General features: G+C 69.9%; 57 protein-coding genes and 1 other RNA gene (2 of these 58 cut by a window edge). 20 read left to right on the top strand and 38 right to left on the bottom strand.

Features of this window, described 5'->3' with window-relative positions; genetic code table 11:
* A protein-coding gene (locus FB381_RS09180) for a carbohydrate ABC transporter permease (RefSeq protein ID WP_246088031.1) crosses the window boundary here: on the bottom strand, positions 1-299 show its beginning. It extends 649 nt beyond the left edge of the window; 299 of the gene's 948 nt are visible here — the first part of the coding sequence; the start codon lies at positions 297-299; its stop codon lies beyond the left edge, outside the window.
* Positions 300-430: 131 nt separating this feature from the next.
* Entirely contained in the window at positions 431-1702 is a 1272-nt protein-coding gene (locus FB381_RS09175; RefSeq protein ID WP_141780005.1) for an ABC transporter substrate-binding protein, read from the bottom strand.
* A gap of 171 nt (positions 1703-1873) precedes the next feature.
* Here FB381_RS09175 and FB381_RS09170 point away from each other — a divergent pair, with 171 nt between their 5' ends.
* Positions 1874-3073 carry an ROK family transcriptional regulator gene (locus FB381_RS09170; RefSeq protein WP_141780004.1) on the top strand — a complete coding sequence of 400 codons (1200 nt, stop codon included), beginning with the start codon at positions 1874-1876 and terminating at the stop codon, positions 3071-3073.
* Positions 3074-3125: 52 nt separating this feature from the next.
* Complete coding sequence (gene nemA / locus FB381_RS09165) at positions 3126-4217, top strand: N-ethylmaleimide reductase (protein WP_141780003.1); 1092 nt, start codon at positions 3126-3128, stop codon at positions 4215-4217.
* Between the two features lie 61 nt (positions 4218-4278).
* Here the strand turns inward: nemA and FB381_RS09160 are convergent, their stop codons facing one another.
* Positions 4279-6099, bottom strand: a complete 1821-nt coding sequence (locus FB381_RS09160) for an RICIN domain-containing protein (protein WP_170225113.1) — start codon at positions 6097-6099, stop codon at positions 4279-4281.
* The gene (locus FB381_RS09150; protein ID WP_211352372.1) at positions 6096-7163 is read right to left on the bottom strand and encodes a LacI family DNA-binding transcriptional regulator; all 1068 of its coding nucleotides are present in this window, start codon (positions 7161-7163) and stop codon (positions 6096-6098) included. Before FB381_RS09150 ends, FB381_RS09160 begins: the two co-directional genes overlap by 4 nt.
* Before the next feature lie 154 nt (positions 7164-7317).
* Between FB381_RS09150 and FB381_RS09145 the strand changes: the two genes are divergently transcribed.
* Together FB381_RS09145 and FB381_RS09140 are read left to right on the top strand one after the other, a co-directional pair.
* Positions 7318-9732, top strand: a complete 2415-nt coding sequence (locus FB381_RS09145) for a GH92 family glycosyl hydrolase (protein ID WP_141780000.1) — start codon at positions 7318-7320, stop codon at positions 9730-9732.
* A gap of 148 nt (positions 9733-9880) precedes the next feature.
* A complete protein-coding gene (locus tag FB381_RS09140) occupies positions 9881-11350 on the top strand; it encodes an NCS2 family permease (protein WP_141779999.1) in 1470 nt (489 codons plus the stop codon).
* 52 nt (positions 11351-11402) lie between these two features.
* Here the strand turns inward: FB381_RS09140 and FB381_RS09135 are convergent, their stop codons facing one another.
* The gene (locus FB381_RS09135) at positions 11403-12428 is read right to left on the bottom strand and encodes an Atu2307/SP_0267 family LLM class monooxygenase (RefSeq protein WP_141779998.1); all 1026 of its coding nucleotides are present in this window, start codon (positions 12426-12428) and stop codon (positions 11403-11405) included.
* An 88-nt stretch (positions 12429-12516) separates the two neighbouring features.
* Here FB381_RS09135 and FB381_RS09130 point away from each other — a divergent pair, with 88 nt between their 5' ends.
* Positions 12517-13218, top strand: coding sequence for a hypothetical protein (locus FB381_RS09130; RefSeq protein ID WP_141779997.1), 702 nt, complete (start codon positions 12517-12519; stop codon positions 13216-13218).
* 57 nt (positions 13219-13275) lie between these two features.
* Here FB381_RS09130 and FB381_RS23865 read toward each other — a convergent pair whose 3' ends face one another.
* A complete protein-coding gene (locus tag FB381_RS23865; RefSeq protein WP_170225111.1) occupies positions 13276-15270 on the bottom strand; it encodes a hypothetical protein in 1995 nt (664 codons plus the stop codon).
* A 268-nt stretch (positions 15271-15538) separates the two neighbouring features.
* On the opposite strand from FB381_RS23865, the gene FB381_RS09120 reads away from it, so the two are divergent.
* From FB381_RS09120 to FB381_RS09110, 3 genes are all read left to right on the top strand, one after another.
* The gene (locus FB381_RS09120; protein WP_170225110.1) at positions 15539-16252 is read left to right on the top strand and encodes an SGNH/GDSL hydrolase family protein; all 714 of its coding nucleotides are present in this window, start codon (positions 15539-15541) and stop codon (positions 16250-16252) included.
* Positions 16253-16325: 73 nt separating this feature from the next.
* Entirely contained in the window at positions 16326-17246 is a 921-nt protein-coding gene (locus tag FB381_RS09115; RefSeq protein WP_141779995.1) for an AEC family transporter, read from the top strand.
* A gap of 116 nt (positions 17247-17362) precedes the next feature.
* The gene (locus FB381_RS09110) at positions 17363-17770 is read left to right on the top strand and encodes a DUF1707 SHOCT-like domain-containing protein (protein ID WP_141779994.1); all 408 of its coding nucleotides are present in this window, start codon (positions 17363-17365) and stop codon (positions 17768-17770) included.
* A gap of 24 nt (positions 17771-17794) precedes the next feature.
* Here the strand turns inward: FB381_RS09110 and FB381_RS09105 are convergent, their stop codons facing one another.
* The gene (locus FB381_RS09105) at positions 17795-19477 is read right to left on the bottom strand and encodes a glycoside hydrolase family 13 protein (RefSeq protein ID WP_211352559.1); all 1683 of its coding nucleotides are present in this window, start codon (positions 19475-19477) and stop codon (positions 17795-17797) included.
* 288 nt (positions 19478-19765) lie between these two features.
* Here FB381_RS09105 and FB381_RS09100 point away from each other — a divergent pair, with 288 nt between their 5' ends.
* A complete protein-coding gene (locus FB381_RS09100) occupies positions 19766-19969 on the top strand; it encodes a cold-shock protein (protein WP_008357755.1) in 204 nt (67 codons plus the stop codon).
* An 82-nt stretch (positions 19970-20051) separates the two neighbouring features.
* On the opposite strand, the gene FB381_RS09095 is transcribed toward FB381_RS09100, so the two are convergent.
* Positions 20052-20534: a YbaK/EbsC family protein gene (locus FB381_RS09095; RefSeq protein ID WP_141779992.1), complete on the bottom strand. Its 483-nt coding sequence runs from the start codon at positions 20532-20534 to the stop codon at positions 20052-20054.
* A gap of 10 nt (positions 20535-20544) precedes the next feature.
* Positions 20545-21240 carry a spermidine synthase gene (locus tag FB381_RS09090; protein WP_141779991.1) on the bottom strand — a complete coding sequence of 232 codons (696 nt, stop codon included), beginning with the start codon at positions 21238-21240 and terminating at the stop codon, positions 20545-20547.
* Positions 21241-21423: 183 nt separating this feature from the next.
* Between FB381_RS09090 and FB381_RS24455 the strand changes: the two genes are divergently transcribed.
* Positions 21424-22698, top strand: a complete 1275-nt coding sequence (locus FB381_RS24455; protein WP_141779990.1) for an MHYT domain-containing protein — start codon at positions 21424-21426, stop codon at positions 22696-22698.
* A 28-nt stretch (positions 22699-22726) separates the two neighbouring features.
* Here FB381_RS24455 and FB381_RS09080 read toward each other — a convergent pair whose 3' ends face one another.
* From FB381_RS09080 to FB381_RS09040, 9 genes are all read right to left on the bottom strand, one after another.
* Positions 22727-25693, bottom strand: coding sequence for a bifunctional [glutamine synthetase] adenylyltransferase/[glutamine synthetase]-adenylyl-L-tyrosine phosphorylase (locus FB381_RS09080; RefSeq protein WP_141779989.1), 2967 nt, complete (start codon positions 25691-25693; stop codon positions 22727-22729).
* A 114-nt stretch (positions 25694-25807) separates the two neighbouring features.
* Entirely contained in the window at positions 25808-26545 is a 738-nt protein-coding gene (locus FB381_RS09075) for a type 1 glutamine amidotransferase (protein ID WP_141779988.1), read from the bottom strand.
* Between the two features lie 184 nt (positions 26546-26729).
* Positions 26730-28067, bottom strand: a complete 1338-nt coding sequence (locus FB381_RS09070) for a glutamine synthetase family protein (RefSeq protein ID WP_141779987.1) — start codon at positions 28065-28067, stop codon at positions 26730-26732.
* Positions 28068-28128: 61 nt separating this feature from the next.
* The gene (locus FB381_RS09065; protein ID WP_141779986.1) at positions 28129-28320 is read right to left on the bottom strand and encodes a hypothetical protein; all 192 of its coding nucleotides are present in this window, start codon (positions 28318-28320) and stop codon (positions 28129-28131) included.
* 9 nt (positions 28321-28329) lie between these two features.
* On the bottom strand, positions 28330-29091 hold the full coding sequence (locus FB381_RS09060) for a hypothetical protein (protein WP_141779985.1): 762 nt from the start codon (positions 29089-29091) through the stop codon (positions 28330-28332).
* Complete coding sequence (locus FB381_RS09055) at positions 29088-29723, bottom strand: SatD family protein (RefSeq protein ID WP_141779984.1); 636 nt, start codon at positions 29721-29723, stop codon at positions 29088-29090. The genes FB381_RS09060 and FB381_RS09055 overlap by 4 nt, the downstream gene beginning before the upstream one ends.
* Before the next feature lie 95 nt (positions 29724-29818).
* The gene (locus FB381_RS09050; protein WP_141779983.1) at positions 29819-30565 is read right to left on the bottom strand and encodes a MerR family transcriptional regulator; all 747 of its coding nucleotides are present in this window, start codon (positions 30563-30565) and stop codon (positions 29819-29821) included.
* Positions 30566-30669: 104 nt separating this feature from the next.
* The gene (locus FB381_RS09045; RefSeq protein WP_141779982.1) at positions 30670-32694 is read right to left on the bottom strand and encodes an NAD(+) synthase; all 2025 of its coding nucleotides are present in this window, start codon (positions 32692-32694) and stop codon (positions 30670-30672) included.
* Between the two features lie 25 nt (positions 32695-32719).
* Positions 32720-33190, bottom strand: coding sequence for a GNAT family N-acetyltransferase (locus tag FB381_RS09040; RefSeq protein WP_170225108.1), 471 nt, complete (start codon positions 33188-33190; stop codon positions 32720-32722).
* A 55-nt stretch (positions 33191-33245) separates the two neighbouring features.
* On the opposite strand from FB381_RS09040, the gene FB381_RS09035 reads away from it, so the two are divergent.
* Positions 33246-33782: a GNAT family N-acetyltransferase gene (locus FB381_RS09035; protein ID WP_141779980.1), complete on the top strand. Its 537-nt coding sequence runs from the start codon at positions 33246-33248 to the stop codon at positions 33780-33782.
* A gap of 95 nt (positions 33783-33877) precedes the next feature.
* Positions 33878-34750, top strand: a complete 873-nt coding sequence (panB, locus tag FB381_RS09030; RefSeq protein WP_141779979.1) for a 3-methyl-2-oxobutanoate hydroxymethyltransferase — start codon at positions 33878-33880, stop codon at positions 34748-34750.
* A gap of 21 nt (positions 34751-34771) precedes the next feature.
* On the opposite strand, the gene FB381_RS09025 is transcribed toward panB, so the two are convergent.
* Positions 34772-35707 (bottom strand): hypothetical protein, encoded by a 936-nt coding sequence (locus tag FB381_RS09025; RefSeq protein WP_141779978.1) that lies wholly within the window; start codon positions 35705-35707, stop codon positions 34772-34774.
* A gap of 137 nt (positions 35708-35844) precedes the next feature.
* Positions 35845-36495 (bottom strand): ion channel, encoded by a 651-nt coding sequence (locus FB381_RS09020; RefSeq protein WP_141779977.1) that lies wholly within the window; start codon positions 36493-36495, stop codon positions 35845-35847.
* Between the two features lie 61 nt (positions 36496-36556).
* On the opposite strand from FB381_RS09020, the gene FB381_RS09015 reads away from it, so the two are divergent.
* A complete protein-coding gene (locus tag FB381_RS09015; RefSeq protein WP_170225104.1) occupies positions 36557-37774 on the top strand; it encodes a PQQ-dependent sugar dehydrogenase in 1218 nt (405 codons plus the stop codon).
* 13 nt (positions 37775-37787) lie between these two features.
* Here the strand turns inward: FB381_RS09015 and FB381_RS09010 are convergent, their stop codons facing one another.
* The 3 genes from FB381_RS09010 to FB381_RS09000 form a co-directional block, all read right to left on the bottom strand.
* Positions 37788-37997: a hypothetical protein gene (locus FB381_RS09010; RefSeq protein ID WP_141779975.1), complete on the bottom strand. Its 210-nt coding sequence runs from the start codon at positions 37995-37997 to the stop codon at positions 37788-37790.
* A 77-nt stretch (positions 37998-38074) separates the two neighbouring features.
* On the bottom strand, positions 38075-38386 hold the full coding sequence (locus tag FB381_RS09005) for a 4a-hydroxytetrahydrobiopterin dehydratase (protein ID WP_141779974.1): 312 nt from the start codon (positions 38384-38386) through the stop codon (positions 38075-38077).
* Between the two features lie 53 nt (positions 38387-38439).
* A complete protein-coding gene (locus FB381_RS09000) occupies positions 38440-38862 on the bottom strand; it encodes a tetratricopeptide repeat protein (protein WP_170225103.1) in 423 nt (140 codons plus the stop codon).
* A 131-nt stretch (positions 38863-38993) separates the two neighbouring features.
* Here FB381_RS09000 and rnpB point away from each other — a divergent pair.
* Positions 38994-39358, top strand: an RNA gene (rnpB, locus tag FB381_RS08995) — RNase P RNA component class A.
* A 13-nt stretch (positions 39359-39371) separates the two neighbouring features.
* Here rnpB and FB381_RS08990 read toward each other — a convergent pair.
* The gene (locus FB381_RS08990) at positions 39372-39860 is read right to left on the bottom strand and encodes an NADPH-dependent FMN reductase (protein WP_246088029.1); all 489 of its coding nucleotides are present in this window, start codon (positions 39858-39860) and stop codon (positions 39372-39374) included.
* A 227-nt stretch (positions 39861-40087) separates the two neighbouring features.
* On the opposite strand from FB381_RS08990, the gene FB381_RS08985 reads away from it, so the two are divergent.
* The gene (locus FB381_RS08985; protein WP_141779971.1) at positions 40088-40762 is read left to right on the top strand and encodes a GntR family transcriptional regulator; all 675 of its coding nucleotides are present in this window, start codon (positions 40088-40090) and stop codon (positions 40760-40762) included.
* A gap of 156 nt (positions 40763-40918) precedes the next feature.
* Here the strand turns inward: FB381_RS08985 and FB381_RS08980 are convergent, their stop codons facing one another.
* Genes FB381_RS08980 through FB381_RS08950 form a run of 7 tightly spaced genes read right to left on the bottom strand, consistent with a single transcriptional unit; the run spans position 40919 to position 47965 of the window.
* A complete protein-coding gene (locus tag FB381_RS08980; protein ID WP_141779970.1) occupies positions 40919-41839 on the bottom strand; it encodes a VOC family protein in 921 nt (306 codons plus the stop codon).
* On the bottom strand, positions 41836-42693 hold the full coding sequence (locus tag FB381_RS08975; protein ID WP_141779969.1) for a fumarylacetoacetate hydrolase family protein: 858 nt from the start codon (positions 42691-42693) through the stop codon (positions 41836-41838). The genes FB381_RS08980 and FB381_RS08975 overlap by 4 nt, the downstream gene beginning before the upstream one ends.
* 30 nt (positions 42694-42723) lie before the next feature.
* A complete protein-coding gene (locus tag FB381_RS08970; protein WP_141779968.1) occupies positions 42724-44481 on the bottom strand; it encodes an FAD-dependent monooxygenase in 1758 nt (585 codons plus the stop codon).
* Complete coding sequence (locus FB381_RS08965) at positions 44478-44912, bottom strand: nuclear transport factor 2 family protein (protein ID WP_141779967.1); 435 nt, start codon at positions 44910-44912, stop codon at positions 44478-44480. Before FB381_RS08965 ends, FB381_RS08970 begins: the two co-directional genes overlap by 4 nt.
* Positions 44913-44935: 23 nt before the next feature.
* Positions 44936-45442, bottom strand: a complete 507-nt coding sequence (locus FB381_RS08960; RefSeq protein WP_141779966.1) for a DoxX family protein — start codon at positions 45440-45442, stop codon at positions 44936-44938.
* 27 nt (positions 45443-45469) lie between these two features.
* A complete protein-coding gene (locus FB381_RS08955) occupies positions 45470-47212 on the bottom strand; it encodes an FAD-dependent oxidoreductase (protein ID WP_141779965.1) in 1743 nt (580 codons plus the stop codon).
* Positions 47213-47248: 36 nt separating this feature from the next.
* Positions 47249-47965 (bottom strand): SDR family oxidoreductase, encoded by a 717-nt coding sequence (locus FB381_RS08950; protein WP_170225102.1) that lies wholly within the window; start codon positions 47963-47965, stop codon positions 47249-47251.
* 304 nt (positions 47966-48269) lie between these two features.
* On the opposite strand from FB381_RS08950, the gene egtB reads away from it, so the two are divergent.
* Genes egtB through egtD form a run of 3 tightly spaced genes read left to right on the top strand, consistent with a single transcriptional unit; the run spans position 48270 to position 50991 of the window.
* The gene (egtB, locus tag FB381_RS08945; RefSeq protein ID WP_141779963.1) at positions 48270-49526 is read left to right on the top strand and encodes an ergothioneine biosynthesis protein EgtB; all 1257 of its coding nucleotides are present in this window, start codon (positions 48270-48272) and stop codon (positions 49524-49526) included.
* The gene (locus FB381_RS08940; protein WP_141779962.1) at positions 49523-49993 is read left to right on the top strand and encodes a hypothetical protein; all 471 of its coding nucleotides are present in this window, start codon (positions 49523-49525) and stop codon (positions 49991-49993) included. Before egtB ends, FB381_RS08940 begins: the two co-directional genes overlap by 4 nt.
* Positions 49990-50991, top strand: coding sequence for an L-histidine N(alpha)-methyltransferase (egtD, locus tag FB381_RS08935; RefSeq protein WP_141779961.1), 1002 nt, complete (start codon positions 49990-49992; stop codon positions 50989-50991). Before FB381_RS08940 ends, egtD begins: the two co-directional genes overlap by 4 nt.
* 77 nt (positions 50992-51068) lie before the next feature.
* Here the strand turns inward: egtD and FB381_RS08930 are convergent, their stop codons facing one another.
* The 6 genes from FB381_RS08930 to FB381_RS08905 are packed head-to-tail and all read right to left on the bottom strand — an operon-like array spanning position 51069 to position 53655.
* Positions 51069-51653: a hypothetical protein gene (locus tag FB381_RS08930; RefSeq protein ID WP_141779960.1), complete on the bottom strand. Its 585-nt coding sequence runs from the start codon at positions 51651-51653 to the stop codon at positions 51069-51071.
* Positions 51650-52246, bottom strand: coding sequence for a DUF6286 domain-containing protein (locus FB381_RS08925; RefSeq protein WP_141779959.1), 597 nt, complete (start codon positions 52244-52246; stop codon positions 51650-51652). Before FB381_RS08925 ends, FB381_RS08930 begins: the two co-directional genes overlap by 4 nt.
* Positions 52243-52644 (bottom strand): Asp23/Gls24 family envelope stress response protein, encoded by a 402-nt coding sequence (locus FB381_RS08920; protein WP_170225100.1) that lies wholly within the window; start codon positions 52642-52644, stop codon positions 52243-52245. Before FB381_RS08920 ends, FB381_RS08925 begins: the two co-directional genes overlap by 4 nt.
* Positions 52637-52813: a DUF2273 domain-containing protein gene (locus FB381_RS08915; RefSeq protein WP_141779957.1), complete on the bottom strand. Its 177-nt coding sequence runs from the start codon at positions 52811-52813 to the stop codon at positions 52637-52639. The genes FB381_RS08920 and FB381_RS08915 overlap by 8 nt, the downstream gene beginning before the upstream one ends.
* Before the next feature lie 30 nt (positions 52814-52843).
* On the bottom strand, positions 52844-53176 hold the full coding sequence (locus tag FB381_RS08910) for a hypothetical protein (RefSeq protein ID WP_141779956.1): 333 nt from the start codon (positions 53174-53176) through the stop codon (positions 52844-52846).
* 2 nt (positions 53177-53178) lie between these two features.
* Positions 53179-53655, bottom strand: a complete 477-nt coding sequence (locus tag FB381_RS08905; RefSeq protein WP_141779955.1) for an Asp23/Gls24 family envelope stress response protein — start codon at positions 53653-53655, stop codon at positions 53179-53181.
* Between the two features lie 176 nt (positions 53656-53831).
* Here FB381_RS08905 and FB381_RS08900 point away from each other — a divergent pair, with 176 nt between their 5' ends.
* A complete protein-coding gene (locus FB381_RS08900) occupies positions 53832-54401 on the top strand; it encodes an RNA polymerase sigma factor (protein ID WP_141779954.1) in 570 nt (189 codons plus the stop codon).
* Complete coding sequence (locus FB381_RS08895) at positions 54392-54865, top strand: hypothetical protein (protein WP_141779953.1); 474 nt, start codon at positions 54392-54394, stop codon at positions 54863-54865. Before FB381_RS08900 ends, FB381_RS08895 begins: the two co-directional genes overlap by 10 nt.
* A 46-nt stretch (positions 54866-54911) precedes the next feature.
* Here FB381_RS08895 and FB381_RS08890 read toward each other — a convergent pair whose 3' ends face one another.
* On the bottom strand, positions 54912-55877 hold the 3' portion of the coding sequence (locus FB381_RS08890; RefSeq protein ID WP_141779952.1) for a peptide MFS transporter. The gene runs 504 nt beyond the window's last position; 966 of the gene's 1470 nt are visible here — the last part of the coding sequence; its start codon lies beyond the right edge, outside the window; its stop codon occupies positions 54912-54914.

Here is a 55877-nt window from a genome sequence, read left to right as displayed (position 1 = left end):
ACGAGGAACGTCGCCGTGTAGAGCAGCAGGTTGCGCAGGGAGTAGATGAAGTCGTCGTCGGTGAACAGGTCCCGATAGTTGTCGAGGCCGGCGAACCCCTGCGACGGACCGATGTTGTGGCGGTCCTGCAGGGAGGTGTTGATGTTGGATCCGATGAGGCCGTAGACGAAGACACCGATGACGATGATCGTCGGCAGGATCAGGAGTACGGGCGCGACCCACCCGTGACCGCCGAGGCGGCCCTTGCGCCGCCCGGGCTTCTCGGGGCGCTTGACGGCGCTGGGCACCGTGGAGGACATGTGTCCGTCCTTTCACTGGAGGTTCTGCCCTCTACTCGCAGAACCTCTGAGGGCGGCCGAGGGGCTGCGACTCATGGGGGAAGCCGCAGTCCCTCGGACCGATGGATCTCGTCAGGCTCGGTGGCCCCAGGTCACTCGGGCTTGTTGTCCTCAGCGGCCTCGGCGAGACCTTCCTGGAGTCCCGCGACGTCCTTGTTGCTGCCGAACTTCGCGACCGCGGAGGTGATGTCGGTCAGCCAGTTGACCGAGGTCGCAGCGCCGTGGGCGAGCGAGGAGACGATCTCGTCCTCGCCCCACGACTTGATCGCGGTCTGCTGGTATTCACCGAAGGAGGAGGTGTCGGCGGTGGTGCTGGCCGGGATCGAGCCCTTCGCCTTGTTGAAGGCGACCTGGCCCTCGTCGCTGGCGATGGTGTCGAGCCAGGCCTCGGTGCCCTTCGGGTTCGGGCCGTCGACCGGCTTGGTGAACGAGTCGGCCAGGAAGTCGAAGACGCCGTCGGTGCCGGGCACCGGCACCGCGGTGTAGTCCTTGTTGAAGGTCTTGTTCTGCTCCTGGAAGGCCGCCTCGGCCCAGTCGCCCATGACGTTGAACGCAGCCTCGCCGTCGATGACCAGCTGGGTCGCGTCGGGCCAGTCGAGGCCCTGGCGGTCGGTGTTGGTCAGCGACATCAGGGTGCTGTAGTCGGCGAGCGCGTCCTTGACCTCGCTGCCGGCCCAGTCGGTCTTGCCGTCCCAGAGTCCGTTGTACGCCTCGGCGCCCAGATCGGCGAGGAGCACGGTCTCGAGCAGGTTGACCTGCGTCCAGTCGGTCGCGACCGAGAGCGGGATGATGCCCTTGGCCTTGATCTTCTTCAGGTCGACGATCCATGCGTCGATGGAGTCATAGGTCTTGTTCGGCTCGATGCCGGCCTTCTTCAGCACCGCCGAGTTGGCCCAGAGCATGTTGGCGCGGTGGATGTTCGAGGGGACGGAGTAGATGCCGCCGTCCTGCGTGAGCCGGTCGAGAAGGCCCTCGGGGAACTGCTTGTTCCAGCCCTTCTCCTTGTAGAGGTCGGTGAGGTCCTCGATCTGGCCGGCGTCGATGTAGTCGGTCAGCTCGGCGCCCGCGTGCGCCTGGAAGGTGGCGGGGGGCTCACCGTTCTGCAGGCGCGACTGGAGCACGTTCTTCGCGTCGCTGCCGGCGCCACCGGCGACGGCACCGTTGACGAACTTCAGGTCGGGGTTCTGCTCGTCGAACACCTTGACCAGAGCGTCGAGCCCGGCCTTCTCACTACCCTCGGCCCACCAGGTGAAGACCTCCACCTCGTCGGTGCTGCCACTCTCGCTGTCGCTCCCACAGGCGGAGACCGCCAGCAGGCTCAGGGCTGCCAGGCCGGCCGCCAGGGCCTTACGCGTTGCGTTCATCTGTCTTTCCTCCGGTCGTCGCGGCCACTACGTCGGTATGTGATCTGGGTTACTCGCGGCCGCGTGCCGAGACAACGTACGCCGCTCCTTTCTGTCAAGTCAACGCATAAAGAGTCACAGTTTCGACCCAACATCTGTCGCAATTACACATAATCCCCTACAGTCGCCGTCATGCCTCAGCACGACGACGGACGCGCACCCGCCTCAGCGCCGTCCGCGACCTCGGAGTCGCGGCTGCGCACGGCCAACCGCTCCCAGGTGCTCGAGCTCCTGGCACGCTCGGCCCCGGTCAGCCGTGCCGACCTCGCTCAGCAGACCGGTCTTTCCCGCAGCACGGTCTCGAGCATCGTCCAGGAGCTGCTCGGCTCCGGCGAGATCGTCGAGACCACCGCCGGCGCGCTGCCGCGCGGCGGCGGCCGCCCGCCCTCCCTGCTCACCGTCAACGGGTCGCCGGGCACCCGCGTCGGCGTCGACATCGGCCACCGGCACGTCCGGGTGGCGATCGCCGACCTGGCCGGCGCCCGGCTCGCCGACCGCGAGATCCGGCTGGACGCCGACAACTCCGCGGTCGAGACCATCGACCGGGCCGCCGCGCTGGTGCGTGAGTGCCTCGCCGAGGCCGGCATCGACCCGAAGACCGACCGCATCCTCGGCGTCGGTATGGGCATCCCCGGCCCGGTCGACCCCCACGGCGGCATCGTCGTCTCCCCCATCCTGGCCAACTGGATGGATCTCGCGCCCGGCGACGAGCTCGCTCGGCGCCTCGGTGTGCCCGTGCGCGTGGAGAACGACGCCAACCTCGGTGCCCTCGCCGAGTTCGCCCAGGGCGCGGCGCGCGAGGTCGACGACGTCATCTACGTCAAGGCCTCCAGCGGCATCGGCGCCGGGCTCATCCTGGCCGGCAAGCTCTACCGGGGCGTCACCGGCATCGCCGGCGAGATCGGCCACGTACGTTTCGAGGACAACGGCCCGATCTGCCGGTGCGGCAACCGGGGCTGCCTGGAGAAGGCCTTCGGCGGGGCCCGTCTGGTCGAGCTGCTGCAGCCCGCCTACGAGGAGACCCTCAGCGTCGAGCGGATGCTCGAGCTCGCCCAGGAGGGCGACATCCGCGTCAACCGCATCCTCGACGACGCCGGCCGTGCCGTCGGCCGGGTGCTGGCCGACCTGTGCAACCACCTCAACCCGGCCCTGATCGTGGTGGGCGACACGATGCGCCACTCGGAGTCGTTCGTGCTCGGCATCAAGGACTCCATCGACCGCTTCACCCAGCCCGACACCGCCGCCGCGCTCGACGTCGTGCCGAGCGAGCTGGGCGACGACGCGGGCGTGACAGGCGCGCTGGTCATCGCCGACGCGACCGCTCCCGACTGACCGATCCCGACCGACCGGGAACAATATGAGCGCCCGCTCAGTTTAGCCACTCGTGACTTCACTCTTCTCGCAGCTGAGCCTGGGTTCGACGACCCTCCCCAACCGCGTCCTGATGGCGCCGCTGACCCGGATGCGCGCCAGCCGGCCCGGCGACGTGCCCAACGCGTTGATGGCCGACTACTACCGGCAGCGCTCCTCGGCGGGCCTGATCGTCTCCGAGGGCACCCAGATCTCGCCCCAGGGCAAGGGCTACATGGACACTCCGGGCATCTACTCGGCCGAGCAGGTCGAGGGATGGCGCCAGGTCACCGACGCCGTCCACGAGGCCGGCGGCCGCATCGCGGCCCAGCTCTGGCACGTCGGCCGGGTCTCCCACGGGTCCTTCCACGACGGCGACCTCCCGGTCAGCGCCTCCGCGCTCCCCTACCGCAACCGCACGACCGTACGCGGCGAGGACGGCTCCCCGACCCGGGTGAACTGCCCCACGCCCCGAGCCCTCGAGACCGCCGAGATCGCGGACGTGATCGACGACTACCGGCGCGCCACCCGCAACGCCCGCGAGGCCGGCTTCGACATGGTCGAGATCCACGCCGCCCACGGCTACCTGCTCCACCAGTTCGCCAGCGCGAGCAGCAACGAGCGCACCGACTCCTACGGCGGCTCCCTGGAGAACCGGGCGCGACTCACCCTCGAGGTGCTCGACGCGGTCATCGCCGAGTGGGACGCCGAGCACGTCGGCATCCGCATCTCCCCGATCGGCTCCTTCAACGGCACCGAGGATCCCGAGGGGCCTGCGATGGGGCTCCACCTGGCCGCCGAGATCGGCAAGCGCGAGATCGCCTTCCTGCACCTCTCCGAGCCCGACTGGGCCGGCGGTCCGGAGCTGAGCGACGACTACCGCAAGCAGCTTCGTGCCGGGCACCCCGGACCGATCGTGGGCGCCGGCGCCTACACCACCGAGAAGGCAGCCCGTCTCCTCGAGGCCGACCTGATCGACGCGGCCGCCTTCGGGCGTACGTTCATCGCCAACCCCGACCTGCCCAGGCGCCTGCAGGAGGAGCTGCCGCTCAACGAGCAGCACCCGGCGAGCTTCTACGGTGGCGGCGCGGCCGGCTACACCGACTACCCCGAGTGGACCGCCTGAGGATCGACCCGCGACCGGTGGTGTGGCCGGGCCCGACCCGGCCACACCACCGTCGAGGGGTTCAGCCCACCGGCGTGAGCCCGACGGTCTGGTCGGCAGCCGTACGCCCCGCGCCGACCTCGCTGCCCGAGGTGTCCGTCCAGGCACGCAGCGGGGTGGTCTCGACCCCGTCGTCGGGCAGCGCCAGCACCAGACCGCTGTAGCGGTTGACGAGGCGTACGGCACCGGTCTTGGAGCCGTCAGCGGGCGAGGTCTCCTCGACGACCCACCACTGCTGGCCCACGCTCGGCCCGCCCTTCGCGGCCTTCGTCACGGTCGGCTCAGCGCCCCAGGCGCGGTGGGCGTCGGTCGTCGAGCCGACCCCGAGGAGGCGGCCGGAGTCGGCGCTGCCGACGAGGTAGGAGCCGTCGTCGGTGCGGGTGAAGGTCCACGCGGTGCCGGGGGCCGCGGGGTCGCCGACGGAGGTGACCCGACCGGACCTGCCGGCGGCCAGCGTCAGCCCGGCCTCGCTGGTGATCCGCAGCGTGGCGCCCGACTCCACGGGCTCGGCCGGGTCAGACCCGTCGATGGTGACGTCGACGTACTCGTCGTCGGAGGTGACCCCGTCGGTGGTCGAGCAGGCGAAGGAGCAGTACATCCGCAGCCGCTTGCCCACGATGGCGGAGCTGGTGCCGGTCGCGTCGTCGACGAACCACCGATACCACGACGCGGTCCGGTAGTCGCCGGTGTCGCCGAGCTTGAACCACTTCTGCGTGGCCAGGTTGTCGGTCGCGTAGATCTCCTGCGGAGCGTTGCCGCTCTGGTCGGGGTTCTGCGGCTCGCCGATGTAGAGACCCAGATGGGCGTCGTAGGTCACGTCCATCACGAACAGCGGTGAGGTCGGCGGCGTCTCGCCCGCCGCGACCTGCTCCGCCGTGGTGCCGGGAGTGGTGGGGTCGTACTCGTCCTCCGGCGCGGTGTAGCCGGTGGGGTGCTCGTCGTCGACGGGGACCATGGTGCTCTCGCGACCGCCGATGCCGGGCTGCGACCAGGCGCCGTCGTACCACTTCTGCCAGGAGCCGCGCGCCATCTTCTCCGAGATCGGCGAGCGCGCGACGTGGCCGTAGAAGGCCTTCCAGCTGCCGCCCTTGTCGACGATCCGCGAGCCGTAGAAGACGTAGAAGTAGCCCGAGGCGTGGTCGACGAGCAGGCGCGGGTCGCCCGTGCCGTAGTGGTAGGTCGACTCCGGGAACGCCTCGTCGTCACCGCGCTCGGTGCTGTAGGGCGAGGTGATCACGTGGTCCTTGATCGTCCAGGTGTGGCCCTGGTCGGTGGAGACCGCGTAGTCGAGACCGTCGTAGTGCAGCCCGTCGTCGAAGGGCTGCGGGGTGAACTCGTTGTGCACCAGGCCGAACCAGTCGCCGGTGTCGGGGTCGACCCACAGGCCGGTCACGTCGCAGTAGTTGGCCTGGGAGTAGGACGATCCGGCCGGCGGAAAGGTCGACTCGACGCCGGTCGGGCTGTTGTTGCAGCGCGCGGTGGTGTCGGCGTTGCGATCGCTCGGGTCGTCGGGGTCGACCGCTTCGTTGAGCTCGGTGTCGGGCACCACGTCGTCGATGGTGCGCCCCTTGAAGAACTCCCACTCGCGCTCGGCAGTGGCGCCGTAGAGCGCGTGCGCCTGGCTGAGGTGGAAGCTGCCGTCCTTATCAGTGAAGAGGCTCGCCGGGGTGTCGTCGGGGAGATCCCACGGGCCGACGACGTTGACGGTGACCGTGTAGTCGCCCGCGGCCGTGGGCGTGCCCGCCACCGGCGCGGCCGAGGCCGGGGCCGAGGTCAGCGTCGTCGCGGCCAGCGCGGTGACCGCGAGCGCGGCCAGGGTGAGCCTCGGTAGTCGTCTGGTCATCTCGGGTCTCCTTCGGTGGTGGGGTGCTGCCTGCTCCGTTGGGCCGTGGTGGACCGGATGATCAGCCGCGGATCCGGCGGCGACTCGATGGACGGCGGCTCGGAGACGCCGTCGATCAGGCCGATCAGGTGGTTGACGGCGGCCGCACCGACCTGGTCGAAGGGCTGCGCGACCGTGGTCAGGGGCGGGGTGGCGTAGGCCGCGAGCCGGATGTCGTCGACACCGACGACGGAGATGTCGTCGGGCACCGTGCGCCCCAGCTCGTGCAGGGCACGGAGCAGACCGAAGGCCATCTCGTCGCCGGCCACGAAGACAGCGCTGGCCTCAGGGATGCGGCCGAGGATCAGCCCGGCCTGATAGCCCGAGGCCGCCGACCAGTCACCGGTGAGGATCGGCGGCGGCTCCCGGCCGGCGTCGACGAGAGTCGCTCGCCAGCCCTCCTCGCGCCGCACCGACTCGAGCCAGGCAGCTTGGCCGGCGACGTGCCAGACGGTCTCGTGGCCGAGGTCGAGCAGATGCTGGGTGGCCAGGGCACCGATCTGGCGCTGGTCGATCGCGACCACCTCGGCATCCGGCGTACGCGAGCCGTCGGTCGCCACCGTCGGCAGGTCGCGGGTGAGCTCGTCGATGCGTGGGGTGGTGCCGATCATCGGAAGAGTGAGGACGAGCCCGTCGACACCCTGATCGATCACCTGGGCGAGCGCCGCCTCGACCGCCTCGGGGCTGACCGACGCGGCGGTGACGGTCGAGATCGCATACCCCGCCTCGCGGGCGGCCCGCTCGACACCGAGGCTGAAGGAGCCCGAGGAGTAGGCCGCCGTCTGGTGCATCACGACACCGATCGTGTGGCTGCGACCGGAGGAGAGCGCGCGGGCAGCGTTGTTGCGGCGGTAGCCCAGCTGCCTGACCGCGTCGAGCACCTTGGCCCGGGTCGCGGGCTGCACGTGCGGGTGGTCGCGCAGCGCGCGGGAGACCGTCTGAGCCGAGACACCGGCGAGCCTGGCGACGTCGGCCATCGCAGGCGTGCGCAGCTGGGTGGTCAGTGTGTCGCTTGGATCTGGCATCGATAACACGCCCCGGGATCTCGCTGATTTCGGGGAATGCTACTCAGCCTTGTTATCGATGCCAAGAGACCCAACAGCAAAGCGTCGCCTGAGGTTCACCTCGGCCTTCCCCGATTCCGCCCCGCCGAGACCATGATCTGGGATGGTCTTCGCCATGCGGCTCCTTGCGGCTTGTGCCCTGTCCCTCGCGCTGCTGGGCGGTGCGACCGTCCCGCTCGGCATGGCCAGCGCAGCACCTCCGGCACTCGACCCGGTCGGCCTTGTCGACCCGCTGATCGGCTCCTCGAACGGCGGCAACACCTACCCCGGCGCCGTACGCCCCTTCGGGATGCTCTCCTTCAGCCCGACCTCCACGGCGGGCGACCAGACCAACACCGCCGCGTCGAACGGCTACTCCTACGACACGACGCGGCTGCGCGGCTTCTCGCTGACCCACGTCAACGGCGCCGGCTGCCACCCCGGGGCCGCCGGGGACGTGCCGATCTTCCCGCACACCGGCGCGATGACCGGCTCCCCCACCGCGGACGTCACCGATGCGACGTACGCCTCAGAATTCAGCCACGACGACGAACTGGCCGAGCCGGGACACTACCGGCTGGGCCTGGCCAACGGCGCCGAGGTCGACACCGCGGCGACGACCCGAGCGGCGGTCAGCGAGCTGACCTTCCCGGCCGACAAGCCGGCCAACCTGCTCTTCCGCACCTCCAACTCGCTCAACGGCAGCGAGTCGGCGGTGACGCGGATCGACGAGGCGAAGCGGACGGTCAGCGACTCGGTGCTCACCGGTGCCTTCTGCGGGCGGCGCGGCAACGGCGGCGGGAGCAACAAGCGCTCCTACTACCGGCTCTACTTCACCGCACAGTTCGACCGCGCCTTCAGCGGGCACGGCACCTGGGTCAACGGTGAGCTCCAGCCGGGCTCGACCGAGGCGCGAGGCGGCGAGGGCTACGAGACCGGCGCCGCACGCCAGGGGCAGGGCTCGGGTGGCTACGTCGCCTTCGACCCACGCCGCGACCAGAGCGTGCGGATGCGGATCGGGATCTCCTACACCAGCCAGGCCGCGGCCGAGAAGAACCTCTCCGCCGAGATCGGCCGGCGCGACACCGTCTCATCCGTCGCCTCGGATGCCCGGTCCGAGTGGCGCCGGGCGCTCTCCTCGATCGAGGTCGCCGGCGGCACCTCGGAGGAGCAGACGGCGTTCTACACCGGGCTCTACCACTCCTACCTACAGCCCAACGTCATCTCCGACGTGGCCGGCACCTACTGGGGCAGCGACCAGGAGATCCACCGGATCGAGCGCGGCCAGCAGGCTCAGTACGGCAACTTCTCCGGCTGGGACCAATATCGCGCCCACACCCAGCTGTTCGCCCTCCTGGAGCCGCGCGTGGCCGGCGACTTCGCCCGCTCGCTGCACGCCTACTCCCGCCAGCACGGCGGCGTCTGGGACCGCTGGGTCCACCTGAGCGGCTGGACGCACGTGATGACCGGCGACCCCTCTGCACCGACGCTGGCCGGCTTCTACTCCCTCGGGGTGCGCAACTTCGACGCCACCGGCGCCTACGAGTCGCTCGTACGCCAGGCGAGCGTGCCCCACCCCGACGGGCTCTCCAGCTACGGCTGCCCGGGACAGTGCATCGGGCAGCGACCGAACCTGGCCGACTATCTCGACAAGGGCTACGCACCCCAGGACACCTGCCACTGCTGGGGCGGCGCCGCGGAGACCCTCGAGGACTCCGTGGCCGACTACTCGCTCGCCGACTGGGGTCGCCGCCTCGGTGCCCCCGCCGCCGAGACGGACCCGCTGATGGACCGGGCCGGCTGGTGGCAGCACACCTTCAACCCCGAGGCCGCTCCCGAGGGCGGCTACCAGCAGGCCCGCAACGCCGACGGGAGCTGGGTCGCCGGCTTCGACCCGTCGACACAGACCGGCTTCGCACAAGGGAGCAGCGCGACGTACACCTGGATGGTGCCGCACGATGTGGCTCGGCTGACCGAGGCGGTCGGCGGGCGCGAGCGGGCGATCGAGCGGCTGGACGCGTTCTTCCACAAGGCCGACGGGTCCTGGCAGTACACAGGTGGTGACGCGCTGCGCTACGACCCCACGAACGAGCCCGGCATCCACGTGCCGTGGATGTACAACGCGCTCGGCGCGCCGTGGAAGACCCAGGAGACGGTCCGCGCGATGGCGTCCCTGGCATACGGCACCGGCCCGCGCGGCCTCCCCGGCAACGACGACCTCGGCACCATGTCGGCCTGGTACGTCTTCGCCGCGATGGGCATCTACCCCCAAGACCCCGCCCGTGCCGAGATGCTGGTCTCCAGCCCGATCTTCGAGAAGGTCACCATCCACCGAGGCAACGGCGTCGACATCGTCATCGAGTCACCCGAGGCGAGCGCCGAGAACATCTACGTGCAGTCGGTCACCCTCGACGGCAAGGCGCGCACGCAGTCGTGGCTGCCCGAGTCGGTGATGAACCGAGGCGGCACCGTCCGCATCGACGTCGGCTCCGAGCCGAACCGGACCTGGGGCACCTCCGAGGCCGACCTGCCCGTCTACCACACCGACTGACCGCCGACGTACGCATCGCGAAGGCAGCCGTCGCACGCTGCCCGGTGCGAACGATCAGCTGAGCCGCGGCGGCGACCGTGTCGGTTTCGACACGCTCCCCGGCGCTCACGCTCAACCAACGACATCCCGGCGCCCCGCATCTGCAAGGATGCGGGGCGTGAGCACATCGACCCCCGAGCGTACGAACGCTGTCGACCGGTTCTTCCAGATCAGCGCCCGCGGCTCCACGATCGGGCGCGAGGTGCGCGGTGGGGTGGTCACGTTCTTCACGATGGCCTACATCGTCGCGCTGAACCCGCTCATCATCGGGTTCGCGGAGGACGCGAACGGTGACCTCCTCGGCGGATCGAGCGGTGACAACCTGGCCGCGATCGCAGCGGGCACCGCGCTGGTGGCCGGGGTGATGACAATCCTGATGGGCGTCGTCGCCAACTACCCGCTGGCGCTCGCGACGGGGCTCGGGCTCAACGCGTTCGTCGCGTTCTCGATCGCCGGGCAGATGACCTGGGCCGACGCGATGGGGCTGGTGGTGATCGAGGGTCTGGTGATCCTCGTGCTGGTGCTGACCGGGTTCCGCGAGGCGGTCTTCCACGCCGTGCCCCGCGAGCTCAAGACCGCGATCTCGGTCGGGATCGGTCTCTTCATCGCGGTGATCGCCTTCGTCGACGCCGGTTTCGTACGCCGCATCCCCGATGCCGCCAACACCACGGTCCCGGTGCAGCTGGGCCCGACCGGGCAGCTCGCGGGGTGGCCGGTGCTGGTCTTCGTCGTCGGCCTCGCACTGGTCGTGACCCTGTGGGTGCGCAAGGTGCGCGGGGCGATCCTGATCTCGATCGCGGTCACCACGGTGCTCGCCATCATCGTCGAGGCGATCGCCGGCCTCGGCGCGAGCGGCCCCAAGAACCCGACCGGCTGGTCCCTCAACGTCCCGGCGCTGCCGGACAAGGTCATCGACTGGCCCTCGTTCGGCACGCTGGGTGAGTTCAACCTGCTCGGCTCGTTCCAGAGCGTCGGCATCGTCACCGCGGTGCTGCTCGTCTTCACCCTCATGCTGGCCGACTTCTTCGACACCATGGGCACGATGACCGCGATCGGCGCCGAGGCCGGGCTGCTCCAGAAGGACGGCACCCCGCCGCGTACGCGCTCCATCCTGGTCGTCGACTCGCTGGCCGCCGCGGCCGGTGGTGTCGGTGGCGTCTCCTCCAACACCTCCTACGTCGAGTCGGCCTCCGGTGTCGGCGAGGGCGCCCGCACCGGGCTGTCGGCGGTCGTCACCGGCGTGCTGTTCCTGCTGACCACCTTCCTCGCACCGCTGGTCACCGTGATCCCGTCGGAGGCCGCCGTGCCGGCGCTGGTTCTCGTGGGCTTCTTGATGATGCAGCAGGTCAAGGACATCAACTGGGCCGACCCCGACATCGCCATCCCGGCGTTCCTGACGATCGCGCTGATGCCGTTCACCTACTCGATCTCGGTCGGCATCGGCGCCGGCTTCCTGGCCTACGTCCTCATCCAGGTCGTACGCGGCAACGCCAAGAAGGTGCACCCGCTGATGTGGCTGGTCGCCGTCATGTTCGTCGTCTACTTCGCGATCCACCCGATCTCGAGCTGGCTGGGCTGACCCCGCTGGGCTGATCAGGCTGGGCTGACCCAGTCCGTCAGCCCAGCGGGGGTCAGCCCAGCATGTCCTTGACGAGCGGCACGACCTGGGTGCCGTAGAGCTCGATCGAGGCCATCAGGTCGTCGTGGCGCAGCTGGCCCTGGTCGTACTTCAGGTCGAACCGGTCGACGCCGAGCACCTTGATGGTGCCGGCGAGCTTGCGCGCGACCGTCTCGGGCGATCCGACGTAGAGGGACCCGCCCTCGATCTCGCGCTCGAAGTCGCCGGAAGAGGGCGGCGGCCAGCCCCGCTCGCGGCCCATCCGCGTGCGCATGGCCAACCAGCCGTCGTAGACGCGCTCACGGGCCTGCTCGTCGGTCTCGGCGACGAACCCGGGCGAGTGCACCGCGACCCGCTGTCGCGGCACCTCGAACTCGTCCTGGGCACGCTCGAAGAGATCGATGTAGGGGGCGAACCGGTCGGCCGGGCCGCCGATGATCGCCAGGAAGAGCCCGAATCCGTGGCGGGCGGTGCGTACGACCGACTCCGGGCTGCCGCCGACGCCGACCCAGGCGGTCAGGCCGTTCTCGGTGCGCGGGAAGACCTCCTGGTCGGTCAGCGCCGCACGGGTGCGGCCCTCCCAGGTGACCTTCTCCTCCTTCAGGAGCGCGGCGAGCAGCTCGAGGCGCTCCTCGAAGAGCTCCTCGTAGTCGGCGAGGTCGAAGCCGAACAGCGGGAACGACTCGGTGAACGAGCCGCGCCCGGCGACGATCTCCGCGCGGCCGTTCGAGACCGCGTCGAGGGTCGCGAACCGCTCGAAGACCCGCACCGGGTCGTCGGAGCTGAGCACGGTCACCGCGGAGCCGAGCCGCAGACGCTCGGTGCGAGCCGCGACCGTGGCGAGCACCATCTCCGGGCTGGAGACGGCGAAGTCGCGGCGGTGGTGCTCCCCCACTCCGAAGAAGTCGAGCCCGACCTGGTCGGCCAGCACTCCCTCCTCGACGATGTTGCGGATCACCCGCGCGTGGTGCTGCGGCTTGCCCTCGGCGTCGTGGGTGACCCCGCCGAAGGTGTCCAGGCCGAACTCGATGTCAGTCACGTCCGTTGAAACATCAACTAGCGGCCCGGCATTCCCGTGGTAAAAACCAGGGGCGCCGGCCACAGCGGTTCGCCTAGAGTCACGCGGGATGACCACAGAAGCCGGAGCCGAAGCCGGACGAGATGCCGACGCGCTCGCACTCGTCGCCCCAGGAGCCGACCACACCGACGCCGAAGCCGCGCTTCTCGACGCCGGCTGGACACGATGCGGAGCAGGCGACTGGGCGATCGCGCTCCGCTCCCCCGACGGCCGGGTAGCGGCACGGATCAGCCCGTTCGATCCCGTCGGCGCCTATAACGTCGCCCTCTACCGCGAGGCGGCCGGGACCGGGCAGGTGCCGGCGCTGTTCGGCCACCGGCGACTCGCGGGCGGCGGAGACCTGCAGGTCATGGAGCTGCTGGCGAGCGTGCCCGAGCCCGAGGCGGTCGCCTTCACCCAGACGGTCCAGAGCAGCGGCGGTGAGCTGCTGGAGGTCGCCCACCGGCTCCACGACCGGCTGAGCCGCGAGCTGCCGTGGCCCGGACCGCTCGACTTCAACCCGACCAACGTGATGCGCCGGGCAGACGGCCGGCTCGTGATGATGGACCTCTTCGCCCTCGACGGGCTGAGCCTCTACCAGACCGCGGAGACGGACCCGGACCTCTTCGTGGTGCGGTTCCCGGAGCACGAACGTCGCTTCATGGCCGACATCCCGATCGCGACGACGGGTGGGCGGCAGGAGGAGCAGATGGCGGCGATCCGCTCAGCGGTCACGGCAGCAGACGCGCGTCGCCTCGCCCAGCAGCCATGACGTACGTCGCCTCGGCCCGAGCGATCGCTGCCCGGGCCGAGGCGACGTCAGCCGTGCTCAGGCGTCGTGGAAGTCGCTGACGTTGACGTCGACAGCCTTGACGTCGATGTCGAAGTAGTCCTCGACGACCTCGATCACGTTCGTACGGATCGTGGCGGCAGTGGCCTTGACCGAGCTGCCGAACACGATCACGTAGGAGACCGTGATGTTGGCGATCTCGCCGACGACGTCGACCGAGGTGCCCTCGTCGTCGATGGCGTGCACACCCTCGACCTTGGCCACCACGTGGTGCACCAGCCGCTCGACCAGACCCTCGCTCACCGTCGACTTCCCGCGCGCCTCGCGAGCCACGCGCAGCACACCGGTCAGGGTCTCCGGGGCCGGCTCCTGCACGACCGGCTCCGGCGCGAACCCGGGCGCCGGCTGCTCGGCCGCGACCTCGTCCGTCGCCACCTCGTCCGCCGCCACGTGATCGGTCGCCTCGGGATCGGTCGCCTCGTCGTTCGTCTGGTCGGCCGCCACCTCCTCGGTCGGCTCGGCGTCGAGACCCGCGGCGGGCTCGTCGACCGTCTCGACGTCGTCGGCCGGCGCCTCCTCGATCGGGTTGTCGTCGGTGACGGCGTCGTCGACCGGGGCGTCGTTCGCGACGACGGTCTCGACGGGCGCGGCTGCCTCGGTGGAGTCGGGCAGCTCGTCGTCGGCGGCCTCGGCCGAGGTCTCCTCGGCGGGCTCAGCGGACTCGGCGGGCTCGGCAGACTCGGTCGTGACGGCCTCGTCGTCGGAGTCAGCGACCTCGACGTCGGCAGTCGCCACGGACTCCTCGGCGATCGGAGCGTCCTCGACGTCGACCTCCGCGGCAGCCTCGGCCTCGACCGGCGCGTACGCCTCCTCGACCGGCGCTTCGGCGCCCGCAACCTCGTCGACGGACTCCCCGGCGGTCTCCTCGGCGGTCTCCTCGGCGGTCTCCTCGGCACCCTCGACGCCTTCGGCGTCGATGACACCGGCCTCGGTGTCGACGGCCTCGTCGGCGTCGGCGTCGGTGACGAGCGGCGGCTCCTCGTCGGCCTGGACCTCGGCAACCGGCTCAGCAACCGGCTCAGCGATCTCGTCGGTGGCCGCGTCCTCGATCGACGGCTCGGTGACGACGTCGCCGCCCTCGGCTCCCGTCTCGACGGTGTCGGTGCCCGCGTCGAGGTCGGCGTCGGCCGCTTCGCCGTCGGCCGCAACCGCGTCGACGGCGCCGACGGTCTCGTCCGTGTCGACCGGCGCGGCGTCGATGGCCGCGTCCTCGGCGACGCCACCGTCGGCGAGAGTCTCGACAGGCGCGACCTGCTCGGCGGCTTCGAGGGGCGCCTCGCCGGCACCCTCGGTCTCGTCCACGCCCTCCGGAGCAGCGGCAGTCTCCTCGACGGCGGTCTCCGAGACGGCGGCGTCGGGGGCCTCGACCGGCTCGTCGGTGCTGAAGATGGTCTCGCCCTCGGCGGCAGCGGTCGCGTCGGCCCCGACGGCGCCGGTCTCGGCGTCGACGGTGGGGGTGACCTCGCCCTCCGGCGTACCCACGACGTCCGCGGTCTCGACCTGGCCGGCGTCGACCTGGTCGGCGTCGACCTGGTCGGCAGTGGCTTCGGCCGGCTCGGTCTCGGCGACCTCGCCCACGACCTCGCTCCCGAGGGTGGACTCGTTCTCGGCGAGCTCGGCCACGTCGGCGGCGGGGGTCGCCTCCGAGTCGGCGATGACGTGCTCGGGGTCGGAGAGCGGGTCGACGGCCGGGATCTCGGTCGTCGTGTCGGCGGCCTCATCGGTGGCGACGTCGGTGCGCGCGTCAGCAGCCTCGAAAGGCTCGATGACGGGCTCGGCGACAGGCTCGGCGACGGGCTCCGCGACGGGCTCGGCGTTGTGGAGGTCGGTCTCGGCGGGGGTCTCGGAGGTCGCCTCGACGGTGGCGACGTCGCCGCCGTAGAGAGGAGTCGAGGACTCGGTCGACTCCTCCTCGGTGGCCTTGGGCTGCTCGTTCTTGTGGCGGCTGAAGATGCCGCTGATGAAGTCGGACATATCGACGCTGTTCCTTCGCAAGAGAGGGGAAAGGTCCGTGGGCGCTCACGGACGGGCGTGATGCTAGGGCCGCCGAGCAGTGATCCGCGTCACGTGACCTGGGCTCCCCGGTCTTGTACCTCAACGTTGACCTGAGTGATGCACGTTTGTGTCGAACCTTCGATGGACATTCGCCCATCGTTCAGCCGACCCCGATGACCGCCCGCAGCATTCGATGTAGAACGAGACAAGAGCACGTACGTCACGACGAATGCACAGGGAGAAGCCGATGAATCCACTGCTGCTCCCGCTGGTCGCCGCTCAGGCCGCCTACGTCCACCGCACCATCGGCAAGGAGCCCCGACCGGAGGGGCCGACCAACGGCTTCGTCCCGGGCCCGGCGGCCGGCGCGACCGAGAACCGACCCGAGACGATGCGGCTGCTGGTGATCGGCGACTCCTCCGCATCGGGACGCGGCGCGCCCACCCACGATCTCGCCTTCGCCGGGTCCATGGCGCGCGCGATCGCGGCCAGGACCGCACGCCCGGTGCAGTGGCGGGCGATGGGAAAGTACGGCGCGACCAGCGAGAAGATCAGGCACGGCATCCTCACCGAGGTGCGCGGCGAGTGGGATCTCGCGGTGCTGCTCGTCGGGGTCAACGACATCCTCGCCCGTCGCTCGACAACGGCTTGGGCCACCGATCTCACCGCAATCGTCGAGGCGCTCCAGCAGCACGCCGCCCACACCGTCGTCCCGGGCATCCCGGAGTTCGACGCCTTCCCCTCGTTGCCCCGCACGCTGCGGCGCTACCTCGCCGAGCGCGGCGCCGCCCTCGACACCGCGGCGCGGCTGGTCTGCGCGGGGCGTACGTCGGTGCAGTGGGTCAGCTCGGCCGAGCTCGGCCCGGCCGAGCCCTCCTTCTTCGCAGCCGACGGGTTCCACGCCTCGCCTGCCGGCTACGAGCGCTGGGCCCGCGCGATCACCGACCACCTCGACCTGTGAGCCGGGCGGAGGCCCAGGGCTCGGGCCACCGTAGGATCTCGGGCATGCCGACCCCATCTCCCACGCACTGACCGTGGCAGGGGTCTTCACCGGCTTCGCGACGATCGGCATCATCATCGCGCTCGGCGTGCTGCTCGCCCAGCTGCGGGTGCTCGACGAGCGCGGTCAGCGCACGCTTTCGACGCTCGCGTTCTACGTCGCGAGCCCGGCGCTGCTGATCACGATGATGCAGGACAGTGACCTCGGCTCGGTGTTCTCCGGCAACCTGGTCGCCGTCGCCGGCGGCGTGCTGGTCGCGGGCACGCTCGTGGTCACCGTCGAGACGCTGCGTCGCCGCGGGCTGGGCGCCACCGTCGTCGCGACGCTGTGCGGCTGCTACGCCAACGCCGGCAACCTCGGGCTGCCCATCGCGGCGTACGTCCTCGGCGACCCGGTGCTGGTCGCACCGACGCTCCTGCTGCAGATGCTCGTGCTCCAGCCACTGGCGCTGGTACTGCTCGACGCCGACGCGAGCACGACCCGGCTCTCGTTCTGGACGGTCGTCCGGCGGCCGCTGACCAACCCGATCACCGTCGCTTCCCTGATCGGCGTGCTGCTCTCGGTCACCGGCCTCCACCTGCCCGGCCCGGTCGCAGCCCCGCTCGAGCTGGTGGGCGGGATGGCGGTGCCCTCGATGCTGATCGCCTACGGCGTCGCGCTGCGCCTCGGCCCCCTGCCCGGTCGCGGCGTGCCGGCGCTCGATCTCGCCACCGTGGTCGCGACCAAGCAGGTCGTGCAGCCGGTCGCGGCGTACGTCATCGGGCGGTTCGTGCTCGGCCTGGACGCCGAGGCGCTGCTGGCCGTGACCGTGCTCTCGGCGCTGCCGACGGCACAGAACGTGTTCGTCGTCGCGCAGCGCTACCAGCGCGCCGAGCTGCTGGCTCGCGACGTCATCTTCGTCAGCACGCTGGTCACGGTGCCGGCGGTCATGCTGGTCGTCGTGCTGCTGACCTGACCCGCGGCAACCCCGGGGCGGACGAAAGTCCCTTGCGACCGCACGTCCGTCGGCGTACCCTCGCGATATATCGGGACAGTACGCCGATAATCGATGACTTCACACGGGGAGACGACATGAGCAACAACCTCGACAACCTGCGGGTGAGCGAGGCCGAGCGGGAGGAGGCGTCGGCGCGGCTTGCCGAGCACTACTCGACCGGCCGGCTCACCGACGACGACTACTACGAGCGCCTGGACGCGATCTGGTCCGCGCGCGTGCGCGCCGACCTCGACACGCTCTTCGCCGACCTTCCCCGGAGCGCGCCGCAGCCGCCCCAGGCCGTGCGCCGACCGGAGCGACGCCGCCCGCGCGCATTCCCGCTGGTGGCCTGCCTGCTGCTGGTGACCTTCGGGCTGATCGCGATGGGCGTGCCGTGGTGGATCTTCGCCATCGTCGGAGGCGGGGCGCTGATGTTCCACAAGTCCCACCGCCGACACCACGGGCATCACGGACACCACGGGCGCTGCCAGCACGCCGGATGACGTGCTGGCGGCCCGCCGCGTGAGTCAGTCGGCCGCGCGGATCCAGACCGCGGAGTCGGTGGGCAGGTCGCCCACGATCGGCTCGCCGCTGTACATCACGATCTCGCCCTCGGGCAGCGGCGTGGGCTCCATCCCGCAGTTGAGCACGACGACCAGGTCGCCCTGCTCGTCATCACCCGAGGTGCCGCTGCTCGCGCCGCGCCGCCGGAACGCGACGACCCCCTCCGGCGAGTCGAGGATCTCGACGTCCTCCGCGCCACCGAGGGCATGGATCCGGCGTGCGGCGAGAGCCGCTCGGTAGAACTCCAAGGTGGAGTCCTTCACGCCGGTCTGAGCCGCCACGGTCATGTCGACCCACTCCGCGGGCTGCGGGAGCCACGGCTGCATCGGCAACTCCTCGTCCGGAACGTCGCTGAACCCGAAGGGCGGCTCGAACCCGCTCCACGGCAGCGGCACCCGGCACCCGTCACGACCGCCCTCACCAGTCTCCGACCACGGGTCCTCCTGGTACTCCGGCGGCAGGTAGACCTGCGGAAGGCCGAGCTCCTCCCCCTGGTAGAGGTAGGCCGACCCCGGTAGCGCGAGCATCGTCAGCGTCGCCGCGCGCGCCCGGTGCAGCGCCTGCAGCCCGTCGCCGTAGCGCGAACGATGACGCGCGACGTCGTGGTTGGAGAGCACCCAGGTCGGCGCCGCGCGCGACGGACCGAGCGCCTTCAGCGTCGACTCGATGACCTCGGTGAACGCCTCGGCCGACCAGGGCGCCTGCAGCCAGGAGAAGTTGAACGCCTGGTTGAACTCGTCGGTGCGTACGTAGCGACGCAGCTCGGCAGGGCCAGGGGTCCAGGCCTCGGCGACCATCATCCGGTCACCGTCGAAGGAGTCGATCAGCGTGCGCCACTCGCGGTAGATCTCGTGGACGCCCGGGTTGTCCCACATCGGTGCGTCGGTGACGCCGCGCTGATACATCACCGCGGCGTCAGAGGTCAGCGCGAGCCCCTCGGGCACGACCTGGTCGCGGAGCTCCTTGAAAAGGCCGTGGGCGATGTCGACCCGGAAGCCGTCCACGCCCTGCTCGAGCCAGAAGGTCAGGATCTTCGTGAACTCGGCGACGACCTCGGGGTTGTGCCAGTTGAGGTCGGGCTGGTCGTCGTCGAAGAGGTGCAGATACCACTGGCCGCTCGCGATGCGAGTCCATGCGGGACCACCGAAGACCGAGCGCCAGTTGGTCGGCGGCTCCTCCCCCGCCTCGCCACGGCCGTCGCGGAAGATGTAGCGGTCGCGAGCCGTCGTGCCGGGCCCGGCTCCCGTCTGCTTCGCCTCGACCTCTGCCTCGGCGAGCGCCTCGGTGAACCAGGGGTGGGCCGAGGAGGTGTGGTTGGGCACCAGGTCGACGATCACCTTCAGACCGAGCTCGTGAGCACGGTCGATCAGCCGGTCGGCGTCGGCAAGGGTGCCGAAGATCGGGTCGACGTCGCAGTAGTCGGCGACGTCATAGCCGTGATCGTTCTGCGGAGAGGTGTAGAACGGGCAGATCCAGATCGCGTCGACACCGAGCTCGGCCAGATAGTCGAGCCGGTCGGTGATCCCGGGCAGGTCGCCGATCCCGTCGCCGTTCGAGTCCGCGAACGATCGCGGGTAGATCTGATAGGCAACTGCTTCACGCCACCACGGCTGGTCCACGTCTTTCTCACTCTCCTCGTTGATCATCACCATCGTCCGCGATCGTGCGGCTTCCGGACAACGTGACGTGTGCCAATCCGAGCACGAGAGGAAGCGATCTTCCACGGGTGAATCGCCGAAAAAACGGGGATGCCCGAAGTGGCGCTATGGCATGTAGGCTTATCGACGTTGGATGAGGCGTACACGCGCTTCGCGGTTGCTCTCGGTGACCGTTCGTGCAGCACTTGGTCTTCCGCAGAAGCAGAAATCAGGACTCGTGGATTCAACGCCCAAAGGGCGGCACGGAGTCGCCCTGTTTACACAAGGATTAGATTCATGACTCAGGGAACCGTGAAGTGGTTCAACGGCGACAAGGGCTTCGGCTTCATCGCCCAGGACAACGGTGGCGACGACGTCTTCGTGCACTTCTCCGCGATCCAGACCCAGGGCTACAAGACCCTCGATGAGAACCAGCGCGTCGAGTTCGACGTCACCCAGGGCCCGAAGGGCCCGCAGGCCGAGAACGTCCGTCCGGTCTGACTCTGGCTTTCGCTGACAACTCAGCAAGGCGGCCCCGCTCCTGCTTCGGCAGGGCGGGGCCGTCCCTCTTTTACAACCGTTCTCAGCCGACTTCCGGAAGCTTGGTGACATCGACCCATCCCCGTGCCTCGCTGATCGTCTCCAGGTCGCCCAGGGTAAGCGCGATGGTGGTGTTGGCGCCGCCCGCTGCGGGGTAGACCGTGTCGAAGCGCTTGAGCGAGGCGTCGAGCCAGACCTCGGCCGACGACGGGTTGCCGAAGGGGCAGACGCCGCCGATGGCGTGAGCCGTCATCGGCTCGACGTCCTCGGCGGCGAGCATCCGCGCCTTGACGCCGAAGTGGGCCTTGAACTTCGGGTTGGCGATCTTCGCGTCGCCGGCCGCGACGACGAGGATCGCGGAGGTCCGGTCCGCGGCGTAGAGGCTGATCGTCTTGGCGATCTCCGCCGGCGTGACGCCGAGCGCGGCCGCGGCGAGATCGACGGTCGCCGCGGACTCCTCCGACTCGATGATGTCGCCTCCCCGTCCGAATCGGTCCAGGTGGGCACGGGCGATCTCGATCGACATGCTGTAGAGGTTACGGCCTGCCGCCACCGAAGGAGTCGGCGACCGCGCGGCCGCTGAACGTGCGGTACTCCATCGGTGGCGGGGTGCCGAACGGAGCGGGCGGCAGGGTGCCGCAGGCGATCACCAGGTTGCCGGAGCGGCGGCCCTTGGCGGTCGCCGGCTCCACGCCGATGGCCATCGAGCCGAGGTCGCGCGCCGCGGCGACGAAGTCACGCACCCTGGTGAAAGGCGCCCGGTCGACGAGGTTGGCGACGAAGACCCCGCCCGGCGACAGCGCGCGGCGTACGTCCTCGACGAATGCCGCCGAGGTGAGCTCGGTCGGGGTGCGGGCGCGGTCGAAGGCGTCGAGGATGACGAGGTCGGCGAATCCGTCGCGTACGCTGCGCATGCCGTTCAAACCGTCGACGGGACGGACCTTGATGCCGCTGCGCGGCGGCAACGGCGCCTCGGCCCGCACTCGCTCGACGAGCTCGGTGGAGGGCTCGAGCACGATCTGCGACGAGCGCGGTCGGGTCGCATGGACATAACGCGGTAAGGTCATCGCAGCGCCGCCGACGTGCACCACTCGCAGCGGTCCGTCCGGAAGTCGGTCGATGATGTCGCCGATGCGTCGCGTGTAATCGAAAAAGAGATGAGTCGGGTCCTCGAGATCGACGGCGGACTGTTGCATCTCGTCCAACTCGAGGACGTAAAGATCTTCCCGCATACCGGAAAAAGCATACCCCGGCGCGTGTTGGAGGCACTTGTTCACCTATTGTGACCCACGCAACAACCGCATGATCAGACAGACACGGGTACGTCTCGGATATTCGCAGAGGGCCTCCGAGGTGTTCCTGTCCTACCTCGCCCATCCCCCACGTCGGCGAGGAACGAGAGGGAGTTCAGCAGCGTGACCAACATCGAGGAAGTCACGATCGGGGCGTTCAGCCAGCCCCTGGTCGGGATGTCGTTCATCATCTCGGTTCTCGGTTCGTGGGTCGGACTGACCTGTGCGAACCGTGCGCGTCGACGCACAGGCAGCACGTCGTGGCTGTGGCTCCTCGGCGCGGCCGCCTCGATCGGCGGCGGTGCCATCTGGTCGATGCACTTCATCGGCATGCTCGCCTTCGACAGTCATGTGGCCTACGCGCTCGACATCGGCACCACGCTCATCTCGCTCGCCGTGGCCATCGTCGCCGCGATCGTCGGGCTGCTGATCGCGACGGCCCTGCGAGGCACCCCCGGCTATGTCGTGGGCGGTCTGGTGACCGGCGCCGGGGTCTGCGCGATGCACTACACCGGGATGTATGCGATGAAGATGGGCGGCGAGATGGTCTGGAAGCCGCTCGTCGTGGTCACCTCCGTGCTCATCGCCCTGGCCGCATCGGCGCTCGCGCTCTTCTTCGCCTTCACCGTCACCACACGGCTGATGCGCATCGGCGCCGCGATCATCATGGGTATCGGTGTCTGCGTCATGCACTACACCGGGATGCTCGCGCTCGAGATCCACAGCACCGACAAGGACACGTTCGCCCACGCGAACGGCACCGACCCGGTCTACCTGGCGATGCCGATCTTCGCGATCTCCGCCGGCATGCTGATCGTGATCGCCTTCGGCACAATGTTCGCCGGCATCGACGACGACCTCAACACGGCCTGGCCCCCCGAGAACGCCGCGAGGTCAGGGGAGCCCGACGCCGGCCACCTCGCGACCACCTCCGGATCCCACTACGGGCTGGACCAGGGCCGCGGCGCCTCCTCACGGGCCCTGGAGCCGCTGCCCGTGCGTCAGCCGCCCGCCCCCGACGACCCACGGGCCGCTCAGGTGGCCCCCAGGGGCATCGGCCAGATGTTCGGCCAGCGCCCGGCGGCCCGCTACCACCAGGGCCGCAACGGTGGCCAGGACCCGGCCCAGAACCCAGCGCAGAACCCGGCCCAGAACCCGGCCGAGCAGCAGGGCCAGCGACCCGCACAGCGCCCGACGCAGCTCCGCCCCCAGAACGGCCGCTGGACCCCACGGCCCTACGCGCAGGGCGCCTCCAACAGCTTCCCCGCGCGGCGGGCGGATCGGTTCAACCCCCAAGACGGAGAGCTCGACAACAACGCCGGCCAGCCGCCCGCCCAGGGTCAGCCGCGCCCGCAGCGTACGCCGGGATGGCTGCCGCCCCGCAACAACAACCTGTAGCCTCCCGCGCCCGTCGAGAGGTCAGCCCTCACTCCCAGAAGACCCGCTCGACCACGCCGTGGGCGAGGCGCGTCATCCGCAGGTAGTCGTTGACGAGCTCGTCGGTCGACCCGGCCGGATAGCCGAGGATCGAGCCGACCGCGTGCTGCTCGAGCGGCCCCGCCGGGAGCGAGTCGGACGGCCGGCCGCGCACCAGGGTGACCGCGTTGCGGACCCGGCTGACCATCCGCCACGCGTCGATGAGGGTCTCGGCGTCGTCGGCCTCGATCAGCGAGGCCTCTCGGGCGGCTTCGAGGGCCTCGAGCGTGCGCGTCGTGCGCAGCCCCGGGACCTCGTGGGCAAACCTCATCTGCAGCAGCTGGGCGGTCCACTCGATGTCGGCGAGACCACCGCGGCCGAGCTTGAGGTGAGTGTTGGGGTCCGCGCCGCGCGGGAGGCGCTCGTGGTCGACGCGCCCCTTGATGCGGCGCACCTCGACGATCTCGTCCTCGGTGAGCCCGCCCTCGGGGTAGCGCAGTGGATCGATCATCTTGATGAACTCCTCGCGCACCTGCGGGTCACCGACGACCGCGTCGGCGCGCAGCAGCGCCTGCGCCTCCCAGATGCCCGACCACTTCGCGTAGTAGGAGGCGTAGGCGGGCAGGGTGCGCACCAGCGCACCCTGCCGTCCCTCCGGGCGGAGGTTGGCGTCGAGCTCGAGGGGCGGGTCGGCACCCGGCAGCGCGAGGAGCCGGCGCAGGTCGGAGATGACCTTGAGCGCGAACTGGGTGGCGGTGTCGGGGTCGGCCCCGTCGACCGGCCGGTGCACGAAGAGCACGTCGGCGTCGGAGGCGTAGGAGAGCTCGAAACCGCCGTAGCGGCCCATCGCGATGATCGCGATCCGGGTGGGCGGCTCGGCCATCTCGCGGCGAGCCAGCTCGTCGGCGATGACCGTGCGCAGCGTCGCCTCGAGGGTGGCGTCGGTCAGCCGGGACAGCGCGGCGCCGATGGTGTCGATCCCCGTCTCCCCGACGAGCTCGGCGGCCGAGATGCGGAACAGCTCGCGCCGCCGGATGGCGCGCACGTGGCGTACGGCCTCCTCGGCCGTGGTCGTCGTGCGCCGCCGGGCGGCACGCGCGACCATCTCGTCGGTCAGCGCCTCCGCGGAGAGCGGCGCCAGGTCGTGGCCCAGCAGGCGCAGCGCCTCGGGCTCACGCTCGAGCAGCGCGGTGGTGTAGCGCGAGGTCGACAGGATCGCGGCGAAGTGCTGCGCGACCAGACCCTCGTCGCGCAGGGAGCGCAGATACCAGGGCGTGGCCCCCAGCGCGTCGGAGATCCGGCGGAAGCCGAAGAGCCCGGCATCAGGGTCGGCGCCCTCCGAGAGCCACTCCAGCATCACCGGCAGCAGCGCGCGCTGGAGCGCGGCACGCCGGGAGACGCCCTTGGTGAGCGCCTCGAGGTGCCGCAGCGCGGCCTTGGGGTCGGCGTAGCCGAGTGCGGTCAGCCGCTCCTCGGCTGCCTTCGTCGACAGGTGGACCTGCCCGGACGGGATCCGGGCGACGGCGTCGAGCAACGGTCGGTAGAAGAGCTTCTCGTGGAGGCGCCGCACCTCGATGCGCTGGTGCGACCACTCCTTCTGCAGCCGCGCCACCGGGTCGCGCAGGTAGCCGAGGGCCCGCGCCAGCCAACGCAGCGACTCCTCGTCGTCGGGCACGACGTGGGTGCGCTGGAGCCGGTAGAGCTGGAGGCGATGCTCCATGCGCCGCAGGAACGCGTACGCCTCGTGCATGGCCTCGCCGTCCTCGCGCCCGACGTAGCCCGACCTGGTCAGCGCCGCCAGGGCCGAGAGCGTTGTGGGCTCACGGATCCCGGTGTCGGCTCGACCGTGCACCAGCTGCAGCAGCTGCACGGCGAACTCGACGTCTCGCAGTCCCCCGGCGCCGAGCTTGAGCTCGCGGTTGGCGTTGCGGGAGGGGATGTGGGCGATGACCCGGCGCCTCATCGCCTGGGTGTCGCCGACGAACCCTTCGCGCTCGGCGGCCTTCCACACGAACGGGTTGACCGCGGCGACGTAGGCCTGGCCCAGCTCGATATCTCCGGCGGCTGCCCGCGCCTTGAGCAGCGCCTGGAACTCCCAGGTGCTCGCCCAGCGCTCGTAGTAGCCGACGTGCCCCGTGATCGTGCGCGAGAGCGCGCCGGCCTTGCCCTCGGGGCGCAGCGCCGCGTCGACCGGCCAGATCGAGCCCTCGCCGGTGTGGTCGGAGCAGACCTGCATCAGGTGGCTGCCCAGCTGGGCGGCGACCCGGAGCGCGACGTCGTCATCGACACCGTCGGCGGCCTCGTGCACGAAGATGACGTCGACGTCGGAGACGTAGTTGAGCTCGTGCCCGCCGCACTTGCCCATCGCGATCACCGCGAACCGGACGGCGGCGGCCTCCTCCCCCACTCGCGCACGGGCCACCGAGAGCGCGGCGTCGAGGGTCGAGCAGGCCAGGTCGGAGAGCTCCGCGGCGACGTCGTCGACCGGCATCTCGTGAGCGAGGTCGCGAGCAGCCAGCCGAAGCAGCCAGCGACGGTATTCGACCCGCAGCGCGTCGACCGCCTCGGCGTCGGCGAGCGTGGCGACCGGATTCTCGTCGGCCGGCTCGGCGCCGACGGCCCGCAGCAGCGAGGCCCGGAAGAGGTACGCCGCAGGCCTGGTCGTGCCGAGGGTCGGATCGGCCAGCTCGCGCCAGTGCTCGGGATGGCGGGCGAGATGGTCGGTCAACGCAGGTGAGGCGCCCAGCACGGAGACCAGCCGCATCGCGGTGCCCTCGTCGCCGGCGAGCTCGTCGAGGAAGCCGTCGCCCTCGGACTCGGTCAGCATCGCCAGCCCGTCGAGGGCGGCATCGGGGTCGGCGGCCTGCCCCAGGATCGCCAACAGCTCGTCGATCCCGGACCCGAGCCCCTCGACCGTGCCGAAGGCCGACTCAGGGTCGTTGAAGCCCAGCCGTAGCAGCTCGCCTTTGCTCGTCATACCTGCGGCTCCGTCGCGCAACGGACTGAACACGGGGTCGACGCCATAGGGCCATTATGGTCGTTGGCCCCTCCCGCTCGTTCGAGGGGAGCGGAGAAATGTCGAAACGCCGGCTCAGGCGCTCCAGGATCTCCGCGTCGGGGAGAAGCCTCCGGGGCCCCCACCAGGGGCTACCGCCGCGCTGCGCTCACGGACCAGGCGGGCGAACCCGAAGGCCAGCGGCTGCCACGTCTTGATCAGCTCCTTCTCCGCGAAGGTGGCCGAGGCGATCACGTCTTCGGCGGTGCGCCCGATGCGTGAGAGCTCTTCGCCGGACTTGCCGGCCCAGAGCGCCACCGCCTCGGCGTCCACCTCGGGGTGGAACTGCACGCCCCAGACGGTGGGCGCGAACCGAGCCGCCTGCACCTGACCGTCGATCGAGGTGGCCAACCGCACCGCACCCTCGGGCAGCTCACCCACGACGTCCTGGTGCCAGTGCATCGCCCTGTCGTCGCCCGCGAGCAGACGCATCAGCGGGTCGAAGAGCACCTCGGGCTCCCAGGTGACCTGGCGTACGTCGACGGTCAGACCGAACGGGCTGCGCTCGACCGTGCCTCCGAGGGCCATGGCCGCCAGCTGGTGGCCCAAGCAGATACCGAGAGTCGGGATGCCTGCCTCGGCAGCAGCCGCGATGCGGTCGCGGGTGACCTCGAGCCACGGGTGCTCGCGGTCGGAGTCGGCATCCATCGAGCCGCCCATGACCAACAGCCCCGAGTAGGAGATATCGAGCGACGACAGGGGTGGGATCGGTTCGGCGTAGGCCCTGAACACGTCGACGCACATGCCGGCCTCTGCCAGCCAGTGTCCGAACATCGCCGGCGGATTTGTCTCCTCGTGCTGAATGACTAGCACTCGGGGATGACTCACGACATCACTCCCACTCTCCCGTTCGATCCAGTGTGGCAGCAGCGGATCGGAAGTGTGGAATCGGGCTGGAGTTGCCCTGACAACCACTTGGCGGCGAGCTGGCGCCCAGCCGGCACCCGGCTGGGCGCCCTCAGATCACCGGAAGCATCTTGGAGCGCTCGTAGGGAGTGACCTGCTCGCGGTAGGCCGCCCACTCGGCGCGCTTGTTGCGCAGGAAGAAGTCGAAGACGTGCTCGCCGAGGGTCTCGGCGAGCAGCTCGGAGTCCTCGGCCATCCCGATCGCCTCGTCGAGGTTCTCCGGAAGCGGGTCGATGCCGAGGCTCTTGCGCTCACGCTCGGTCAGCGCCCAGACGTCGTCCTCGGCCTCGCGAGGCAGGTCGTAGCCCTCCTCGATGCCCTTCATGCCCGCGGCCAGGATCACGGCGAAGGCCAGGTAGGGGTTGCAGGCGGCGTCCAGGGTCCTGACCTCGACGCGGGTCGACTGCCCCTTGAGCGGCTTGTACATCGGCACCCGCACCAGCGCCGAGCGGTTGTTGTGGCCCCAGGCGACGTGGGCCGGCGCCTCTCCCCCGCCGATCAGGCGCTTGTAGGAGTTGACCCACTGGTTGGTGACCGCGGTGATCTCGCCGGAGTGGCGCAGCACGCCGCCTATGAAGCTGCGGCCGGTCTTGGAGAGCTGGTATTCGGCGCCCGGCTCGTAGAAGGCGTTGGCGTCGCCCTCGAACAGGCTCACGTGGGTGTGCATGCCCGACCCCGGGTGGTCGGTGAACGGCTTGGGCATGAAGCTCGCCCAGATGTCCTGGCTCAGCGCCACCTCACGGACGACCGTGCGGAAGGTCATGATGTTGTCGGCCGTGCTCAGCGCGTCGGCGTAGCGCAGGTCGATCTCGTTCTGGCCCGGTCCGCCCTCGTGGTGGCTGTATTCGACCGAGATGCCCATGGCCTCCAGCATCGTGATCGCCTCGCGCCGGAAGTCGGCGCCCATCGACTGGGCGGTGTGGTCGAAGTAGCCGCTGGAGTCGACCGGGATCGGCTCGTCGCCGCCGACCGGCTTGTCCTTGAACAGGTAGAACTCGATCTCGGGGTGGGTGTAGAAGGTGAAGCCCTTCTCGGCCGCGTTCGACAGCGTGCGCTTGAGCACGTAGCGCGGATCGGCGTAGGACGGCGACCCGTCGGGCATGACGATGTCGCAGAACATCCGGCCCGTCGAGGGGCCGTCCGTACGCCACGGCAGGATCTGGAAGGTGCTCGGATCGGGCAGCGCCAGCATGTCGGCCTCGGTCACCCGGGCGAACCCCTCGATCGCACTGCCGTCGAATCCGATGCCCTCGGCGAAGGCGCTCTCGAGCTCGGCCGGAGCCACCGCGACCGACTTCAACGAGCCCAGCACGTCGGTGAACCACAGCCGCACGAAGCGTACGTCTCGCTCTTCGAGTGCACGGAGCACGAAGTCCTGTTGCTTGCCCATGCTGCGAACCCTAACGGTCCTGCGTTACAGCCGAAGTCTCCGCGCCGAAGCGTGGCCAGGCTCAGCCGCGGGGACCCCGGAACGACGAGATCGCGAGCGCCACACCGAAGCCCGCCAGGGCCGCGCCGATGATCGACCATGAGGTGCTCGTGCCGCCTCCGCCGAGGTATCCCATGCCGGTCAGCGCCAGCGCGCCACCTGCCACGAGGAGCACCACGGCCATCAGAAGGCTCAGCGCCTTGCCCACACTCATGCCCGCAATCTATGTGATGACCAGTGCGAGGGTGACCAGCGCGGTCATCCAGGAGACGAAGCTGCCGACCAGGAAGTATTCGGTGACGTCGTTGATGCTCGGACCGTCGCCGCCTTCCCGGTTGTCGCTGCGGAACGACTGCAGCTCGGGCCAGCGGATCAGACCCTTGGCCGCGACCACCAGGCCGGCCGCGGCGATGCTGCCGGTCAGGCCGAGCCCGAAGATCGTCAGCCGCTCGAGCGGCCCCAGGAGCCGGCCGCCCTTGAGGTTGTTGCCCGCGAGCCCGTCGAGCGGGTTGGCCACCTTGGCGACATCGAGCACCAGCTGCACGACGACATTGCCGGTCGAGACCTGCACCAGCAGACCACCGAACGCGAGCAGCACCGCCTCGGGTCGCGCAGCCGCCACCCAGGCCCATGGCGCCTCCTCGGCCCAGGCCGCGACCGGGCCGGCGACGTCGCCCGCCATCGGGGCCAGCAGCACCCCGACGAAGATCGCGCCGCTGAGCAGCGCCAGCGGGGCACCGGAGCGAGACGCCCTGCCGGACCCCTGCGGCGGGTGGGCCAGGAAGCCCCAGAGCACCACGATCACGGCGACCACGACGACCGCGACCAGGTCACGCCCGAAGAGCGCGGCGAGCAGGCCGAAGACGACCAACGCCGCAGCACCGACCGCCTCGGGCACCCAGCGGATCTGCTTGATCGGGTCGATCAGCGCATGGGCGAAGTCGACCGTGCCCACCCCGATCAGCAGCAGGGCGATCCAGCTCATCGAACAGCCCCCAACAGCTCGTCGGCCTGCACGATCGCCGCCAGACCGTCGCGGCGCACGCGCTGCGAGACCGCGGACGGGCTGATGTCGACCTCGGCGGCGATGGCCTTCTGAGACATGTCGGAGAGCATGCCAGAAAGCACCGACACCGAGACCGGGTCGAGCCGGAAGAAGAGCTCGTCGCGCGAGACCAGCGCGGCGTTGATCGCTGCCGGCGCCGGCCCGTCGGCCTCCTCGGCGATCTGATACCACGTGCGTACGCTGCGCGTGGCCGCCTTGTTCTCCGCCTTCTCCGCGGCCTCGATCGCCGCGCGCGCCGCCCACCAGCTCGGACCGTCCTCGACCCGGGGATCCTCGCGGAGCAGCCGGGTCGCGCCCCAGCCGATGCCGTGGCGTACGCCGACGACGGGGTCGAGCGCGATCCGCAGCCGGAACGCGGCCTGGATCGCGGCGCCGACGGTCTCGAAGGCGCCCTGATACTCGTCGCCGACCGTGATCCGCAGCGGAGTGGCCGGCTGCCGCTCCCGGTTGATCTCCTCGATGGTCTCGGCGAACGCCTCGTGGACCTTCGCGCGGTCAGAGGTGACGCGCGAGCCCACGAGGTCGCCGATCACGGTCGCTAGGGATTTCACATGAAGATCATACCTTCATTTTCGTGATATGAAGGTAATACCTTCACTAGGGCGCTATGAAGCCATCGCCTTCACATCCGGTCGCACATCCCTCGCTACCTCACCGGTTGCTGCAGCTCGGTGACCCAGCCGTCCGGGTCCTCGGGCATCTCCAGATAGATCTCCCGGCACGGGCCGGCGAATTCGAGGCCCGCGTCGGTGACATGGCGGGACAGCTCCTGCCAGGCCTCGCCGATCCGAGTCATCGGGCCACGATAGACGGCGGTGACCGCCCGGTCGTGCGCCGTCAGCCGGCCGACCTCGAGACCGTCGACGGGCTTGCCGCCGAGGTCGGCGCCGGCGCCGAAGGTCATCCCGTCGCCGACGGCGTCGTACCAGCCGATCGCCGGACCGGCCGGCTCGATCCCCGCGGCGGCGAAGGCGCCGTAGACGCGACCGAAGAGCGGCCCGACGCGCTGGCCGACCTCGGCGATCTCGTCGACGCGGTCGGTCAGCTGGGTGAGGGTGAGGGCCGCGAGCGGCTTCTCGGTGTAGGTGAGGGTGGACATGGCATCTCCTTCCAGAAGTCGAAGACGTCGCTCCACCTCGCCGAGGCGCCGGCCGTCGGCCTCGATCTGCGAGCGCAGCTCGTCGCGGCGCCGGTGCAGCAGCGTGGCCAGCTCGGCCGGCGTACGGCCCTCGTCGAGCAGGTCGCCGACCTCCTCGAGCGAGAAGCCGAGCGACCGGAACGCGACCAGGGCGTCGGCCCGGGCCAGCAGCGCCGGCTCGTAGAACCGGTAGCCGCTGTGCGGGTCGACGCGGGATGGCGAGAGCAGACCGAGGGAGTCGTAATGCCTCAGCATGCATCGCCACCCCGACGACGAAGCGGGCACTGTGCCTATTCAGCAGGGCTCCGATACTCAACATGACGCCATCACTCCACTGTCTGACACCGTGTGACGGTCAACTACTCCACAGGAACCCGCGCCTCGATCTCGGCAAGCCAGGCGGCGGCCGAGGCGTCCGACGGCATCCGCCAGTCGCCGCGGGGCGACATGGTGCCGCCGTTGTGGACCTTCGGACCGTTGGGCAGCGCCGAGCGCTTGAACTGGTTGGCGAAGAAGCGCTTCACGAAGACCTCGAGCCAGGCTCGGATCTCCTTCATCTCATACGCCGTCCGCTTGTCCTCCGGGAACCCCGGCGGCCACTCGCCGGCCTCGAGATCGTGCCAGGCGTTCCACGCCAGGAAGGCGATCTTCGAGGGCGAGAAGCCGTTGCGCACGGTGTGGAAGAGGGTGAAGTCCTGCAGGGCGTACGGACCGATCTTCTGCTCCGTCGACTGCATCTCCTCCCCCGGCACGAGCTCGGGCGAGATCTCCTGGTCGAGGATCTCCTGGAGCACCTCGTCGGCGGCGCCGTCGAACTGCTCGGTCGTGATCACCCAGCGGATCAGGTGCTGGATCAGGGTCTTCGGCACGCCCGCGTTGACGTTGTAGTGCGACATCTGGTCGCCGACGCCGTAGGTCGCCCAGCCGAGCGCGAGCTCGGAGAGGTCGCCGGTGCCGAGCACGATGCCGCCGCGCTGGTTGGCGATGCGGAAGAGGAAGTCCGTACGCAGCCCCGCCTGGACGTTCTCGAACGTCACGTCGTAGACCGGCTCGCCGTCGCCGGCCGGGTGGCCGATCTCCTTGAGCATCTGGGTCGCGGTGGGGCGGATGTCGAGCGTCTCGTGGGTCGTGCCGAGCGCCTCCATCAGCTGGATCGCGTTGGACCTGGTGTCGTCGGAGGTGGCGAAACCGGGCATCGTGAACGCCAGGATGTCGCTGTGCGGGCGACCGAGGCGGTCGAGCGCCTTGGCGGCGACGATCAGCGCATGGGTGGAGTCGAGACCGCCGGAGACACCGATGACGATCTTGGTGTCCGGGCCGATGGACTGCAGCCGCTTCTCCAGGCCGGAGACCTGGATGTTGTAGGCCTCGTAGCACTCCAGGGCGAGCTTGTCGGGGTCGTCGGGCACGAACGGGAACCGGTCGACCTTGCGCCGCAGACCGTCGCCGACCAGCGGCGGTGCGAGCTCGAACTCGATCTCGGAATGGTAGGTGCCGACGGCGCGCCGGTTGTCGTCGAAGGTGCCCTGCCGGATGCGCTCGGCCCGGATCCGCTCCAGGTCGACGTCGACCACGGTGCGCCGCGGCCCGTCGGGGAACCGCTCGGTCTCCCCCAGCAGCTCGCCGAGCTCGTAGGCCATCGTCTGGCCGTCCCAGGACAGGTCGGTGGTCGACTCGCCCGGCCCGGCAGCGGTGTAGACGTACGCCGCGTTGCACCGGGCCGAGGCCGACTGGACCAGGAGGCGGCGCGAGTCGGAGCGGCCCACCGTGATCGGGCTGGCCGAGAGGTTGAGCAGCACGGTCGCGCCGGCCAGCGCGGCCTTGGCGCTCGGCGGCACCGGCACCCACATGTCTTCGCAGATCTCGACGTGGACGACGAGATCCTTGACGTCGGTGCACCGGAAGAGCAGCTCGTTGCTGAGCGGCACCTCCTCACCGCCGAGCATGATCGTGCCCTCGGCACCGTCGCCCGAGGCGTACCAGCGCTTCTCGTAGAACTCGCGGTAGGTCGGCAGGTAGGTCTTCGGCACCACGCCCAGCACCTCGCCGCCGTGGATGACGACCGCGGTGTTGAGCACCCGGTCGCCGTGGCGCAGCGGCGCGCCGACGACGATCATCGGCAGCAGCGTCTCGGAGGCCACCACGATCGCGCTGATCGCGGCCTGCACGGCGTCGAGCAGGGTGCGCTGCAGCACGAGGTCGTCGATCGAGTAGCCCGAGAGACACAGCTCGGGGAAGACCGCGACCGCCACCCCTTCCTCGCTGCACTCGCGCGCCTGCGCGATCACCTCGCGCGCGTTGGCCGCCGGGTCGGCGACCGAGACCGGGATGGTGCACGCCGCGACCCGTGCGAAGCCATGGGAGTAGGCGGAGTAGAAGTCCACGTCGCCGAGTCTATGGGTCCAGGCGTCAGGTGCGGGCAGGCCGCTCCATCGCGATCTCGCCAGGACCGTCGGCCCAGCCGGCGACCTTTCCGGTGGTGGCGAAGCCGAGCCGCTCGTAGACGGCGTGGGCACGGTCGTTGCCGACGAGATGGGTGAGGCGTACGGGGAGGTCGCCGGCGCGGTCGATCACCTCGGTCATCAGCGCGCGACCCGCACCGGATCCCTGGACTTCGGGGAGCACGTAGAGCTTCCAGAGCATCAGGTGGTCCTCGAAGAGCGTGTAGGCAGCCATCGCGACGACTGCGCCGTCGTCTTCGGCGACCAGCACCCGTCGGTTCTCGATGCCGGGGAGAACCGCCTCGGGAGACCACCACTTGGCGATGCCTTCCTCGACGTACGCCTCGCCGGCGAACGGCGGGTAGGTCGCACGCCAGGTCGTCACGCCGACGTGGATGACAGCGTCCAGGTCGTGCTTCGTCGCTTCTCGAACCTGCATGGCCGCGACGATAACCAGGCGCGCCGCCGATGTCGTTCGGTTTAGCCTGTCGTCGATGATCATCAGACGCGAACGACTCGAGGACGTGGCCGACATCCGGGCGGTCACCGCCGCCGCCTTCTCCGGCGTGGAGCACTCCGCTCCGCCGGTCGAGCCCGACGGGGTGCCCGGCGAGGCGACCCTGGTGGGGTGGCTGCGTGAGGACCCGGGCTGGATCCCGGAGCTCTCGCTGGTCGCCGAGGTCGACGGGCAGGTCATCGGCCATGTCGTGGCGACCCGGGGCGAGCTCGCCGGGCGGTCTGCGCTCGGGCTCGGGCCGGTCAGCGTCTCCCCCGATCATCAGCGTTCCGGGGTCGGCTCGGCGCTGATGCATGCGGTGCTCGACGCCGCCGACGGCCTCGGCGAGCCGGTCGTCGTGCTGCTCGGCTCGCCCGACTACTACGGGCGGTTCGGCTTCGTGCCTGCCGCTTCGATCGGGATCGAGGCGCCGGATCCGGCGTGGGGCGACTACTTCCAGGCTCGGCCGCTGGCGGCGTACGACTCGAGTCTTCGGGGTCCGTTCCGTTATGCCGCTCCTTTCGACCGGCTGTGACGACGGCCACAGCGCGCACCCCCTCTTCTCGACTTAGGCTGGTAGCAGTCCGTGGACTCCATCAGGGAGCTGCGAGATGACACCAGAAAGGCTCGATGATGAGCACGAACACCTCTGCCGAGGAGACCGCGCCCTACGGCTCCGGTCCCGCCGCCGGCGCGCCGGCCAAGCCCGTACGCAAGGTCCGCACGCATCATCTTCGCGAGATGAAGCAGCGTGGCGACAAGATCACGATGCTGACCTCCTACGACATGTATTCCGCCCAGATCTTCGACGAGGCCGGGGTCGACCTGCTGCTCGTGGGTGACTCGGCCTCCAACAACGTGCTCGGCAACGAGACCTCTCTACCGGTCACCGTCGACGAGCTGCTGCCGCTGACCCGCGCGGTCTCGCGCAGCGCGAAGCGGGCGATGGTCGTCGGCGACCTGCCGTTCGGCTCCTACCAGGCCTCGCCCGAGCAGGGCTACCTGACCGCGGTGCGGTTCATGAAGGAGGCCGGCGCGCACTGCGTGAAGCTCGAGGGCGGCGCCGAGATGGCCCCGGTGATCAAGAAGCTGACCGAGGGCGGCGTGCCGGTCATCGCCCACATCGGCTTCACCCCGCAGTCCGAGCACGTGCTCGGCGGCTACCGCGTGCAGGGCCGCGGCGAGACCTCCGACCGGATCATCGCCGACGCCAAGGCCGTCCAGGAGGCGGGTGCCTTCGCGGTGGTCATGGAGATGGTGCCCGGCGACGTCGCCGCGCAGATCACCAAGGAGCTCGACATCCCCACGATCGGCATCGGCGCCGGCCCCGACTGCGACGGCCAGGTGCTGGTCTGGCAGGACGCCTTCGGCATGCGCGACGGCAAGATGGCCCGGTTCGTCAAGCAGTACGCCGACCTCAAGTCGGTGCTCTCCGAAGGCGCCGAGGCGTACGTCTCCGACGTCAAGGGCTCCACCTTCCCCGCGCCCGAGCACACCTTCTGAGGTTCTGCCTCCGCGAAGTGGTCAGTGTGGGCCGTACGCCGGCTCCGCGCCGGGCCCATCTTGACTGCTTCGCGGGGCCCGCTCCCACAGGGAGCCCCGCCACAGGGCGTACCAGGCATCCAGGCGGGTCGGATCGTAGGGGCGACCGAGCGCTTCGTCGGCTTCGCGCAGGATCATCGCGGCACGGAAGCGAACGTCCGGCGCGACGTAGCCATGACGTACGTAGCGCGCCCCTCCCAGACGTGAGTCGCGGCGCCGGTCGCGCGCGTACTGGGCGCGGTCGCGGTGCACCGCGCCGTCGTACTCCTGCAGCGTTCTGGTGCCGATGATCAACAGGTCGGCTCGGGCCACGAAGCCGCCCGTCTCGTCGAACAGCTCCGCCTGAGGCTCCACGGGCACGCCGCACACCAGGTGCAGCACCCGCAGCAGCGACTCCCACGGCGACTCCGACCTGCCGTCAGCCAGGGCGAGCGCCTCCCTCAGCCGCGGCCCGCCTCGACGACCTCGCGTCAGCTGCTCCAGGTGCTCGCGGGTACAGGCCTGCTCGTGGAGCACGCCATCGATCAGCACGACCAGATCCAGCAGGCTCAGGCGCCGAGCGGCCGCAAGCACGGTCTCGGCAACAGTGGCGATCCGCACCCCGTCGACGCCGTGGCTGTGCGGCGGCAACCGATGGCGAGTGACGTCGATCTGTGGCCGGCGCACCCTGACCCCGCTCGGCACGGAGATCTCGACCGGCCGGTCCGGCCGGTCCGGCCGCAGCCAGAGCCCGTACGCCTCCGCAGCCGTCGTTCCGGTGAAGATCGTGCCGTCGGGAAGCCGCTCCGCCCAGGCTCGCATCCGTGCCCAGGCCGGCTCCTCCTCGCCGAGGTTCGCCGGCAGCCGCACCCCGGCACCAAGCCTCACCCACCGCCCGCTCCGCATCCGCGGACCACGGCGCTCCGTCACTCTCCCCATGCCCCCACGGTGCATCCGTGCGGACGCCGCCACCACCGCATTCCCGCGGGTTGTGGATAACCTGCCTGCGACAAGTGGTCACTAGGGGCTCGGTCGACGCGCTGGACCGAGCCCCTAGTGACCACTTCTGCGGGCCGTCAGCTGCGACGCGCCCGGGCGGCGGCGATGCCGACCAGGCGGGCGACGACGAGGGCGACGTAGAAGACGCCGGCGACCTGCTCGACCATCACGATCGAGCGGGCGTTGGGGAGCACCGGGACGATGTCGGAGAGGCCGACCGAGGTGAGCGTCGTGAACGAGAGGAAGAGGAGGTCGAACCACTGCCGGTGGTCTCCGAAGGAGCCGGGCCAGATGACCTGGACGGCGGCGTAGAGATAGGCGAAGGCCCAGGCCACGACGGTGAACGCCGCACCGGTCGCGAAGAGCTCGTCGCGGGTCACGACGTCGTCGTGGAACAGGTAGCGGATCATCGCGTAGGAGACGAAGAGATAGAACGGCACGTGGAAGAACGCCGAGGCGAGCACGACCCAGCCCTCGCCGGGCGCGACCGACTCCCACACCGCGAAGATCGTCGCCGGTCCGCCGAAGAGCAGCGCTGCCCAGGTGAACGCCGGGGTCATGCGTACGGCCGCGACGGCAGCGAGCAGGAGCACGAGCTGGAGCACACCGAGCACGGCGCGCCCCGCGGTCGAGCTGTCGAGGAACGGGTAGGCCAGGATCGCCACCAGCTGTCCGACGAGAAGGACGCCGCACGGGTGGTTGCGCATCGCCCTGATCACGTTCGCCATAAGCGCACACCTTAGGGCGTAGCCGGTGTCAGATGAGGTAATGCCCAGTAGCGTCGACACCATGCGCGCTGCCACAGCCCTTGCCGCCGTGGTCGTCCTCGGGCTCCTGACCTCGGCGTGCGCAGGTGAATCCTCTCCGGCCACCACTCCCCCGCCGCTGAACCCGTCGGGTTCGGTGAGCGCGACCTCGAGCGCGCCGCCGTCGGAGTCGTCGGCCGTGCTGCCCACCTCCGGCCGCGTCCCGGAGCTCGACGTCGAGGTGTTGAGCGACGGGCTCGACCATCCGTGGGACGTCGTCGACATCGGCGACGACCGGTTTCTGCTCACCGAGCGCGAACGAGCGGTGCTGGCGCTGGTCGAGGACGGCGAGCGCCGCGAGATCCCGCTGGAGGACAACAAGATCTGGGTCTCCGGGGAGACCGGCCTGATGGGTCTCGAGGTCGACCCCGACTTCGCCGAGACCCGGCGCATCTACACCTGCCAGGGCTGGAACGACGGCCAGGACGTACGCGTCATCTCCTGGACCCTCGACCAGGGGCTCACCCGCGCCACCCAGGAGCGCACCCTGATCGACGGCCTGCCGACCAGCTCGGGTCGTCACGGCGGCTGCCGGCTGCTGATCAGCGCGGACGGCGCGCTGTGGGTCGGCACCGGCGACGCCGCCACCGAGAAGAACCCGCGAAGCCTCGACTCCCTCGGTGGCAAGACGCTTCGGCTCGACCCGGAGACCGGCAAGCCCTGGCCGGGCAACCCGTGGGCGGGCGACGACGGCCCGCGGCGCTACATCACCTCGTTCGGCCACCGCAACGTGCAGGGCCTCGCCGAGCGCGCCGACGGCACGATCTGGGCGATCGAGCACGGCACCGACCGCGACGACGAGGTCAACGAGATCATCCTCGGTGGCGACTACGGCTACAACCCGGGTCCGGGCTACGACGAGTCGGTGCCGATGACCGACCAGGATCTGCCCGGCAAGCAGATCGAGGCGAGGTGGGACTCCGGCGACCCGACCGTCGCCACCGGTGGCGGCACGTTCATCCCGCTGCAGGAGCGATGGGGCGCCTACGGCGGTGCGCTCGCGGTCGCGGTGCTGAAGGCGACCGAGCTGCGGGTGCTGTCGTTCGCCGGGTCCGGCAGGCTCACCGACGACCGCGCCCCCGAGGCCCTGCGGGACTACGGGCGGCTGCGTACGGTCTCGCTGGCCGAGGACGGCGACCTGCTCGTCACCACCGACAACGGCGGCGGCGAGGATCAGCTGCTGCGGGTCATCCCGCGCTGAGACCGGTTGAGGACTACTTGTCCTCGATGCCGGCGTCGCCCTCCCAGGCCCTGTCTTCCTTGTCCCAGCGCTCGTTGTTCTCCTCGACCTTGTCGAGGGCCCGGGCAGCCTCGGCATGGGAGGAGTAGGGCCCGAGACGGTCCTTGGCCTTGCAGCCCTCGTAGGACTCGACGGTCTTGTGGATGAGGCAGTAGTAGTACTCGCCCGCGTGCTCGTCGCTCATGGCATCCAACCTACCTGCGCGGCCGCCCGGATGTGGTCTACTCCGTCGAGCGGCCGCGCCGTCCGTGTCGGGCTGGTTCAGAGGGCAGACTCGGCGGAGAGGCCGTTGATCACCTTCGCGAGCGCGACGTCACGGCTGGTCACGCCACCGGCGTCATGGCTGCTGAGCCTGATCTCGACGTAGGGGTAGCGCAGGTCGATGTCGGGGTGGTGGTTGGCCTCCTCGGCCTTCTCCCCGATCGCGTTGACCAGGGCAAGGCCGGTGACGAAGTCACCGGTCTCCACCCTGGCGACGATGCTGTCGGCGTCGCCCGAGTCATCGAAGGACCAGCCGGCCAGCTGCTCCTGGGCGACCTGCTCGGCGGTGAGGGTGGTGGTGTCAGGTTCCATGCCCCCAGCCTGCCACCGCCGCGCAGGTCCCGTCACGCGGGACTTCGCCGAGCTCATTCCGAGCGCTGCGAGATCCGGTTGCTGACGCGGTAGACCGCGGCCTGGTGGTCGTAGTCGTCGCTCATCACGGCGGCCAGACGCAGCGGGCCGAGAGCGTCCTCGAGACGGTCCTGACGCTCGAGCACCCGGCCGAGGGAGTGCTGGCTCCAGGCGTCGCTCGGGTCCTGCCCGACGAGCCAGCGCAGCTCGGTCTCTGCCTTGGTGAGCTGTGCCCGCAGCATGTAGGCCCACGCGCGCATGGTGCGCAGCCCGATGTTGTCGGGGTCCTCGGCCAGCGCCGGCTCCAGGAGCTCCAGCGCCTCCACCGGGAAGCGCCGCGAGAGCAGGTCGTGGGCCGTACGGTAGGCCGACTCGTGGGCGGTCTGTCCCGGGAAGATGACAGCCGGGGCTGCGTACTCGAACTCGTCCTTCTCCATCATCACACCCCTTCGAACGCGATACCCCTCGGCGGTATTCCAACGGCGACCGCCCCGGGAGAACCATTGTGACCTGCCGGAGGTGCGGATGTCCGTATCGAGCCGCCGAAGACTAGACTTTTGGATGCGGACGGGCTGGCCGGGCGATCGCGTCGTAGAGATACGTCGAGGAAAGTCCGGGCTCCACAGGACAGGGTGGTGGCTAACGGCCACCCGGGGTGACCCGCGGGACAGTGCCACAGAGAACAGACCGCCGCTGCCTTCCAGGTAGCGGTAAGGGTGAAACGGTGGGGTAAGAGCCCACCAGTCCTCGTGGTGACACGAGGAGCTAGGTAAACCCCACCCGGAGCAAGACCAGACAGCGTACGACGGTGCTAACCCACCGAGAGGGCGGTCCGCCCGAGTGCGCGGGTAGGTTGCTGGAGGCCATCGGCAACGATGGTCCGAGATGGATGGTCGCCGACTACAGAACCCGGCTTACAGGCCAGCCCGTCCGCACTCGCAGCAGCTCAGCGGGCACGCAGCTCCTTGGCGAGGGCTTCCCCCGCCGCTTGCAGCTCGGAGGCAACCGTCTCGATGTCTGCCTCGGGTGCGACGAGACGACCGTCCACCCCATAGCTGGCCCGGCGCAGGGTGATCTGCACCGGATCCGTCACCAGGTCCGCACCCACCACGCCCAGCACGCCGACCAGCTGCGCGGCGGCCATGCCACCCCCTCGACCGCCGTAGCTGACCACCAGCATCGGCTTTCCGTGCCATTCGCGATAGAGATAGTCGATCGCGTTCTTCAGCGGCGCGGGGTAACCACCGTTGTACTGCGGCGTGACGAGCACGATCGCGTCGGACTCGTCGACCAAGGCGCTCCAGCGCTTGGTGTGTTCGTGGACATAGCCGCCGAGGGCCGGCATCTTCGGCTCGTCGAGCAGAGGCAGGTCGAGGTCACGCAGGTCCACGATCTCGGTCGTCGCCCCGGTCACCTCCTCCAGAAGCAGTCCCACGGCGTGTGCCACCTGGTCCCCCACCCTCACTGGTCGGGTGCTGCCGACCACGATCCTGATCAAGGACATGCCAGACCTCCGTTGCTCCATTGCTCAGCGCTGTGACCCGGGACCACCCGTAGGTCGCTTTCAGCGACCCGGACCCGGTCACGATCCGACATATACGCGAACATTTCATAATATTCGAATATTCCTGAAAGAACGACAGATTTTGCTACGATGCGTATATGACAACGACCGCCCGCGCTCGAGCCAACACCGACACGGTCCATGCTCAGCTGCGCGCCGAGCTCTTGGCAGGCATCTACGCACCCGGAGAACGACTCAAGTTCACGCCGCTGTGCGAGCGGTACGACGCCAGCGTGAGCGTGGTCCGCGAGGCGTTGACCCGGCTGGCCGAACAGGGTCTGGTCGTCTCGGAGCCCAACATCGGGTTCCGGGTGATGCCACTGACAGTGGCGGACCTCCGTGATCTCACCAGGACTCGCATCGATATCGAGACGCTGGCACTGCGCTATGCCATCGAGCAAGGCGGGGTCGAGTGGGAGTCGGACCTGGTTGCCGCACACCACCGGCTCGAGCGCACCGCGATGACGACGGACACGGGTGGCCCCGAACGCCTCGCCGACGAATGGGAACGGGCTCACGCAGCCTTCCACGCGGCTCTGATCGCGGGCTGCGACAGCCCTCGGCTCGTCTGCATGACGGTCGGTCTGCGCGACGCAAGCGAGCTCTATCGGCGCTGGTCCCAGCCGCGCGAGCCTGGCCGCGACGTCGCAGGCGAGCATCGTCGACTCATGGAAGCCGCCCTGGCCCGCGACACAGACGCGGCCGTCGAAGCGCTCACCGCCCACTATCAGCACACCACCGACATCCTGGAGGCCGGGCTGCGCGCTCAATGAGCCCGGCCCGCCGACCGTTGTCAGCTGCGTGCTGACCAAGGCGGGCCAGGCACGGGGCCGATGCTCGACACGCCGGCCGATCCGCACGCCGGCACCGGTCCCCTGCTGACCGGCACCGACGGACCACGCAGGCCGGGTAGGTGGCCGGCCGGGCGGTCAGGCCTTGCTGTGAGCGCCGGTCATCAGACCCGCGAGGTCCTCGGGGTTGAGGAAGGACGGTGGAGGCGGAGGGCCCCAGTTGAACAGGCCCTTCGCACCCTCGAGGACCTCCGGCTCCCAGATCTCGTCCTCGGGGATGCAGTCCATGTCGGAGAAGTACTCCGAGAAGTTCCCTGCCGGGTCCTTGAGATACCAGAAGAAGTTGGAGCCCGCGTGGTGCCGGCCGAGCCCCCAGACGTGCCGGTCCGGATCCTTCTCCAGCATCGCGAACGCTCCCCTGCCGACGTCGTCGACGTCATCGACCTGCCAGCTGGTGTGGTGCAGGTAGTTCACCGGTGCCTGTAGCGCGAGGAAGTTGTGGTGGTCGGTCGAGCAGCGCAGGAACGCGCCCTTGTCGCCGATCTGGTCGGAGACCTTGAACCCGAGTCCCTCGACCATGAACCGGGTCGTCGCGGCCAGGTCGGTGGTCCCGGCGACCGCGTGGCCGAGCCGGCGGGGCCGGACTCGCTCCTCACGTACGATCCCGGGCGCCCGGCCGGTGCGCTCCAACCGCCCCGGCCCGTTGTAGGGCGTGGGCGGCGACGGCTCCTGCTGCAGCCGCGGAAGAACGCGGATCCGTACGGTGAAGCCTGCGACGGGCTCCTGGGCCGTCAACGCGTCTCCGTCGAGGTCCGAGGTGACGCCGAGCTTCGCCAGCGACGCGGCGATGCGGGCCAGGTCGTCGGTGTCGTCGGCGGCGATGCCGAGCTCGACCAGCTGACGCTGCGGGCGCGGGACCAGGCGCAGCTGACGGCCGCCGTCTCGCGTGCTGAAGGCGCCGTCGCCGCCGTGCGCGAGCCCGAAGTCGGTGTAGTAGGCCTCCGTCTCGTCGACGTTCGGGACGCCGATCACGACATGGCTGAGCCGGTGCAGACTCATGACGACACCCCCTCCACGAAGCGCTGGCGCAGCTCGCCCACGCCTTCGATCGTGCTGACCATCGTCTGACCGGCGGACACGAATCGTTTCGGGTCACGGCCGACACCTACGCCGGCTGGCGTCCCGGTGAAGATCAGGTCGCCGGGATAGAGGGTGACGACCCGCGACAGCTCGGCGATCAGCCTGGACACGGGGAAGATCAGCTGCGACGTACGTCCGTCCTGCAGGACCTCGCCGTCGAGGACCGTGGTCAGCCGCAGGTCGTCGCGGTCCTCGACCTCGTCGGGGCTGACCAGCCACGGACCGGTCGGCGAGAAACCGGGGAACGACTTGCCGAGACCGAACTGCGGGGCCGGACCGCGCAGCTGGACGACGCGCTCGGAGATGTCGTTGCCGACGGTGAGCCCGGCGACGTGGTTCCAGGCGTCGGCCTCGTCGACCTGGTGGGCCTCGCGGCCGATGACGACGACGAGCTCGACCTCCCAGTCGGTGTTGCCGTTCGGCGGCAGCACGACGTCGGTGCAGGGGCCGGTCAGGCTGCTCAGGTACTTCGGGAAGACCGGCGGGAGGTCCGTCGGCGCCTCGAAGCCCGACTCGGCCGCGTGGTCGGAGTAGTTGAGCCCGATGGCGAAGATCTGTCGCGGCTCGGGCGAGGGTGCACCGAGGTCGGCGGGCGCGAACGCGGTGCCGCCCTCCGGGGCGCGGTCCGCAGCCCAGGCCTGGAAGGCGTCCCAGTCGTCGTAGACCGCGCGCAGGGACGGGCCGAACTTCCCGTCGCTGTGATCGTGGACGTCGACCGCGGTGGAGTCTGTGGTGACGAGCACCGCGCGTCCGTTGATGTTGGCCAGTCGCATGAATGGTTCCTCTCGGTAGAGCCTGACGGATCAGGCGTGTCGAAGCGCGGTACGCAGCGCAGCGGTCAGGTCGGCTGCCGGGTCGTCCGCGAGTCGCGGGGCACGCCACGCGATGTGGTGGTCGGGCCGTACGAGCAGGGCGCCGGTGTCATCGATCTCACGCAGGGTGACCCATCGGGCGAGCACGTCGTCGTGCTCGCAGTGGTGGCCGAGCACACGTACGTCGACAGCGACGCCGAGGTCGGCCGCGGCCTTCGCCGCGGCGTCGGCCCACGGTTCGCCGCCGATGCCGGTCAGCACCGTGAACCGGCCGTGTCCGACCAGGTCGAGCGTAGAGACGGTTGCGCCGTCGTGCTCGAGCCAGGCGTGCGGGAGCCGCGCGCCGGGGTGGGTGGTGGGGTGGTGGTAGAGCTCGGGGTCGCGCTCAGGCGCCGGCCAGGGTGTGCCGTCGTCGGTGACGGCGGCCGAGGCGTACCGCTGGTCGAGCTCCACGCCGTGGCAGTTGAACTGGTAGTTCTGCAGCGCCACCGCGGCGTCGAGGGATCGCCGCCGCTCCTCCCCGTCGGCACCGGGCGCGAAGAGCTCGTCGAGCGCGCGCCAGCCGTCCTCGGCGGTCTGCTCGGGCGCGAACCCGAGCGCCTGGGAGATGGGCAGCATGTCGCGCACGCTCTGCATGGCGCGGTCGACGACCTGCTTGCCGACCGGTCGGCGCTCGGTGTCGTAGGTGTCGAGCAGCTCGGGACCGGCCTTGCCCTGCAGCACGTGGGCGAGCTTCCAGCCGAGGTTGAACGAGTCCTGGATCGACGTGTTGGTGCCCAGGCCGTTGGCCGGCGGGTGCCGGTGCGCGGCGTCACCGGCCAGGAACACCCGGCCCTGCTGATAGCTGCGCGCGACCACGTGGTTGATCTGCCACTTGCTGATGTTCTTGATGGTGATCGGCACGTCGGGATCTCCGATGGTGGTGCGTGCGCGGGCGACGACGGCCTCCTCGGAGAGGTCGGGCTCGCCCTGGCTCGGGTCGTACATGAAGAGCATGACCCACTCGGTCCACGGCTTCACACAGATCCAGGTGCCCGAACCGACCCAGTAGTCGTTGCCGGGCTGGCACATCCAGTAGAGCGTGCCCGGCCGGTGCGCTGTGTACGCCGTCAGGTCCGCCTCGAGCCAGACGTTGACCGCCGCGCCGAGACCCATCTCGCCGTCCATCTCGAAGCCGAGCTCCTCGGCGACCGTGGATCGGCCACCGTCGGCGCCGACGGCGTACTTCGCCCGGATGGTCTGTTCGGCACCGGTGTCGCGGTGTCGGACGGTGGCGGTGACGCCGTCGTCGTCCTGGCCGATCGCGACGAGCTCGGTCGAGAACCGCAGGTCGGCGCCGCGATCGGCGGCGGCCCGGTGCAGCACCGGCTCGAGGATGTGCTGGGGGATGTTGCACATCGCGCTCGGGCTGGCCAGATCGTAGTCGGTACGCCGCTCGTCGCCGCTCCCCCAGGTGAGCAGCCGGGCGATCTCCTTGTCGGCGAAGCTCGTGGCCCACACGTTGTTGCCCATCAGCTCGTTGGGCGTGGCCACGGCGCGTACGTCGTCCTCGATGCCCAGGTCGCGGAAGACCTCCATCGTGCGCTGGTTGGTGATGTGGGCGCGAGGCGAGTGGGCCGTCCCGGGGTAGCGGGTGACGGTGATCGCGTCGACCCCCTCGGCTGCGAGCAGCGCGGCCAGGGTCAGTCCGGCCGGCCCGGCGCCGACGACGAGGACGTCGGTCTCGATGGTCGGTGCGTCGGTGCTCATGACCGCAGCCAGGGGTAGCGCTCGGTGTCGGCACCGGCGTAGTCGGGGTCGAGGTAGACGAAGAGCCGGTGGATCTTGCCGCCCCGGATCTCGAACACGTCGCACCAGCGTCCGGCGTGGGTGACGCCGGCGCGGAACTCGGTGCCGTCGGCGGCCTTCCCCGACGAGGTCCCCTCGACCACGACGGTGTCACCGTTCACCACGTAGTTGAGGTAGGCGTAGTCGTGCTTGATGCCGCCGATGATCGAGGCGATCCCGCCGAACGCCTCCTTCATCGCGTCCAGGCCGTCGGCCAGGCCCCACTTGGGATAGTAGAACTGGACGTTCTCGTCGAACAGGTCGAAGAAGTCCTCGCCGCGGTCGAGGCGCTTGAGGTATTCCAGCGCGATCGCCTTGCGGTCGACGTCGGACTCTGCGGTGGTTGTGGTCATGATCCTCTCCTGGGCAGTTGGGTTCACGCGGCGACTGCGTGGGTACGTGTGTGGCGGGCCCGAGCGACGAAGGCGGCGGCCGACACGACGGCAGCGGCCACGGCGATGGCACCCGAGACGACGCCGTACGCGTCGGTCAGCCCGATCAGGTGGTCGATCGAGTAGCGGCCTGGGCCGATGAAGGCGAAGCTGCCGGCCGTGACGGCGTAGAGCAGGGGCAGCTCGTAGCCACCCTTGACGGCCCACAGGCCGTTGCCGGCGTTGACCGAGGCGGCGACGATCAAGGTGCCCATGGCCATCGCCGCCCCCAGCGGCGTGCCGAGCCCGAGGATCAGCAGCGTGCTGCCGACGAGCTCGCACGTCGCCGCGATCAGCACGAGCGGCTTTCCGGGGCGCAGGCCCCAGCTCTCGAAGATCGGCGCGGTGCCGGCAGGTCCCATCCCGCCGAACAGTCCGAACCCCTTCTGGGCGCCGTGGCCGAAGATCAGCCCGCCGACGACGAGTCGGAGCAGCAGCAGTCCGAGGTCCATGGTTCTTCCTCCTCAGGAATCAGGTGGTCAGGTGCGGTCGAGGACCGAGGTGAGCACGGCACGCAGCGTGGCGGTCGGATCCCCGTCGTGACTGCTGCAGCGCCAGGCGACATAGCGGTCCGGGCGGACCAGCAGTGCGCCGTGGTCGTCGATCTCGGAGGCCGCCGACCAGGCGCCGTACGCGTCGTCGACCTCCTGACCGCGCCCGATGGCGACGGTCTGGATGTCCACACCGAGCTCGGCGCCGACCTTCGCGGCCGCGTCGGTCCAGTGCTGGCCACCGGTCCCCGTGATGAGGGTGAACCGGCCCTCGCCGGCCAGGTCGAGCGTGGAGACCCGCTGCCCGTCCCGCACCACCCACTCGTGCGGAAGGTAGGCCCCGGGGTAGGTCGTCGGGTGGTAGTAGAGCTGCGGGTCGCGGGTGTACGCCGGTGGCGGACCGTCGCTGACCACCGCCCCCGATGCGTACCGCTGCCCGAGCTCCACGCCGTGAGCGTTGAAGTGATACTCGTTCTCCGCCAGCACCTCGGTCAGCCGCTGCCGGCGGGCGCGACCGCTCTCGGTGTCGGAGAAGAAACCGTCGAGCTCGGCCCAGCCCTCCTCGTCGGTCTGCCCCTCGGTGACGCCGAAGATCGACGGGATCTGGCCGAAGGCGCCGACGCTCTGCAGCGCCCGGTCGACCACCTGCTTGCCGACCGGCTGACGCTCGGCGTCGTAGCTGTCGAGGAGCCCGTCACCGGCCTGGCCGCGCACCACGTGGGCCAGCTTCCAGGCGAGGTTGTAGGCGTCCTGGACCGAGGTGTTGCTGCCGAGCCCGTTGGCGGGCGGGTGCCGGTGCGCGGCGTCGCCGGCGATGAAGACCCGGCCCTTGCGGTAGCTTCGCGCGACGACGTGGTTGAGCTGCCACTGCGAGACGTTCTTGATCCGGATGTCGACGTCGGGGTCGCCGATCACCTTGCGGGCGCGCAGGGTCAGGGCCTCCTCGGAGAGGTCGAGCTGCTCGGTCTCCGGGTTGTAGACGATGATCAGCACCCACTCGTTCCACGGCCGGACCGTGATGAAGGTGCCGGCGCCGAGCCAGAAGTCCCGGCCGGGCTGGATCGTGAAGAACAGCGCCCCGGGGCGGTCCTTGCGGTACTTCTCGAGGTCGGCCTCGAGCCAGACGTTGACCGCCGCTCCCAGGCCGGTCTCGCCCTCGAAGTCGAACTCGAGCTTGTGGGCCACCAGGCTGCGGCCACCGTCAGCGGCGACGACGTACTTCGCCCGCAGCAGGTAGGTCTCACCGGTCTCCCGCTCGAGGACCGTCGCCTCGACCCGGACGTCGTCCTGGGTGATGTCGACCAGCTCCTGGGAGAACCGCAGGTCCGCGCCCAGCTCGAGCGCGCGGTCGCGAAGCACCGGCTCGAGGTCGTGCTGGCCGATGTTGCACATCGCGCACGGACTGGCGTTGTCGTAGTCGGACCTGCGGTCGGGGCCGCTGCCCCAGGCGTACATGCGGGCGAGCTCGCGCCCGGCGACGCTGGTCGCCCAGACGTTGGTGCCCATCCCTTCCGCGACCAGCGCACGCTCGAGCACGCGGTCCTCGATGCCGAGATCTCGGAAGACCTCCATGGCCCGCTGGTTGGTGATGTGCGCACGCGGGGTGTGCGCGATGTCGGCGTACTTGTCCACGGTGACCGCGGCGACGCCCTCCCGAGCGAGCAGTGCCGTGGCAGTCAGGCCGGCGGGGCCGGCTCCGACGACGAGTACGTCGGTCTCCTCGATACGCATGGCTGTTCTTCCTTCGGGTGCGCGATCAGGTCGTGATCAGATGAGGTGCATGCCCGCGTCGACGACGAGGTTGGCACCGTTGATGCCGGGGTTGTCGAGCAGCGCGAGCGACGCGTCGACGATGTCTTGGGTGTGCGGAAGTCGCTTGCCGGGCGTGCGCTGGCGGGCGACTTCGTACGCGTCGGCCCGCACCTGGTCGGCGTTGTCGACGGCCTGGGTGCCGGCGACGACGCCCGGGGTGATCACGTTGACGCGGACGGGCGCGATCTGGACGGCCAGCGAGTTGGCGAGGCCGACCACGCCGGCGTTGGCCATCGAGATCGTGGTCGACCCGGGGAACGGCCGCCACATGGACAGGCCGCTGAACATGAGTACTGAGCCCTCGGGCGTGAGCTTCGGCAGGGCGTAGTGCACCGCCGTGGCATAGCCGACGTTCTTCATCACCGAGGTGCGCTGACTGTCGTCGGGGCGGAACTCCCTGATGTCGTTGTTGTCGCGGTCGAGGGCAGCGAGCACCAGATGATCGATCGGCCCCATCGACTCGAAGAATCTCTCGAGCGACGACCAGTCGGTCAGATCGCACACCGCGTACGCAGCGAGGTCACCCAGCTCCTTCGCCGCCTGTTCAGCGACATCGGCGTGACGACCGGCCACGGTGGCACGGTCTCCCCGCCCGACGACTGATCGCGCGATCTCCAGCCCCAGTCCTTGGGTGCCGCCGATCACCACGACATGCCGATTTGCCTCGGACATCAGTCCCACCTCCTCGTTGTGACGTACGGCACAGTCAATCACCGCTGAATCGAACATACAAGAGATATTCGAATAAACCTGAATGTTCGCAATGATTGCCGCGCGAGTCAGCCGGCGCCGTCCACGGCGCGACCGACGCCCTTCTGCCTCGCGGTGACCGTCGACCGGAACGACCTTGTCCTGCCTCGCATCTGCCCATCCCCGCGCGAGTCCCACGCCTGCCGGGACCTGGGCCGTCGGATCCGGTCCAGACCGACCACAAATAGGTGCACCGCCGGTTGTGCGATCCGGCAGAGTAGGTCGTATGGACACGACCACCGCGATCGTCCGCTTCGACGAAGTCCGTGCCTACACCGAACAACTCGCCGAACCCCTCTCGCCCGAGGACCAGACCGTCCAGTCGATGCCGGATGTCTCACCCACCAAGTGGCATCGGGCCCACGTGACCTGGTTCTTCGAGACCTTCGTGCTGGCCGAGCACGAGGCCGGCTTCACACCGTTCCAGGACCAGTACTGGTTCCTCTTCAACAGCTACTACGAGCAGATCGGGCCGCGGTACGCGCGCCCGATGCGTGGCGTGATCAGCCGTCCTGGTGCGTACGAGGTCGGTGACTACCGGCGCAACGTCGATGACCGGGTGCGGGATCTGATCGACGGGCTCGACGGCGGCGCCTTCGCCAAGCTCGCCCCGACGATCGAGCTCGGCTTCCACCACGAGCAGCAGCACCAGGAGCTGCTGCTGATGGACATCAAGCACGTGCTCTCGCTCAACCCGCTGCAACCGACGTACGCCGGGCGGCCGGTCGCGGGTGATGGCACCGACCGCCTGGGCTGGGTGGACTTCGACGGTGGCCTGGTCGAGATCGGGTCCGAGGGCGGTGGGTTCAGCTTCGACAACGAGCTGCCGCGGCACCAGCAGTGGCTGGAGCCGTACCGGCTGGCCGACCGGTTGGTCACCAACGGCGAGTGGCTGGAGTTCATCGCCGACGGCGGCTACCGCCGCCCCGAGCTGTGGCTCTCGGACGGGTGGTCGCGGGTCAACGCCGAGGGCTGGGAGGCGCCCTTCTACTGGCGCGAGGCCGACGGGGTGTGGTTCGAGCACACCCTGCACGGCACCACACCCCTCGACCACGGGCTGCCGGTCTGCCACCTGAGCCACTACGAAGCCGACGCCTACGCCACCTGGGCCGGCAAACGCCTCCCGACCGAGGCCGAGTGGGAGCACGCTGCCCGCACCTACGAGGTGAGCGGCAACCTCGCCGACCGGGACAGCTTCCACCCGCGCGCGGCGGGCCTGGCGACCGGTGGGCTGCGACAGCTCTTCGGCGACTGCTGGGAGTGGACGTCCTCGGCCTACCTCCCCTATCCCGGCTTCCACCCCGCTGCCGGCGCGATCGGTGAGTACAACGGAAAGTTCATGTCGGGCCAGATGGTGCTCCGCGGCGGCTGCGCACTCACCCCGCCGGGACACACGCGAGCCTCCTACCGCAACTTCTTCCCGCCGAGCGCGCGGTGGCCGATCACCGGTCTCCGGCTCGCCGACGACGGGCGTCGTGCGTGACCTGGTCGGCTGCGACCACGTGCGCCCATCGCGGCATCCTCGGACCGCCCAGGACCCACGCCGAGTGGGCCTGTCAGCAGGACGACTGCGCCGATCCGCTACGCCTCGGTTCATGGACCGCCGCGGTCAGCGGCACCATCGACGCCTCGTGGACCCTCGTGCTCGACAAGGCGCGGCAGCTCGACCTGCCGGTCGGCTCGGCCGTGGTCCAGCTCGCCAACGAGCTCGAGGTGGGCAGCTTCTCGGTCCTCCTCACCGACGGGGAGGACCTCGCCCTGCTCAGCGGCGACCAGGGCAGCCACCTGGTCCAGCCGGCGTCCTGGGAGTACGTCGTCAGCGACCGTCCGCCGGCGGAGGCTCCGACCACCCCGATCCCACCGCGCACCATCGGGGTCTTCAGCCCCTGTGGCCCCACCTGGTGGCGGCTCGACACACCTCATCACCTCCCGAAGGAGAACCCCGCGTGAGTCTCGACACCAACGGCCGGACCAGCACATCGGTCCCGAGCCGGCTCACCAGCCTGTTGACCGACGAGGATCTCCGGCAGAGCCTGAAGGAGGACGCACGAACCGGCTTGAGCGCGTCGCCCAAGTGGCTTCCACCCAAGTACTTCTACGACCAGCGCGGTTCGGAGCTGTTCGAGGAGATCACCCGACTGCCGGAGTACTACCCGACCCGCACCGAACGCACACTGCTGAGAGAGCATGCCGGCGAGATCGCCGAGCTCGCCGGCGCCGAGGTGCTCCTCGAGCTCGGGTCCGGGTCGTCGGAGAAGACCCGGCTGCTGCTCGACGCGCTGACCCACGCCGGCCGGCTGACGACGTACGTCCCGGTCGATGTCAGCTCGAGCGCACTCACCCAGGCGATGGAAGCGCTCGCCGAGGAGCGGCCGGGGCTCGTCCTCAACGGCGTGGTCGCCGACTTCGACCAGCATCTCGCCCAGCTGCCGGCTCCTGGACGTCGGCTGATCGCGCTGCTGGGCAGCACGCTGGGCAACTACGACCGTCCCGGACGCGAGCGGTTCCTGCGGTCGGTCGCGGACGCCATGGATCCCGGGGAGAGCCTGCTGCTCGGGCTGGACCTGGTCAAGGACCCCGGGCAGCTGGTCGCCGCCTACGACGATGCCGCCGGGGTGACCGCCGAGTTCAACCTGAACGCGCTGCACGTGCTCAACCGAAGCCTGCGCGCCGACTTCGATCCCGACGGGTTCCGGCACCTGGCACGCTGGAACACCGACGAGGAGCGGATCGAGATGCGACTCGTCGCCGAGAGGTCCACCCGCGTGGAGCTGCGCGAGCTCGACCTCACCATCGACTTCGAGGACGGCGAGGAGCTCCTCACCGAGCTGTCCTGCAAGTTCCGTCGGAGCAGCGCCGCCGATGAGCTCACCGAGGCCGGCTTCCGGGACGCGCGCTGGTGGACCGATCCGGACGAGGCGTACGCACTGGTGCTGGCCAAGCGCTGAGCGGCACCTCGATGCTCCTGATGCAGACGCGACCCCGCCCCCGCTCGGGGTCGCGTCCATCAGGAGCATCGAGGCCGTCAGCGCACGCGCATCTGGGACTGCTGCCGGGACCTGCCGCGCCGCGGCGAGTCGATCAGGACGCGGCAGGTGATCGGCTGGTCGGGGAACGCGGCGGCGACCTCCCGTGCGCAGATCTCGGCGGCGTCGGCGATCGAGGCGGCCGAGGCGATGGGGTCGATCCGACCGTGGAGCAGGATCACCGGACGCGACCGGATGGTGGCGACCGTGCCCGTGACGCCGGTCAGAGCAGCCATCTGCTGGAGCCTGCCGGCGGCGGCGTCGGCGATCGAGCGGAGATCGGCCTGGACACGACCGGTCTCGTCGCTCGCCCGCAGCCGCAGCGTCGAGGGGCCGCGACGACGCAGGTGGGCCAGCAGCCACACCAGGCCGAGGAGCCCGAGGAGGATGCCCGCCGCAGCGAACGCCCAGGGGAACCAGCTCGCGGCCACGACCTCACGCACGGGGTCGGTCGACAGCTCGGCCGGGTAGCTCGTGAGGACCCACCGATAGTGCCAGTCGACGAGCAGCAGGCCCGCGACCACCAACAGCACGGCCACCAGCAGGGTCACGACACGATCGAACCTGATCACACGGGGCGTCATCGGGGCACCTCCGTGGCTCGCACCTTGATGCTGGCTCCGGTCAGCCGTCCGATCTCGTCATCGAGCACGGCACGTACGCGCTCGCTCACGGCGGCACGCTCCTGAGGATCCTCGGATCCGGCCGGCGGTGCCGTGGCGACGATGTCGACGACGACGCGACGCCGAGCCCGCAGCGACGACTCGGCCGAGACCACTCCGGGGAGCCGGTCGGCGGTCTCCTGGGCGATCGCGGCGACGGCCCCCGGCGAGAGCCAGAGGTCGGGTGCGCCGGTGACGCGCAGATGCGTACGTCGCCCGGGCCTGAGCGCGAACCAGAGCAGCACCACCCCGACGATCGCGAGGACCCCGCCTGCGACCGCTAACCCGACGGAGGCGCGTACGCCGCCGAGACCGTCGATCGAGGTGGAGACGACCGGCGTGCCGGCGGCCCACCCCTGACCGACCACGAGGTCACGGACCGCGACCACGGCGAGCCCGATCAGCACCAGCGCGAGCACGATGGCCGTCGGGACCGCGAGAGGTGCGCGGCGTGGCCGGCTGCGCGGCGCTGCGGGCAGGGCGACCTTCTCGACCTCAGCGGCGTGCGTGGTCATTCGACCCTCCTGGTGTCCTCGGCGGTCGCAGGGTCCACGGCATGCACGGTGACGTCCACGCTGCGGATCTGGATGCCGGAGAGGCGGAACGCCTCCTGACGTACGGTGTCGCGGGCTGCCGTCGCGACCTGGGAGATGTTGCCCGGCCAGGCCATCGCGACGTCGACCTTCACCACCGCGGATCGGCCCTCCGTCGTGATGTCGGCCTTCGGCAACGCCATGCCGGTGATGCGGCCCAGCGCACTGTGACGGGTCACCGTGCCCGGCACCTGCAGCACCACGCGTTCGATGATGTGCTGGAGCGCCTTGTTGCGGACGTCGAGGGTCCCTCGGCCTTCGGCACCCTCATCAGCACTGTTGTCGGTCGTCTGCGTCGGGCGTACGGGTGCCTCAACCACGGCGTCCCCGCAGCAGGCTGCCGAGGTCGCGCTCGCCGTCCACGTGGCCACCGATGAGGTAGCCGGCGCCGCCGAGCACGATGGCCAGGAGCAGGCCGAGGAGCCCGCCGGTGACGATCGCAATCGTGAGCAACAGTCCGGCGACCAGGCCTAGTGTCGAGTTGGTCATGACGTGTTCTCTCCTTCAGAGGTCGAGCGGTCAGGCCGAAACCGAGCCGGCGCTGGGCGGGAGGATGTCCTCCACCGTGATGTCCACCGGGCCCGACACGAGCGGCCGCACCGCGTCCCGCAACGCCTCGGTGGTGTCGAGGACGGGTGCTCCCCAGAGGAGCACCACGTGGATCGAGCAGCCGGAGTCGCGCACCCTGATCCCGTTGACCCGACGCCCGGGAAGGTAGGTGGCCACCTCCCCTGCGACTCCGGCATGGAGCGCGTGGACGCCGGGCACCGCGAGCACGGCGGCGGCGACCACGTCGACCACCTCCGGCTCCGTGCCCGCGGCGGCTCCCTGCGGGTCCGGGTCGGCCGGCACCGTCACTCCACCCGCCGGGCGGCGTCCGGGTCGGAGTCGGAGTCGCGGGCGTCGTCCTCGAGGAAGACGTCGTGCACGGTGATGTTGACCTCGGTGACCTCGAGGCCGGTCATCCGCTCCACCGAGGCCTTCACGTTGCGACGGATCGCGGACGCGAGGTCGGGGATCGAGGTGCCGTACTCGGCGACGATGTCGAGGTCGGCCGCTGCCTGCCGCTCCCCCACCTCGACGCTCACGCCCTGACCGAGGTTGGTCCGCGAGCCCGGGATCCGCTCACGGAGAGCTCCCGCCGCCCGCGCCGTGCCGCCACCGAGGTCGTGCACGCCGCTGATCTCGCGAGCCGCGATCCCCGCGATCTTGGAGACCACGGTGTCGGCGATGGACGTGCGGCCGAAGTCGCTCGCCAGCGCACCCGAGCCGCCTCCGTCCAGCTGCACCTCGGTCGTCGAGCTCGTGCTTCCTGACTTCGTCTGCGCCATGAGAAGAACCTTCCTGATCCTGTTCGGTTGCTCTAACGCTGGTTAGTCGCAGCGTCGGCTCGATATGTCACAGGCTTTCTGGTGTGTTCTGGATCACACCCCTTTGCGCGGGGATGGTAGAACTCTCATATCCGGACGCTGCCCGCTCATGGCAGCAGACGAGGAACTCGGGGGCAATGTCGGAATCGCAGGCGTCATCTGAGCCGTCGGCGACCGATGAGGCGCTGGTGCGAGCGGCGCGGCTGGGCGACCACGAAGCATTCAGGGAGATCGTGGATCGCCACGGCCCCGCCATGTATCGCTACGCCCTCCACCTGGTCGGCGACTCCACCGATGCTGCCGAAGCGACGCAGGAGGCGTTCGTCTCGGCGTGGCGAAGCCTGTCGAGCTTCGCGGGCCGCTCGTCGCTGCGTACGTGGCTGATCCGTCTCGTGCACCGTCGCGCGGCCGACCTGCAGCGCAACCGACGCGCGACGCCCATCGACGACGGGCTGATGTCCGCGCTCACTCCGGCCGCGCGGGACAACCCGTTGCAGTCCGTTCTCGACGCCGAGCTCCTGGAAGCGTTGCAGCTAGCATTGAACGAGCTTCCGTGGCATCAAAGGGCGACCTGGCTGCTGCGGGAGGTCGAAGAGATGAGTTACGAGGAGATCTCCATCGCCCTGGCCATGCCGATCGGCGCCGTCCGCGGACACCTCTACCGCGGACGACGCACACTCGCGGAGAGGATGGCCCGATGGCGCTAGATCCCAGCCCGCTCGGCCGCGCCATCCGCGCCGCCCGAGCCGAAGAGCCCGACGGGTGGGTCGACCTGGCCAGCTCGATCATGTCGCGGGTGCGCACGGTCGTCGTCCCGTCCGAGCCGATCCTCACCTTCGCCGAACAGAGCACGTCGGCGCGCGACGAGGAGGGATCCGAGACCTACGTCTCGGCGCGCGTGGTCACCGCGGCGCTGCGTCGACTGCTCCAGGAGCACCCGACGCACGCACCGGAGGCCATCGAGCTGCGCGTCGACGACACCCGCCTGGCCGGCATCAGGATCCGCCTCGTCGCCAGGTTCGGCGTCGAGCTCCATCCGCTCGCCGACACCCTGCGGCCCCAGATCCTCGAGCTCGTCACGGACCTTCTCGGTCCGGCTCCGGGCATCGACCTCGCCGCGATCGAGATCGACTACGTCGACGTCACCCGAGGCGACCCGAACCGGACCTGACCGCCCGTCGGCCCACCATCGCGGCGGACCGACGGGCGGATCGTGGTCAGTGCACGCCCGCCATCAGCTTGCGGATGGGCCGGTTGCCGACCAGCAGCAGCACGCCGACGACGATCGACGCGAGCCCGACCCACCAGAAGAACGGGCCGTCGTTCGTGACGTCGTAGAACTCGGCCAGACGCCCCGACATCGCGGTGCCGAGAGCGACCGAGAGGAAGAACAGCGCCATCATCTGGGTCTGGAAACGCTCGGGAGCGAGCTTGGTGGCCACCGAGAGGCCCACCGGGGAGAGCAGCAGCTCAGCGAGGGTGAACAGGAGCAGGATCAGCACCAGGCCGAGGAGCGGCACCGAGTGCTCGCCGCTCGGCATCAGCAGGAACGTCCAGAACGCGAGGCCCATCACGATGGTGCTCATCGCGAACTTCACCGGCGTCGCCGGCTGACGGGAGCCGAGCTTGGTCCACACGGCCGCGAAGACGCCGGCGAGCAGGATGATGAAGACCGGGTTGATCGAGTTGACCCACGAGACCGGCATCTCCCAGCCGAAGATGTCGCGGTCCAGACGCTGGTCGGAGTAGACGACCATCACGGTGAACTGCTGCTGGTAGAGCGACCAGAACACCGCCGAGGCGACGAACAGCGGCACCATCGCCCACACCCGGCTGCGCTCGACGGCACTGATGTGGCCGCTGAGCAGGATGACCGCGAAGAGCGCGATCGCGGCGACGACGCTGACGCCGATCACGATGTTGGCCAGTCGGGGCGCCGTGATGACCCCGGTCAGGCAGAGCACCACGATCGCCACCACGGCGACGACGGCGATGGCGATCCAGCGACCACGCTCGGAGGCGGGCAGCGGGTTGGGGACGACGCGGCTGGCGTCGGGGAGGGCACGGCGCCCGAGGGTGTACTGGACCAGGCCGAGGATCATGCCGATCGCGGCCAGCCCGAACCCGAAGTGGAAGCCCCACTGCTTCTGCAGCAGACCGGTCAGCAGCGGCCCCACGAGACC

The sequence above is a fragment of the Nocardioides albertanoniae genome (assembly GCF_006716315.1).
GTDB classification, from domain to species: Bacteria; Actinomycetota; Actinomycetes; order Propionibacteriales; family Nocardioidaceae; genus Nocardioides; species Nocardioides albertanoniae.
This window is presented reverse-complemented; position numbering and strand designations above follow the sequence as displayed.

Bases quoted from the DNA above. Each gene is read 5' to 3' on its own strand.
- FB381_RS09175 (WP_141780005.1), bottom strand. From the start codon at position 1,702: ATGAACGCAACGCGTAAGGCCCTGGCGGCCGGCCTGGCAGCCCTGAGC.
- FB381_RS09170 (WP_141780004.1), top strand. From the start codon at position 1,874: ATGCCTCAGCACGACGACGGACGCGCACCCGCCTCAGCGCCGTCCGCG.
- FB381_RS09160 (WP_170225113.1), bottom strand. From the start codon at position 6,099: ATGACCAGACGACTACCGAGGCTCACCCTGGCCGCGCTCGCGGTCACC.
- FB381_RS09150 (WP_211352372.1), bottom strand. From the start codon at position 7,163: ATGCCAGATCCAAGCGACACACTGACCACCCAGCTGCGCACGCCTGCG.
- FB381_RS09145 (WP_141780000.1), top strand. From the start codon at position 7,318: ATGCGGCTCCTTGCGGCTTGTGCCCTGTCCCTCGCGCTGCTGGGCGGT.
- FB381_RS09140 (WP_141779999.1), top strand. From the start codon at position 9,881: ATGCGGGGCGTGAGCACATCGACCCCCGAGCGTACGAACGCTGTCGAC.
- FB381_RS09130 (WP_141779997.1), top strand. From the start codon at position 12,517: ATGACCACAGAAGCCGGAGCCGAAGCCGGACGAGATGCCGACGCGCTC.
- FB381_RS23865 (WP_170225111.1), bottom strand. From the start codon at position 15,270: ATGTCCGACTTCATCAGCGGCATCTTCAGCCGCCACAAGAACGAGCAG.
- FB381_RS09120 (WP_170225110.1), top strand. From the start codon at position 15,539: ATGAATCCACTGCTGCTCCCGCTGGTCGCCGCTCAGGCCGCCTACGTC.
- FB381_RS09110 (WP_141779994.1), top strand. From the start codon at position 17,363: ATGAGCAACAACCTCGACAACCTGCGGGTGAGCGAGGCCGAGCGGGAG.
- FB381_RS09105 (WP_211352559.1), bottom strand. From the start codon at position 19,477: ATGATCAACGAGGAGAGTGAGAAAGACGTGGACCAGCCGTGGTGGCGT.
- FB381_RS09100 (WP_008357755.1), top strand. From the start codon at position 19,766: ATGACTCAGGGAACCGTGAAGTGGTTCAACGGCGACAAGGGCTTCGGC.
- FB381_RS09095 (WP_141779992.1), bottom strand. From the start codon at position 20,534: ATGTCGATCGAGATCGCCCGTGCCCACCTGGACCGATTCGGACGGGGA.
- FB381_RS09090 (WP_141779991.1), bottom strand. From the start codon at position 21,240: ATGCGGGAAGATCTTTACGTCCTCGAGTTGGACGAGATGCAACAGTCC.
- FB381_RS09080 (WP_141779989.1), bottom strand. From the start codon at position 25,693: ATGACGAGCAAAGGCGAGCTGCTACGGCTGGGCTTCAACGACCCTGAG.
- FB381_RS09075 (WP_141779988.1), bottom strand. From the start codon at position 26,545: ATGTTCGGACACTGGCTGGCAGAGGCCGGCATGTGCGTCGACGTGTTC.
- FB381_RS09070 (WP_141779987.1), bottom strand. From the start codon at position 28,067: ATGGGCAAGCAACAGGACTTCGTGCTCCGTGCACTCGAAGAGCGAGAC.
- FB381_RS09065 (WP_141779986.1), bottom strand. From the start codon at position 28,320: ATGAGTGTGGGCAAGGCGCTGAGCCTTCTGATGGCCGTGGTGCTCCTC.
- FB381_RS09060 (WP_141779985.1), bottom strand. From the start codon at position 29,091: ATGAGCTGGATCGCCCTGCTGCTGATCGGGGTGGGCACGGTCGACTTC.
- FB381_RS09050 (WP_141779983.1), bottom strand. From the start codon at position 30,565: ATGCTGAGGCATTACGACTCCCTCGGTCTGCTCTCGCCATCCCGCGTC.
- FB381_RS09040 (WP_170225108.1), bottom strand. From the start codon at position 33,190: ATGCAGGTTCGAGAAGCGACGAAGCACGACCTGGACGCTGTCATCCAC.
- FB381_RS09035 (WP_141779980.1), top strand. From the start codon at position 33,246: ATGATCATCAGACGCGAACGACTCGAGGACGTGGCCGACATCCGGGCG.
- panB (WP_141779979.1), top strand. From the start codon at position 33,878: ATGATGAGCACGAACACCTCTGCCGAGGAGACCGCGCCCTACGGCTCC.
- FB381_RS09025 (WP_141779978.1), bottom strand. From the start codon at position 35,707: ATGGGGAGAGTGACGGAGCGCCGTGGTCCGCGGATGCGGAGCGGGCGG.
- FB381_RS09020 (WP_141779977.1), bottom strand. From the start codon at position 36,495: ATGGCGAACGTGATCAGGGCGATGCGCAACCACCCGTGCGGCGTCCTT.
- FB381_RS09015 (WP_170225104.1), top strand. From the start codon at position 36,557: ATGCGCGCTGCCACAGCCCTTGCCGCCGTGGTCGTCCTCGGGCTCCTG.
- FB381_RS09010 (WP_141779975.1), bottom strand. From the start codon at position 37,997: ATGAGCGACGAGCACGCGGGCGAGTACTACTACTGCCTCATCCACAAG.
- FB381_RS09005 (WP_141779974.1), bottom strand. From the start codon at position 38,386: ATGGAACCTGACACCACCACCCTCACCGCCGAGCAGGTCGCCCAGGAG.
- FB381_RS09000 (WP_170225103.1), bottom strand. From the start codon at position 38,862: ATGGAGAAGGACGAGTTCGAGTACGCAGCCCCGGCTGTCATCTTCCCG.
- FB381_RS08985 (WP_141779971.1), top strand. From the start codon at position 40,088: ATGACAACGACCGCCCGCGCTCGAGCCAACACCGACACGGTCCATGCT.
- FB381_RS08980 (WP_141779970.1), bottom strand. From the start codon at position 41,839: ATGAGTCTGCACCGGCTCAGCCATGTCGTGATCGGCGTCCCGAACGTC.
- FB381_RS08975 (WP_141779969.1), bottom strand. From the start codon at position 42,693: ATGCGACTGGCCAACATCAACGGACGCGCGGTGCTCGTCACCACAGAC.
- FB381_RS08970 (WP_141779968.1), bottom strand. From the start codon at position 44,481: ATGAGCACCGACGCACCGACCATCGAGACCGACGTCCTCGTCGTCGGC.
- FB381_RS08965 (WP_141779967.1), bottom strand. From the start codon at position 44,912: ATGACCACAACCACCGCAGAGTCCGACGTCGACCGCAAGGCGATCGCG.
- FB381_RS08960 (WP_141779966.1), bottom strand. From the start codon at position 45,442: ATGGACCTCGGACTGCTGCTGCTCCGACTCGTCGTCGGCGGGCTGATC.
- FB381_RS08955 (WP_141779965.1), bottom strand. From the start codon at position 47,212: ATGCGTATCGAGGAGACCGACGTACTCGTCGTCGGAGCCGGCCCCGCC.
- FB381_RS08950 (WP_170225102.1), bottom strand. From the start codon at position 47,965: ATGTCCGAGGCAAATCGGCATGTCGTGGTGATCGGCGGCACCCAAGGA.
- egtB (WP_141779963.1), top strand. From the start codon at position 48,270: ATGGACACGACCACCGCGATCGTCCGCTTCGACGAAGTCCGTGCCTAC.
- FB381_RS08930 (WP_141779960.1), bottom strand. From the start codon at position 51,653: ATGACGCCCCGTGTGATCAGGTTCGATCGTGTCGTGACCCTGCTGGTG.
- FB381_RS08925 (WP_141779959.1), bottom strand. From the start codon at position 52,246: ATGACCACGCACGCCGCTGAGGTCGAGAAGGTCGCCCTGCCCGCAGCG.
- FB381_RS08915 (WP_141779957.1), bottom strand. From the start codon at position 52,813: ATGACCAACTCGACACTAGGCCTGGTCGCCGGACTGTTGCTCACGATT.
- FB381_RS08905 (WP_141779955.1), bottom strand. From the start codon at position 53,655: ATGGCGCAGACGAAGTCAGGAAGCACGAGCTCGACGACCGAGGTGCAG.
- FB381_RS08900 (WP_141779954.1), top strand. From the start codon at position 53,832: ATGTCGGAATCGCAGGCGTCATCTGAGCCGTCGGCGACCGATGAGGCG.
- FB381_RS08895 (WP_141779953.1), top strand. From the start codon at position 54,392: ATGGCGCTAGATCCCAGCCCGCTCGGCCGCGCCATCCGCGCCGCCCGA.